The 56,479-nt window shown below is 49.1% G+C and carries 60 protein-coding genes and 1 riboswitch (2 of these 61 cut by a window edge); of the genes, 22 read left to right on the forward strand and 38 right to left on the reverse strand.

Annotated elements, in window-relative coordinates; genetic code table 11:
* Positions 1–461: the 5' portion of a P-loop nucleotide/nucleoside kinase family protein gene (locus tag ACEN86_RS20135; RefSeq protein WP_495632252.1), read on the reverse strand. It extends 73 nt beyond the left edge of the window; the window shows 461 of its 534 coding nt (coding positions 1–461); its start codon is at positions 459–461; its stop codon lies off the left edge, out of view.
* A 27-nt stretch (positions 462–488) separates the two neighbouring features.
* Positions 489–1,358, reverse strand: coding sequence for an Hsp33 family molecular chaperone HslO (locus ACEN86_RS20140; protein ID WP_495632253.1), 870 nt, complete (start codon positions 1,356–1,358; stop codon positions 489–491).
* 129 nt (positions 1,359–1,487) lie between these two features.
* Between ACEN86_RS20140 and ACEN86_RS20145 the strand changes: the two genes are divergently transcribed.
* Positions 1,488–2,204 carry a MerR family transcriptional regulator gene (locus ACEN86_RS20145; protein ID WP_495632254.1) on the forward strand — a complete coding sequence of 239 codons (717 nt, stop codon included), beginning with the start codon at positions 1,488–1,490 and terminating at the stop codon, positions 2,202–2,204.
* 43 nt (positions 2,205–2,247) lie between these two features.
* Here ACEN86_RS20145 and ACEN86_RS20150 read toward each other — a convergent pair whose 3' ends face one another.
* Positions 2,248–3,702, reverse strand: a complete 1,455-nt coding sequence (locus tag ACEN86_RS20150; RefSeq protein ID WP_495632255.1) for a serine hydrolase domain-containing protein — start codon at positions 3,700–3,702, stop codon at positions 2,248–2,250.
* Between the two features lie 123 nt (positions 3,703–3,825).
* Here ACEN86_RS20150 and ACEN86_RS20155 point away from each other — a divergent pair, with 123 nt between their 5' ends.
* Positions 3,826–4,551, forward strand: a complete 726-nt coding sequence (locus ACEN86_RS20155) for a TetR/AcrR family transcriptional regulator C-terminal domain-containing protein (RefSeq protein ID WP_495632256.1) — start codon at positions 3,826–3,828, stop codon at positions 4,549–4,551.
* On the opposite strand, the gene ACEN86_RS20160 is transcribed toward ACEN86_RS20155, so the two are convergent.
* Complete coding sequence (locus ACEN86_RS20160) at positions 4,548–4,910, reverse strand: MerR family transcriptional regulator (RefSeq protein ID WP_495632257.1); 363 nt, start codon at positions 4,908–4,910, stop codon at positions 4,548–4,550. The genes ACEN86_RS20155 and ACEN86_RS20160 overlap by 4 nt on opposite strands.
* 91 nt (positions 4,911–5,001) lie before the next feature.
* Between ACEN86_RS20160 and ACEN86_RS20165 the strand changes: the two genes are divergently transcribed.
* The 3 genes from ACEN86_RS20165 to ACEN86_RS20175 all read left to right on the forward strand — a co-directional run bounded on the left by ACEN86_RS20165 (position 5,002) and on the right by ACEN86_RS20175 (position 7,167).
* Positions 5,002–5,763 carry an SDR family NAD(P)-dependent oxidoreductase gene (locus ACEN86_RS20165; protein ID WP_495632258.1) on the forward strand — a complete coding sequence of 254 codons (762 nt, stop codon included), beginning with the start codon at positions 5,002–5,004 and terminating at the stop codon, positions 5,761–5,763.
* Between the two features lie 187 nt (positions 5,764–5,950).
* On the forward strand, positions 5,951–6,298 hold the full coding sequence (locus tag ACEN86_RS20170; RefSeq protein ID WP_495632259.1) for an ArsR/SmtB family transcription factor: 348 nt from the start codon (positions 5,951–5,953) through the stop codon (positions 6,296–6,298).
* 89 nt (positions 6,299–6,387) lie between these two features.
* Complete coding sequence (locus ACEN86_RS20175) at positions 6,388–7,167, forward strand: SDR family NAD(P)-dependent oxidoreductase (RefSeq protein ID WP_495632260.1); 780 nt, start codon at positions 6,388–6,390, stop codon at positions 7,165–7,167.
* A gap of 20 nt (positions 7,168–7,187) precedes the next feature.
* On the opposite strand, the gene ACEN86_RS20180 is transcribed toward ACEN86_RS20175, so the two are convergent.
* The gene (locus ACEN86_RS20180) at positions 7,188–8,057 is read right to left on the reverse strand and encodes an SDR family oxidoreductase (protein ID WP_495632261.1); all 870 of its coding nucleotides are present in this window, start codon (positions 8,055–8,057) and stop codon (positions 7,188–7,190) included.
* Between the two features lie 202 nt (positions 8,058–8,259).
* On the opposite strand from ACEN86_RS20180, the gene ACEN86_RS20185 reads away from it, so the two are divergent.
* Positions 8,260–8,847 carry a TetR/AcrR family transcriptional regulator gene (locus tag ACEN86_RS20185; RefSeq protein ID WP_495632262.1) on the forward strand — a complete coding sequence of 196 codons (588 nt, stop codon included), beginning with the start codon at positions 8,260–8,262 and terminating at the stop codon, positions 8,845–8,847.
* 75 nt (positions 8,848–8,922) lie between these two features.
* Here ACEN86_RS20185 and ACEN86_RS20190 read toward each other — a convergent pair whose 3' ends face one another.
* The 3 genes from ACEN86_RS20190 to ACEN86_RS20200 all read right to left on the reverse strand — a co-directional run bounded on the left by ACEN86_RS20190 (position 8,923) and on the right by ACEN86_RS20200 (position 14,113).
* A complete protein-coding gene (locus ACEN86_RS20190; RefSeq protein ID WP_495632263.1) occupies positions 8,923–10,593 on the reverse strand; it encodes an S-layer homology domain-containing protein in 1,671 nt (556 codons plus the stop codon).
* Positions 10,594–10,613: 20 nt separating this feature from the next.
* On the reverse strand, positions 10,614–12,941 hold the full coding sequence (locus tag ACEN86_RS20195; RefSeq protein ID WP_495632264.1) for a family 14 glycosylhydrolase: 2,328 nt from the start codon (positions 12,939–12,941) through the stop codon (positions 10,614–10,616).
* 491 nt (positions 12,942–13,432) lie between these two features.
* Positions 13,433–14,113, reverse strand: a complete 681-nt coding sequence (locus ACEN86_RS20200; RefSeq protein ID WP_495632265.1) for a TetR/AcrR family transcriptional regulator — start codon at positions 14,111–14,113, stop codon at positions 13,433–13,435.
* 135 nt (positions 14,114–14,248) lie between these two features.
* On the opposite strand from ACEN86_RS20200, the gene ACEN86_RS20205 reads away from it, so the two are divergent.
* A complete protein-coding gene (locus ACEN86_RS20205; protein ID WP_495632266.1) occupies positions 14,249–15,601 on the forward strand; it encodes an MATE family efflux transporter in 1,353 nt (450 codons plus the stop codon).
* A gap of 154 nt (positions 15,602–15,755) precedes the next feature.
* Here ACEN86_RS20205 and ACEN86_RS20210 read toward each other — a convergent pair whose 3' ends face one another.
* Positions 15,756–16,613, reverse strand: coding sequence for an SDR family NAD(P)-dependent oxidoreductase (locus ACEN86_RS20210; protein WP_495632267.1), 858 nt, complete (start codon positions 16,611–16,613; stop codon positions 15,756–15,758).
* 175 nt (positions 16,614–16,788) lie between these two features.
* Between ACEN86_RS20210 and ACEN86_RS20215 the strand changes: the two genes are divergently transcribed.
* Positions 16,789–17,277 carry a MerR family transcriptional regulator gene (locus tag ACEN86_RS20215; RefSeq protein ID WP_495632268.1) on the forward strand — a complete coding sequence of 163 codons (489 nt, stop codon included), beginning with the start codon at positions 16,789–16,791 and terminating at the stop codon, positions 17,275–17,277.
* A gap of 46 nt (positions 17,278–17,323) precedes the next feature.
* Here the strand turns inward: ACEN86_RS20215 and ACEN86_RS20220 are convergent, their stop codons facing one another.
* From ACEN86_RS20220 to ACEN86_RS20240, 5 genes are all read right to left on the reverse strand, one after another.
* Entirely contained in the window at positions 17,324–18,010 is a 687-nt protein-coding gene (locus ACEN86_RS20220) for a DUF4386 domain-containing protein (protein ID WP_495632269.1), read from the reverse strand.
* Positions 18,011–18,014: 4 nt separating this feature from the next.
* Positions 18,015–18,242: a helix-turn-helix transcriptional regulator gene (locus ACEN86_RS20225; protein WP_495632270.1), complete on the reverse strand. Its 228-nt coding sequence runs from the start codon at positions 18,240–18,242 to the stop codon at positions 18,015–18,017.
* Position 18,243: 1 nt separating this feature from the next.
* Positions 18,244–18,690, reverse strand: coding sequence for a hypothetical protein (locus ACEN86_RS20230; protein WP_495632271.1), 447 nt, complete (start codon positions 18,688–18,690; stop codon positions 18,244–18,246).
* 157 nt (positions 18,691–18,847) lie between these two features.
* Positions 18,848–19,825 carry a diaminopimelate dehydrogenase gene (locus ACEN86_RS20235; protein ID WP_495632272.1) on the reverse strand — a complete coding sequence of 326 codons (978 nt, stop codon included), beginning with the start codon at positions 19,823–19,825 and terminating at the stop codon, positions 18,848–18,850.
* Positions 19,826–19,856: 31 nt separating this feature from the next.
* Positions 19,857–21,128 carry a Glu/Leu/Phe/Val family dehydrogenase gene (locus ACEN86_RS20240; protein ID WP_495632273.1) on the reverse strand — a complete coding sequence of 424 codons (1,272 nt, stop codon included), beginning with the start codon at positions 21,126–21,128 and terminating at the stop codon, positions 19,857–19,859.
* 271 nt (positions 21,129–21,399) lie between these two features.
* On the opposite strand from ACEN86_RS20240, the gene ACEN86_RS20245 reads away from it, so the two are divergent.
* The 4 genes from ACEN86_RS20245 (at position 21,400) to ACEN86_RS20260 (ending at position 24,612) form a co-directional block, all read left to right on the forward strand.
* Positions 21,400–21,990 (forward strand): TetR/AcrR family transcriptional regulator, encoded by a 591-nt coding sequence (locus ACEN86_RS20245; protein WP_495632274.1) that lies wholly within the window; start codon positions 21,400–21,402, stop codon positions 21,988–21,990.
* A gap of 16 nt (positions 21,991–22,006) precedes the next feature.
* A complete protein-coding gene (locus ACEN86_RS20250; RefSeq protein WP_495632275.1) occupies positions 22,007–23,143 on the forward strand; it encodes an FAD-dependent monooxygenase in 1,137 nt (378 codons plus the stop codon).
* Between the two features lie 83 nt (positions 23,144–23,226).
* Positions 23,227–23,781 (forward strand): PadR family transcriptional regulator, encoded by a 555-nt coding sequence (locus ACEN86_RS20255; RefSeq protein ID WP_495632276.1) that lies wholly within the window; start codon positions 23,227–23,229, stop codon positions 23,779–23,781.
* 12 nt (positions 23,782–23,793) lie between these two features.
* Complete coding sequence (locus tag ACEN86_RS20260; RefSeq protein ID WP_495632277.1) at positions 23,794–24,612, forward strand: SDR family oxidoreductase; 819 nt, start codon at positions 23,794–23,796, stop codon at positions 24,610–24,612.
* A gap of 71 nt (positions 24,613–24,683) precedes the next feature.
* Here ACEN86_RS20260 and ACEN86_RS20265 read toward each other — a convergent pair whose 3' ends face one another.
* Complete coding sequence (locus ACEN86_RS20265; RefSeq protein WP_495632278.1) at positions 24,684–25,892, reverse strand: hypothetical protein; 1,209 nt, start codon at positions 25,890–25,892, stop codon at positions 24,684–24,686.
* 174 nt (positions 25,893–26,066) lie between these two features.
* Positions 26,067–26,149: riboswitch (cyclic di-GMP riboswitch) on the forward strand.
* A gap of 29 nt (positions 26,150–26,178) precedes the next feature.
* Between ACEN86_RS20265 and ACEN86_RS20270 the strand changes: the two genes are divergently transcribed.
* From ACEN86_RS20270 to ACEN86_RS20285, 4 genes are all read left to right on the forward strand, one after another.
* Entirely contained in the window at positions 26,179–27,285 is a 1,107-nt protein-coding gene (locus tag ACEN86_RS20270) for a glycosyl hydrolase (protein ID WP_495632279.1), read from the forward strand.
* Between the two features lie 63 nt (positions 27,286–27,348).
* A complete protein-coding gene (locus tag ACEN86_RS20275; protein ID WP_495632280.1) occupies positions 27,349–28,452 on the forward strand; it encodes a glycosyl hydrolase in 1,104 nt (367 codons plus the stop codon).
* Positions 28,453–28,454: 2 nt separating this feature from the next.
* Positions 28,455–29,327: a GGDEF domain-containing protein gene (locus ACEN86_RS20280; protein WP_495632281.1), complete on the forward strand. Its 873-nt coding sequence runs from the start codon at positions 28,455–28,457 to the stop codon at positions 29,325–29,327.
* A gap of 190 nt (positions 29,328–29,517) precedes the next feature.
* Positions 29,518–30,813, forward strand: a complete 1,296-nt coding sequence (locus ACEN86_RS20285; protein ID WP_495632282.1) for a glycosyltransferase family 2 protein — start codon at positions 29,518–29,520, stop codon at positions 30,811–30,813.
* A gap of 103 nt (positions 30,814–30,916) precedes the next feature.
* Here the strand turns inward: ACEN86_RS20285 and ACEN86_RS20290 are convergent, their stop codons facing one another.
* The 10 genes from ACEN86_RS20290 to ACEN86_RS20335 all read right to left on the reverse strand — a co-directional run bounded on the left by ACEN86_RS20290 (position 30,917) and on the right by ACEN86_RS20335 (position 38,599).
* Positions 30,917–31,924, reverse strand: coding sequence for an alpha/beta hydrolase family protein (locus ACEN86_RS20290; RefSeq protein ID WP_495632283.1), 1,008 nt, complete (start codon positions 31,922–31,924; stop codon positions 30,917–30,919).
* A complete protein-coding gene (locus ACEN86_RS20295) occupies positions 31,921–32,568 on the reverse strand; it encodes a GNAT family N-acetyltransferase (protein ID WP_495632284.1) in 648 nt (215 codons plus the stop codon). Before ACEN86_RS20295 ends, ACEN86_RS20290 begins: the two co-directional genes overlap by 4 nt.
* 2 nt (positions 32,569–32,570) lie before the next feature.
* The gene (locus ACEN86_RS20300) at positions 32,571–33,362 is read right to left on the reverse strand and encodes a MerR family transcriptional regulator (RefSeq protein WP_495632285.1); all 792 of its coding nucleotides are present in this window, start codon (positions 33,360–33,362) and stop codon (positions 32,571–32,573) included.
* Positions 33,363–33,523: 161 nt separating this feature from the next.
* Positions 33,524–33,904, reverse strand: coding sequence for a DUF6463 family protein (locus ACEN86_RS20305; protein WP_495632286.1), 381 nt, complete (start codon positions 33,902–33,904; stop codon positions 33,524–33,526).
* Between the two features lie 38 nt (positions 33,905–33,942).
* A complete protein-coding gene (locus ACEN86_RS20310; protein ID WP_495632287.1) occupies positions 33,943–34,170 on the reverse strand; it encodes a hypothetical protein in 228 nt (75 codons plus the stop codon).
* Positions 34,171–34,175: 5 nt separating this feature from the next.
* Positions 34,176–35,360 carry an ArsA family ATPase gene (locus ACEN86_RS20315; protein WP_495632288.1) on the reverse strand — a complete coding sequence of 395 codons (1,185 nt, stop codon included), beginning with the start codon at positions 35,358–35,360 and terminating at the stop codon, positions 34,176–34,178.
* Between the two features lie 65 nt (positions 35,361–35,425).
* Entirely contained in the window at positions 35,426–35,902 is a 477-nt protein-coding gene (locus tag ACEN86_RS20320; protein ID WP_495632289.1) for a MarR family winged helix-turn-helix transcriptional regulator, read from the reverse strand.
* 120 nt (positions 35,903–36,022) lie between these two features.
* Positions 36,023–36,928: an alpha/beta hydrolase family protein gene (locus ACEN86_RS20325; protein WP_495632290.1), complete on the reverse strand. Its 906-nt coding sequence runs from the start codon at positions 36,926–36,928 to the stop codon at positions 36,023–36,025.
* A gap of 20 nt (positions 36,929–36,948) precedes the next feature.
* Positions 36,949–37,821: an AraC family transcriptional regulator gene (locus tag ACEN86_RS20330; protein ID WP_495632291.1), complete on the reverse strand. Its 873-nt coding sequence runs from the start codon at positions 37,819–37,821 to the stop codon at positions 36,949–36,951.
* Positions 37,822–38,155: 334 nt separating this feature from the next.
* Positions 38,156–38,599, reverse strand: coding sequence for a cell wall hydrolase (locus tag ACEN86_RS20335; RefSeq protein WP_495632292.1), 444 nt, complete (start codon positions 38,597–38,599; stop codon positions 38,156–38,158).
* 232 nt (positions 38,600–38,831) lie between these two features.
* Between ACEN86_RS20335 and ACEN86_RS20340 the strand changes: the two genes are divergently transcribed.
* Positions 38,832–39,404 carry a hypothetical protein gene (locus tag ACEN86_RS20340; RefSeq protein WP_495632293.1) on the forward strand — a complete coding sequence of 191 codons (573 nt, stop codon included), beginning with the start codon at positions 38,832–38,834 and terminating at the stop codon, positions 39,402–39,404.
* A gap of 112 nt (positions 39,405–39,516) precedes the next feature.
* Here the strand turns inward: ACEN86_RS20340 and ACEN86_RS20345 are convergent, their stop codons facing one another.
* A complete protein-coding gene (locus ACEN86_RS20345; protein ID WP_495632294.1) occupies positions 39,517–39,819 on the reverse strand; it encodes an EthD family reductase in 303 nt (100 codons plus the stop codon).
* Positions 39,820–40,010: 191 nt separating this feature from the next.
* A complete protein-coding gene (locus ACEN86_RS20350) occupies positions 40,011–40,949 on the reverse strand; it encodes a VanZ family protein (RefSeq protein ID WP_495632295.1) in 939 nt (312 codons plus the stop codon).
* A 212-nt stretch (positions 40,950–41,161) separates the two neighbouring features.
* Between ACEN86_RS20350 and ACEN86_RS20355 the strand changes: the two genes are divergently transcribed.
* On the forward strand, positions 41,162–41,554 hold the full coding sequence (locus ACEN86_RS20355; protein ID WP_495632296.1) for a nuclear transport factor 2 family protein: 393 nt from the start codon (positions 41,162–41,164) through the stop codon (positions 41,552–41,554).
* A gap of 38 nt (positions 41,555–41,592) precedes the next feature.
* A complete protein-coding gene (locus tag ACEN86_RS20360) occupies positions 41,593–42,468 on the forward strand; it encodes an NAD(P)H-binding protein (protein ID WP_495632297.1) in 876 nt (291 codons plus the stop codon).
* A gap of 82 nt (positions 42,469–42,550) precedes the next feature.
* Here ACEN86_RS20360 and ACEN86_RS20365 read toward each other — a convergent pair whose 3' ends face one another.
* Together ACEN86_RS20365 and ACEN86_RS20370 are read right to left on the reverse strand one after the other, a co-directional pair.
* The gene (locus ACEN86_RS20365; protein ID WP_495632298.1) at positions 42,551–43,171 is read right to left on the reverse strand and encodes a TetR/AcrR family transcriptional regulator; all 621 of its coding nucleotides are present in this window, start codon (positions 43,169–43,171) and stop codon (positions 42,551–42,553) included.
* A 463-nt stretch (positions 43,172–43,634) separates the two neighbouring features.
* Positions 43,635–44,588: a helix-turn-helix transcriptional regulator gene (locus ACEN86_RS20370; RefSeq protein ID WP_495632299.1), complete on the reverse strand. Its 954-nt coding sequence runs from the start codon at positions 44,586–44,588 to the stop codon at positions 43,635–43,637.
* A 127-nt stretch (positions 44,589–44,715) separates the two neighbouring features.
* Between ACEN86_RS20370 and ACEN86_RS20375 the strand changes: the two genes are divergently transcribed.
* Complete coding sequence (locus tag ACEN86_RS20375) at positions 44,716–45,447, forward strand: alpha/beta fold hydrolase (RefSeq protein WP_495632300.1); 732 nt, start codon at positions 44,716–44,718, stop codon at positions 45,445–45,447.
* A 7-nt stretch (positions 45,448–45,454) separates the two neighbouring features.
* Here ACEN86_RS20375 and ACEN86_RS20380 read toward each other — a convergent pair whose 3' ends face one another.
* The 3 genes from ACEN86_RS20380 to ACEN86_RS20390 form a co-directional block, all read right to left on the reverse strand.
* Positions 45,455–45,859: a VOC family protein gene (locus ACEN86_RS20380; RefSeq protein ID WP_495632301.1), complete on the reverse strand. Its 405-nt coding sequence runs from the start codon at positions 45,857–45,859 to the stop codon at positions 45,455–45,457.
* Between the two features lie 131 nt (positions 45,860–45,990).
* Positions 45,991–47,457, reverse strand: a complete 1,467-nt coding sequence (locus tag ACEN86_RS20385; RefSeq protein WP_495632302.1) for an MFS transporter — start codon at positions 47,455–47,457, stop codon at positions 45,991–45,993.
* A gap of 175 nt (positions 47,458–47,632) precedes the next feature.
* The gene (locus ACEN86_RS20390) at positions 47,633–48,118 is read right to left on the reverse strand and encodes a MarR family transcriptional regulator (RefSeq protein WP_495632303.1); all 486 of its coding nucleotides are present in this window, start codon (positions 48,116–48,118) and stop codon (positions 47,633–47,635) included.
* 207 nt (positions 48,119–48,325) lie between these two features.
* Here ACEN86_RS20390 and ACEN86_RS20395 point away from each other — a divergent pair, with 207 nt between their 5' ends.
* A complete protein-coding gene (locus tag ACEN86_RS20395) occupies positions 48,326–48,748 on the forward strand; it encodes a tetratricopeptide repeat protein (protein ID WP_495632304.1) in 423 nt (140 codons plus the stop codon).
* A gap of 57 nt (positions 48,749–48,805) precedes the next feature.
* Here the strand turns inward: ACEN86_RS20395 and ACEN86_RS20400 are convergent, their stop codons facing one another.
* From ACEN86_RS20400 to ACEN86_RS20420, 5 genes are all read right to left on the reverse strand, one after another.
* Positions 48,806–49,162 carry a DUF4260 domain-containing protein gene (locus ACEN86_RS20400; RefSeq protein ID WP_495632305.1) on the reverse strand — a complete coding sequence of 119 codons (357 nt, stop codon included), beginning with the start codon at positions 49,160–49,162 and terminating at the stop codon, positions 48,806–48,808.
* A gap of 8 nt (positions 49,163–49,170) precedes the next feature.
* Entirely contained in the window at positions 49,171–49,584 is a 414-nt protein-coding gene (locus ACEN86_RS20405; protein WP_495632306.1) for a MerR family transcriptional regulator, read from the reverse strand.
* A gap of 227 nt (positions 49,585–49,811) precedes the next feature.
* Entirely contained in the window at positions 49,812–52,895 is a 3,084-nt protein-coding gene (locus tag ACEN86_RS20410; protein WP_495632307.1) for an S-layer homology domain-containing protein, read from the reverse strand.
* Positions 52,896–53,083: 188 nt separating this feature from the next.
* Positions 53,084–54,547, reverse strand: a complete 1,464-nt coding sequence (locus ACEN86_RS20415) for an MFS transporter (RefSeq protein WP_495632308.1) — start codon at positions 54,545–54,547, stop codon at positions 53,084–53,086.
* A gap of 24 nt (positions 54,548–54,571) precedes the next feature.
* A complete protein-coding gene (locus ACEN86_RS20420) occupies positions 54,572–55,150 on the reverse strand; it encodes a hydrolase (RefSeq protein ID WP_495632309.1) in 579 nt (192 codons plus the stop codon).
* A gap of 126 nt (positions 55,151–55,276) precedes the next feature.
* On the opposite strand from ACEN86_RS20420, the gene ACEN86_RS20425 reads away from it, so the two are divergent.
* Positions 55,277–56,164 (forward strand): TetR/AcrR family transcriptional regulator, encoded by an 888-nt coding sequence (locus ACEN86_RS20425; RefSeq protein WP_495632310.1) that lies wholly within the window; start codon positions 55,277–55,279, stop codon positions 56,162–56,164.
* Between the two features lie 116 nt (positions 56,165–56,280).
* On the opposite strand, the gene ACEN86_RS20430 is transcribed toward ACEN86_RS20425, so the two are convergent.
* Positions 56,281–56,479 carry the 3' portion of a hypothetical protein gene (locus ACEN86_RS20430; RefSeq protein WP_495632311.1) on the reverse strand. Its footprint extends 182 nt past the window's final position, so 199 of the gene's 381 nt are visible here — the last part of the coding sequence; its start codon lies beyond the right edge, outside the window — the gene reads right to left on this strand; the stop codon is at positions 56,281–56,283.

The following is a 56,479-nucleotide window of genomic DNA, read 5'->3' on the forward strand; positions in this document are numbered from 1 at the left end:
TCGTTAATCGTAAAAGGAGCGTTGGCATCAAAGCGCTGGCTTCGGATTTGGAGACGCCTACGCAGTTCATCCGGATGAACCTTCAAGTAGATGAGTCTCCATTGCCCGCTGGCCTGCTCAACAAGCCGCTTGTATTCATTTCTTTCCGACCTTCTCCAAAAGCTTGAGTCCACCACAACCCGTTGTTTATCTTGAATGAACTGCAGGATTTTATCATGTAATCGCAGATGTGCTTCATTCAAGTAATCCCTATACTTCTCAACGGGATAATCAATGCCATATCGTCCATTAACGGCCCACACCTCCTCATCAATGGAAAGGCGTATATACCCGTACTCCTCCATTTTGAGGGAGAAGGTAGACTTACCCGAGCCGGCTATGCCGCACATGAATACCACTAGTGATCTATCAGGATCTTGCTCTGAATCAATCAGAAGCTCCAATTCCGCTTTCTCTAACATCAGTTCAGCCCTCCCTTGAATAATCGCCTAGACAAGCCTTCCGATCTCAGCTGGCGTATAGTCATAGGACTTCCCGCAAATGCGGCAGGATATCTCCAGCTTCTCCCCACGGCTAATTGCCTCAATTAGAGAGTTCCGGCCCAAAACGTACAGCATGGGGGTCATCATTTCCTTGGAACATCCGCAATAAGATTGCAGCGACTCCATCGCCATCATTTCAAAGCTTGGACAAAGCTTATGAATAATCTCGGCGGACCCGTGTGCGTTGTATTCAGCTGCCTGCGGGGCAAATGAAGGCCAGGCGTCCAGTGTCTCTTGGATACAGGTGCGGATATTAGAATGGTACCCCGGCAGGACCTGGATCATAAGCCCGGAACTTCTAAGAAGTTCCCCCTCTTCATCTATCATGAGATCAGTGGCAAACCAGGTTGGCGTCTGCTCGCTCTGCTCAAAATAATGGGACAGGTCCCCGGATATATTGCGATAGGGCATGTCTGTAATACCTGTCATTGACCGGTACATACCGATATCTTTCACCATCTGGATCGAACCCTTGCTGCCAATCAGCTCATAAAGGGATATTTCATCCAGCCGCTCGGACGGGAGTCCAGCCAGGTTGTCGCTAAGATACCCGCGAACATTCCCCTCTGCATCCACATCAACAAATATGCTGTGTGGTGACTGACTGGTCCGAATGGTTAGGCTGAGGCGCTGTCTATCTTTTAAGGTACCAATCAACAGACTTCCGAGAGTCAGCGTGGAGCCGAGGGCATGACGCAAGAGCCTGTGCCCTACTCCCTGCTGCTGCATAAGGGTTCGGACCAAATGCGTATTGCTAACGAATACCACCCTTGCTTGCCGGTCATAAGCCATCCCTTTTACTAAAAAGTTATTCAAGTGTGTTCCCTCCCCAAGTCATGAATCACGGACAATGCGATCATTATAATTCCTTACGCTACGTCAGGTTCAACCTTTCCCTGTATAATGGAAAAGAAGAATTGAATCACAGAAGGAGCGTGACATCGCGTGCCCATAGATAAGGGATGGAAAGTTGGGGAGCTGGCTAAACAGACCGGATTAACCGTCCGAACCCTGCATTATTATGATCAGATCGGGCTCTTGATTCCCTCACAGCATACGGAATCGGGGCATCGCCTATATTCGGCCGCAGATTTGAGAAGACTTCTCCAGGTTATTTCACTTAAGCAGATGGGCTTCCCGCTTGATGAAATTCAGTCGATCCTCTCCAAGCCAGACCATGATCCTTCCCAGCTGTTGTCCGCTCAGCTTGAACGTCTAGATGAACAGATTCATACGTTGTCTGCTCTGCGCCAGACTATTGCTGATTTACAACCTCTAATCCAAACGGAACACGAGGTGTCCCAGGAGCTTTTTCTTTCAATTATCCATATGTCCCAGCTCATGAAAAGCCCCTATTTTCATTCGGATCAGCTCAGGAAGCTGAGGAATCAGTATCTATCAAATAACGAACCCTCTTCCGCCCAACAACTCTTAGACCACTTCCGAAGGCTTCAGGAGAAGGGCACACCAAGTAGAGATCCAGAAGTGCTCATGCTGGCCCAGATGTGGAAGATGGAAATGCAGAAGCATGCTTTAACGGACCCTTCCTTGATTGAATCAGCCGAAAGATATTATCGTGATCACCCGAGGACCGCAAGTTACTTCGGTATGGATGAAGTTCTATATCGCTATATCAAAGAAGCGGTTGCTTTGATTGATTAATTAGCACAACGGTCCGCCCATGAGCTACATGTACGCAGGCGCTTTAGCTATTTCTAAGTGCCTTGATCACATCGGCAACCAGCCGGTCGGCACCAGCGATAAGGCCGTCCGGGTGGTGGGACATGCCCAGTCGTACGACGACCAAGTGCTCTGAGGGGACTATCACCACGTGCTGCCCCATGTTGCCCATGGCGAAGAAGGCATCGCGCGGCACATGGGGCATTCCCCATGGGAGACCATACGGCGCATTGCCGCTAACTGCGCGGTTAATCCAGAACCCGGCTCCATATCCGGTATTCAGTGTCTGGGAGGAGGAGTATTTAACCCACCCCTCCGGGAGGATGCGCTCCGAGCCTGCCATCCCATCGTTCAGATACAAGAGTCCGAAGCGAGCCCAATCGCGCGCTGTGGCCAGCATAGACATAGCCCCGTTTGGCGTGCCAGTTGCATCGAACTCCAGCGTCACGTTCTTCATCCCCGTAGGCCCAAAAAGTTCGCTCTGCGCCAACTGCCGTACATCCGAAGCACGGCCGCCCACGGCGTCTCGGATTATGCGCGAGAGCAGGATATAGTTGCCGTCCGTATAGGCCCACTCGCTTCCGGGCGCAGCGGTCAGCTTCGCCTTTTCTGCGAAGCCCGCCATGTCTCGTTCGATAAAGACCATTCGAGATGCAGGGTCGAAGCCCGAACTTGTCTCTTTAAGGGCGAGACCGCTTGTCTGGCGCAGCAATTCATCTATCGTGATCGCGTGGCGCGGGTCCTGTTCATTGTGCCAGGCTGCAATGGGGGCCAATTGATGGACACCCAGCTTTCCCTGACGGACCAAAATGCCGATCAGTGCGTTGGTAACGGACTTTGTCGCCGAGTATCCGAGCAAGGGTGTGTTCACACCTACGCCCGGAGCATAACGCTCGGCAACCACTTTACCATCCTTGACTACGACAATGGCCTGGGTGCGGATAAAAGGGGGCTTCTCTCGCTCAGCAAAAGCCCGGTCCAGCGCGGCACGCAGCTGCTCGTTCTTGGGCATGGCCACGTTCGGCCCTGCGATCTCGGCAACCCGCGGCTTCGCCTGACCAGCAGGAGCTTTAAAATCAGCGGTTGCAGCCAGATTCACATCCTCTGGGCTATGAATTAACGTGCACCCTATGCCCTCACCGTACGCCGCCCGGGTTTTGTACATTCCCGCGATGGTCGTCGTTACTTCGCGTGTCTCATGGTCAACGTTGTATTCCATCAATCCGCTAATGTACCTCATGGCCCCTTCGGGTTCGACCATGTCGTTATAAATCTGATCCGCGTTGAGGCCCGACACAAAGGTCCCCGAACAGATCTCCTTGCTGGCGAAGCCGGAAGCAACCTTCAATGGCTGATCAAGCACAATTAACAAGCAGGCGAATAAGGCAAGCAGAACTCCGATAACAAGCAGCGTTACTCTGCGTTTACTTCTAAGAAAAGCTCGAACAGGATTGTTTTTGCGAAATCCCTCCAACATCATCAAGAACAACTCCCCATACTCATTGTATACACCGTATACTAGATATTATATGTATACAGTGTATACCCGTCAACTTGTTTGCGGTATACTAGGATTATCTTATTCTTTCAGGAGCGTTTAACTGTGAATTCTAATAAAAATGATGATACATCGAAAAGTAACCCTACCCGGAAAAGTTCTGTTCGCCTTAGCCGGGAGGCTGTTGTCGAGCTTGCCCTCCAGATTGCGGATACAGAGGGAATGGGGGCCGTGAGTTTTCGGCGCTTAGCCCAGGACTTCAAAGTAACACCCATGGCTGTCTATCGGCATGTAAGCAACAAAGAGGATCTTCTTGAGGCCATGACTGAACGGATGCTGGATTCCTTCGATACCTCAGCCGTGCAGGCAGCCGATTGGCGGGAACAAGTACGAGGCTTCCTATATGCACTGCGTCAGGTATTGATCATTCACCCCTCAGGCAGATCTTTGCTGTCGAGACGTTCTCTGCCTTTGGCCAACAGGCTCGCTCTCTTCGAGACCTCGCTTGGCATTCTTCGCAGAGCTGGCTTTGCGCCTGAGCAAGCGTTTTTTATTTTCGAGCATCTGCTGAATCAAGTCGTGTCATTGGTTATTACTGGGGATGGATACGTACAGGGGTCGGAGGAGGAGCGTAAGGTGTGGGGAGCCAAATTGCTGGACTTCTATGGCGGCCTTCCTGAGGAAAAGTACCCCTCGGTCGTGGAAGCAGCCCCGAGTATTGCTGCCTGCGTCGATACAGATCTCCACTTTAAGTTCGGTGTCGATCTTCTGCTTGCCGGGCTGGAAGCCATGCTCACTTCCCTGCAATCAAGGAGGCTGGAGGAAGATTAGCCTCGCGTACTCATAAAATCCTTGTAAGCGGATGTTTTATGCTCAAGCATCTCACCCGCAGCTTCTAGGATTCTGATCTGATTTTTAATGGATTGTTTATGTTCCTCTAAAAGGCTTAAGCGCTCCTCGGTAGTGTGTTCCCCTTCAATAACCAATGAAGCATACTTCCTGATTTTTGCGATAGGCATCTGTGTTTCTTTAAGCTTAATCACAAATTGCAGCCATTTCAGATGAGTATCATCGTATCGTCTGTCTCCGCTGGCATCTCTAAGAGGGATGATGATTTCTTCCTTTTCGTAAAACCGCAATGTATGAGTGCTAATCCCCAAAATTCCGGCAACTTCCCCAATCGTGTACATAAGAAACCTCCATTTATTTAATACTTGACTTAGAGTTTACTCTAATCAGTATAATCAGCTCATAGTTCGTTCACAATGGAGGAGGATTCATATGAAATATACGGTTATTACAGGCGCAAGTTCAGGAATTGGTTATGAATCAGCTCTTGCTTTTGCGGCTCGCGGAAAAAACTTGGTTCTAGCAGCCCGCAGAACGGAGGAGCTTGAGAAGTTGAAGTCAAAAGTGGCTGAAATCAATGCAGAACTGGATGTTTGCATTCGAAGCGTTGATCTATCTGTTACAGCCAATGTGTATGAGTTTTATGATAGCCTTCGGGATTACGAGATTGAGACGTGGATCAACAATGCCGGATTTGGCAACTTTGCTTCCGTGGGGGAACAGAACCTTAATAAAATCGAGACCATGCTTCACTTGAATATCGAAGCTTTAACTGTGCTGACTTCTCTCTATGCTCGAGATTATGCAGAGGTGGAAGGAACCCAGCTCATCAATGTCTCATCAGGAGGCGGATACGTGATTGTTGCCGATGCGGTGACCTATTGTGCGACCAAATTCTATGTAAGTGCCTTTACAGAAGGACTTGCACAAGAGTTAAAAGGTAAAGGAGCCGCTCTGCAGGCCAAAGTGCTAGCTCCTGCAGCAACTGAAACGGAATTTGCTAAGCGTGCTTTGGATCTAGATGATATTCAATATGAAGGTGTAGTTCCTAAATATCATACTGCGAAAGAGATGGCTGGGTTTATGCTAGAACTATATGATAGCGAAAAAGTGGTTGGCATTGTGGATGGCGAGACCTATGAGTTTCAGCTAAAAGACCCGCTTTATCCGTATGTGGCAAGAACGAGAAGTTAGGCTTCAAACATATGGGTGTTCGGGACAATGATCAGTGGTGGCTGGATTGCTTGGAGGCATTAACGGCTTATTCTGAAAGAAAAGAATGACTCATGTACTCCCTTGACATCTGCCGCAATTCAAGATTATGATTAAATAACCAAGTAATTAGTTATTTAGCTGATAGTGAACTGGAGACGATACACCCATGGAGGCCCACAATTCAACACAACTTGAGACACTCGTCCATCAGCAGCTGAGGGAATGCAGTCCCGTCTTCCTTGCCTTGGCCGATCCTATCCGGCAGGATATTATTATGATGCTAACGAAGCATGAGTCGCTCAACGTCGCTCAGATCGTTGAACGATCACCGATGTCCAGATCCGCCATTTCCCATCATCTGAAGATATTAAGACAGGCCAAGCTCGTCACTTCAACCAAAATAGCCACCGAGATTTATTACAGCCTTGATATTGAGGGACCCGTACAGCTGCTCAAGGATTTCCTTGCAACAACGGACCGGATCATCGAGATGAAGACAGATGGGGCCGAATAAGGCCCTTTCTTCTCACTCTAAATAACCAAATAATTAGACGTTTAATTATTTGGTCTTTAGATATATTTTATTATTAGGAGGCTATCTACATGAAAACTGTCCTGATCACAGGCGCGTCCAGCGGCATTGGCAAGGCATTCGCCGAATTGTTCGCCAAGCAGAATTACCGCATCATTCTGGCATCCCGTAATGAAGAGAAGCTTGACCGTATTGCACGGCAGCTGAAGGAAAGCTATGGGGTCTCGACGCTTACCATACCCGTTGACCTGGCGCAGCATTCGGGTCCTGTCCTCCTACACGAGCGGCTGCAAGAATTAGGCATCCAGATCGATGTCCTCATCAACAATGCAGGGATCGGCTCCTTCGGGCCGCTCCATGAGATGGACGTAAGCTCCGAGCTTGAGTTGCTGCAGCTCAACGTCCATTCGCTCTCTCATCTGATGATGCTGTTTCTTCCAGCCATGGTGCAGCGCGGAAGCGGGCAAGTTCTGAACGTAGGCTCGACCACCTCGTTCTACCCTTGTCCGCTCAGTGCCAATTATTCCGCTTCTAAGGCCTTCGTCCTCTCGCTCACCGAGGCTGTCGCGAATGAGCTGCAAGGAACAGGGGTCACCGTCACGGCATTATGCCCCGGGCCTACCGGGACTGAATTCTTCCGGACCTCCAAGATGGATGGGCAGAAGGTTGCCAACCCGAAAGGCCTCATGAGCCCGCAAGCCGTTGCCGAGATTGGATACAAAGCCTTAATGGGCAAAAGAACGTTCGTCGTCCCCGGCTTCCAGAACTGGATACTCACGCAGGTGCCGCGCTTATTTCCAAGAAAGTTCGTCACCCGGGTTACGCGAAGTGTACTGGAGCAAAAGCTGTAACATGCCAATGTAATGATATCTCAATTACTTTGTTGATGAGCCAGTGTTTCCTTCAAGACCTCTCTGAAGCTTGTTGGGGTATGACCGATGAGGTCCGCAAGAACCACGCTTGCTTGCGCGAAATCCCCGTTCCGACTTGCGCGGAAAATACCCAGCAGCATGTTAACAGCCGCTTCAGGCGTGCCTTTGGAAATGAGGCGCTCCCGGTATTCCTCATCGGACACCACGACTCTGCGAATGGGGCGGCCGACCAGATCAGAAGCCATGGACGCAATATCATCCATACGAATGGCTTCGGTGGCAGTCAGATTAGGCGTGGGGCCATCGAATTTGTGTTCCGTAAGAATTGCCGCAGTAGCTTTTGCCAAGTCAGCGTGAGTTGTCCAAGCAATCGGGCCGTCCGCCGGAGCGATCAGTTCTCCTGTCTGGATGGCCTCGCTAAATAACGGAAACGCTGATGCGGCGTAAAAGCCGTTGCGAAGCGACGTGAACGCAGCTCCTGAATTGGCAAGCATCTCTTCTGTAGCAGCATGGTGAATCATAGGTGGAAAGTACGACACCGGAGAGACCCCCATGTGGCTTGTGTAGTACACTCGCCTTGCACCGGCTTTCTTTGCCGTATCGATCGCCGTCTGGTGATGACTAATGCCTGCCTCTCCAAGGGTGCCTGAAGACACGATGAGCACCTGGGATGCCCCCTCAAAAGCATGGAGAAGACCCTCGCTATCATCGAAATTACCCTGCCGTACGCGAACTCCCATGTTCTGCAGATCCTGCGCCTTAACCACATCACGAACACTCACGCCAATCTCCCCAGCCGGCACGTGCTCAAGCAGCTGCTCTACTACGGCCCGGCCTAATTTTCCATTGGCTCCAGTAACGATAATCATTTCACCAAGCACCCTTTCTTTTTTTAATTGAAGATCTTGCAGAGTTGCTTAATATCCAGTTTTTGTGTAACGATTAAGTAGGATATGTACAGGATAAAGGGCCCGCGCCCCGGGAACAACCAACAAAAGAACGCGAATGTTGCTTTCCTAACTTTTTTACTTTTTTGTCTGTTTTAGATTCCATGAGAAAGCGTGGTATAACATGCCGGTAAACGTTAATGATCCGCGTGTAAGGAGAACCCGTCAATTATTAACTGAGGCCTTTTATAGTCTTCTGGAAGAAAAGAAAAACATCTACTCGATCTCCGTGCATGACATTGCGGCTCGGGCAACGGTGAACCGAGCAACCTTCTATGCCCATTTCGAAGACAAGTTTGCCTTTCTTGAATATTGGATGACAGAGAAATTCGAATCGATCATACATAAAAGAATACCGGTTGACACAAAGCTCACTTCGGGCAATTTGCAGATCCTTGTTCAGACTATATTTGACTTTCTCTTCCGATTTCGGCATTACATCACCTTGGGTGATAGACAGTTTGAACCTTTGTTTGAAACTGCTATGCAGAAAAAGCTTTACCAGCTCCTGCTTCATTGGCTGGGTGAGGCCGATGTTGAAGGTATTTCACAAGAGAGCATGGAAGCAACGGCTAACGTTATGAGCTGGGGTATTTTCGGTTCAGCCCTGCAGTGCAGCCGAGACCCCCATCAAGAGAAGACGGACACATTAATCAAGAACGTGTTAGAGGTTGTCATGCAGAATTTAGCACCCTATCTTGAACCGACATAACCGATAAAGAGCAGCGTTACACATGAAAAGGACTCCCTGAGCATCAGCTCAAGAGAGTCCTTTATGTTTTGAAGCCTATTCGTTAATGAATTTGATCACTTTCAGCATTCTTTCCAGCATAACGGTTCCTTCGGCACGAGTCGCAGGGGCTCCAGGATGAAGCATTCCGCGCTCATCTCCTTTAAGAATCCCCAGCTGAACTGCTGCCGAGATCGAAGGAGCGGCCCAGGCTGAAATGCTGCCCTTATCCGAGAACGATAAAGTCGCTGTTGAACTTGGCACGGAGGTTCCGGCAAATTTCAACGCACGTTCAAAGATTGCCGCCATCTGCTCACGGGTAATGTTATCGCCAGGATTGAACTGATCGCCTTCACCTTTAATCAGCCCTGCGGATACAGCAATACCTACTTCTTTGTAGAACCAATCCGACGGCTTCACATCCTTAAAGGATGAAGTTCCGGCACTATCAGACAATCCAAGCGCTCTAACTACCAGACTGGTGAACTCTGCGCGAGTGATGTTCAGTTGAGGTTCGAACTTCGTATCTGTTACGCCGTTAACCAGTAAGTGGGAGGCCATCTTGGAGATAGTTGCTTCAGCCCAATGACCTTTAGTATCCGCAAAAGATTTATTCCCGGACACAACCGCATAGGTGCTGTTGCTCGTACGATTAATTACGGCGGAGATCCCAGTTGAATCTTTAGTGAAATAGGTTGGAACCGGAATCAGACTGCCGTCCGCATTCACTTTAACAGCTACAGCATTAGAAGTATCGATCGTTGCACCGACATGAATAGAACGCGGCACATACACATTGTTAAAGTTCTCAATTTCCTTCCGGGTGCCATCAGCAGACACACTTTCCACAGTAAAGGTCACTGGCGAACCAAGCAGCGTTAAGCCTTTTCCAATTGCCTTATCGCCAATTTGCTTCTCAGTCGTATCATTAACCTGAGATACGGTTACCACAATCGTATCGAATTGACCGCTGCCCAAAGCTTTGAGCGGCAGGTTATATTCGCCAAACGAAGTCACAACCACGATGGACGCCCCGCTGCCTCCCTTGTCCAGAACGGCTTTGGATACTTCGGCAGGAATGGACACGGCCACCGCCTCAGAGCCTTTTACCTCTGGAACTGTGATAGTAAATGCCTTGGCATTATCCTTGCTGCTTTGAATGGCAGCGATCGCCTTATTGCTATCTACAAGCACTTGACTCACTCCGGCAGCACCCGGTTGAACTGTCACCGCCGAGGAGATGTCGCTGATTACCGCACCTGCCGGAACCGTTGGATTCATTCGGTCTTTGTCACCTGTCACCGGAGTGGACGGCACGGTGGTCGAGCCACCGCTGCTTCCAGTTCCACCGCCACTGCTAGATGGCGCAGTTACATTAAAGGTTGCTGTTTTGACATCCGTTCCTTGTCCTACTACTACTGTGTATTGACCTACCGGCCATCTTGAATCATTTGCAGGAATCATAAAGGTATCTTGATAGGCTCCGCTGACCACATCCAGGACATCGAAGAACAGGTTCAACTGGTTAGGCCCGATCACTTTAATACTGACTGTCGACACAGGGGAGCTACCGGAAATAACCAATGAGCTTCCCTGAGCCACATTCGCAGGAACCAGGACGTTGAGACCCGTCACCGACTGCTGGATCGGGGTTGCATACGCCGCTGAAGCGCCAGTCATCGCGACCATAAGGGATATCGATAAGGTTGCTAGTAATTTTTTGGGCACAGCAGATTTCCCCTACTTTCTTAATTATTATTTTGAAGCACTAGTGGTTCTGCCAATACATTTCCGATATTTGTGGTGCTACTGATTTGGTATGAATCTACAACGAATACTTTCAGCTTGTAGTTGCCACCGGTAACATTAAAGAACGTAGACACATCTTGGGCTGCTGAGCCGGATGCGCCAACTGCATTAATACCTACAGGCGTGTTGCCGTTCATCAGCATGAAAATAACGACCTTATTCGAGATGTCTGCTCCACTTGGAGTTGGCGCCACATTTACAGATGCCGTTACGCCACCTGTGGTGCTGAACGATTTTTTCGTAACCGTGAAGGCATACTCTTTTGCTGGCAGCTGCAAATCTGGCACTTTATCGATAAGCTTCTCACCAGAAAGCGTTTGGGAATTCGCCACAACGGTCATTTGAGCCGATTGACTTCCGTTAACAACTTTCAAGGTATAAGTACCTCTTGGTACTTCGAAATAATACTTCACTTTAGACGCATCATTGGCATTTGCAATTAGTCCGTAGTTGCCGTTACTGGATTGCTTTTCCTCACCATAGTTAGCTGTTAACACTTCGCCGTTGGCGTCTGTCAAGCTTACAGTTGTACCTGCTGGCGTTGATCCGTTCAATACGACATCGCCGGAAATATAATGCTTATGTGAATCATCTTGATTTGTTTTTTGCACATCGGCTTTAAACACGGCTATGCCGCCTGGGATATAAGGGACGGTCCAAGTTAGGTTAGGGTCTGCTCCCCAAATCGTAGCATTAGAGGCATCTTTCCGGATTGCCTTGAATTCATAAGTTGAAGTTGCTTTCAAGTCCATATTAACCTGCCAGTAGCCATTGCCCAGATACTCGGCAGGAACTGCATTAGCCGGATTCCAGCTTCCGATCGAATTGCTGTTACCAACAATAAATACTTTCGCGTTGACTGGATCTGCCTCTGGATCATAGATATTCATCGTGACGTGCTGCTGAGGCAATTGGCCTAAAGTAAGTGTCGTAACAAACGGATCGAGCAGGTTAGTTGGCTGTCCATTTGCCTGTACAACGTCCTGCATACGTAGCAGTGTAAAGATATCATAATTATATTTCTTCACAACGTTATAGATCGTCTGATAGTCCTCGGCATTGCCAACAGGCAGCGCATTCTCGCCCTCCAGCTTAATGCCTTTATCTACTGCCATTTGTGAGACCTCGTCAATCAAGTCCTGAGGTTTACTGTAATTTGGAGCCTCACCATTGCCGTTTGCCTGATTCGTCATTTCCAACATGGTAAAAGTCAGATCAACGTTATTTGCCTTATACAGGTCGAGCAATTTCGAGTAATCATACAGCCCTGTTGCCTGTTCAGCAGCATGAGGCGCGTCCGGGTTGCTGTACTGCCAGTGAATTCCAGGTACCTTCGCACTCAGGTGAACACCATAAGAGTCAAGATCTGCATGGGCTTTCTCGATAATGCTTGTAAAATGGTTCTCAAGTGTGGACTGATACCAGGTTAGGAAGTCTACACCATAAGGTTTCTTATAGTCACCGCTGGAATAGAACAGGTCACCATTTGCAGGAGGCTGAACTTCAGAGAAAGATGTGAAGCTAGTTCCCCATGCTGTATTAAGCCCAGCAATGTCTGTGTATTTTTGTTCCATCTTGCTCTGGAAGTCAGCAACCGCTGCTCCGGAATAAGCTTGGAACAATCCGCGTGACGGATACTGCCAGTTATCAGCAAAGTTGTAGCTCGGATATCTAAGCTCACCGGCTGGTCCAAGTCCGATATGGAATTTCTCAAAGGATGATTCAAATTCTGTCATGTTCGCAGCGAACGATTTAAAAGCCCCGTCGTAGAGATCAACTGCTCCATCAAACCAAGGTGCGATGTACTCTTTGTCGTAATAGCCCGCCTCCGACTTGAATTGCATCTCCTCTTTAGTGCCCAGATCCCACACCCAAGAAGGAATTGGATAGTTACAAGTATCTCCTACGTTACCTCCGCATTGGTGGAAGGAGAAGATTGGAGCAATTTTCAAACCAGCAGCCTGAATATGTGTAAAGAGATTTTTGTAGTAGCTCCAGTCATACTGTCCTTTCGCAGGTTCAAAGTGGTTCCACCACATGTCTACTTCTACCCCATAGACACCCCTACTCTTCAAAGTAGCCATCTGCTTGTCGAATGCAGCAAAGTCAGTTACATCCTGCAAATTAAGCATGACAACAATCTTCGTGCTGCTGCTTGCATTCGTGACAGGCGCCACGAAGGCACTGCCTAAAGTCATAACGACTGCTAATATGAAGGCCAAGATAAACTGGACGGGCTTCAGCCGCCGGGTATTCTGAAATAACAACTCTATCATCTCCTCATTTTCAATTGTCTTAATACATGTAATCCCGAGAAAATCAACATGGTGCGCGATGAATCAGGTTCTTGCTTGTGCATGCTCGCTAGGCAATCGTTTGCACATATAGGTAGCCTACTGTGCAGCATACTGAAAATGAGAACGCATTCATAAATGCCTTTACCGTTTAAACCCTATAAATTTACATGGTACGCGATGTATAAGGCTTTTTGTCACCTCCAGCCGTAATTTGAAGCAGCCTATGGGTTTGAAATGATCACACTGCTATCGGTTGTTAATTCTATGTGCATCTTCTAAGTGCAATCGTTTTCATAAAAGGCAGCCCATCGTCCACAGAGGAAATATTTTCCCTAGTTAATCGAATTATATGAGAACTCTATTTCTGTGTCAAACTTAATATTTTTAATTTTGAAAAATATGATATAGGGAGTCCGCCCCTCCTTAACTGGCTGAAGCGGTATCTACACCCTACATTCATCCTACATCTCCTGTTCCTTGATCACCTGCTCAATCCCGAGCAGAATCAGCTTCAATCCGAACTCAAAAGCATTGTCCGTCCCCATCAGCTCAAACAGCCCGTTCGTGAACATCCTCCGGAACAATCCCGCTTCGGCCTCGCTCATCGACTCCAGAAGGTGTGTCATCTCCTCACCCGGAAGCTCTTTCTGCTCTTTAAGAACAGCAGTGACATTGCGCTGATGCTGATAATGGTCCAGAACAAAGTAGTAGACATAGTTCACCAGAGTGACAACGACTTGCATCTTCTGCTCCTGGTCAAGCGGTGTCGACTCCACACAGAGCAGCATGCGATTGGTGAACCGGATGATGTCCGGTTCATGAGGCAGCGTCATCATCATGAGCTGTGTCGAGCAGGGATACCGGCTGAGCACACTCCGTACCGTAACCGCAAGCTCCGTTAGCTGCTCTTTCCAGTTCCCATCCGAGTGGAACTCCTCCAGAATGATTCTCGATACCTGACCCGCCAGACGCTGATAGATATTCTGCTTGCTCTTAAAGTACCAATACAAAGAGGGAGCCTGAATCCCCAACCGGTCAGCCAATCGCCTCATACTAAATTTCTCTATGCCATCCTCTCCAAGAAGCACCCACGAGGTTTCAAGTATTTTATCCTCAGAGATCTGAGGCTGCTGTTTCTTCATCGTTATCCGCCCTTTTATCTAACAGTGTAAGTTTGTGCTTTACAGGCCCATAAGTCCATGATATCATCTAACACTGTAAGGCACAAACTAACAGTGTTAGATAGTAAGTCAAATCAATAGAAAGTGGTGATCCACATGGATGCAGAAAACCTCCATTATTTTGAGAAAGCCCCCATCGCCAAAGCCGTAGCTCACTTCGCTGTGCCGATGATGCTAGGCACGTCAATGAGTGTCATCTATTCCATCTTGAATGCTTATTTCCTTGGTACGCTTCATAATACGGCCATGTTGACCGCACTCGCGCTAACCCTGCCGCTATTTGCAACTATTATGGCACTTGGCAACTTGATTGGCATCGGCAGCGGCACATTCATCTCCCGCTTGCTGGGAGAGAAGAAGTATGATGATGTGAAGCACGTATCTTCCTTCGCTTTTTACAGCAGCCTGGTTCTCGGTCTGATCGTAATCGCAGTCGGCCTCCCATTAATCGATTCCATTGTACATGGCCTGGGGGCGACGCCTGAATCCTTCGGCTTCACCAAGGACTATGTCACCGTTATGCTTATAGGATCACCCTTCGTCGTACTCTTCTTCACGCTGGAGAATATCGTGCGCTCGGAGGGGGCAGCCATCACATCGATGGTCGGGATGATGCTCAGTGTTGCCCTCAATATTATTCTCGATGCGCTAGTCATCTTCGTGTTCCACTGGGGTGTAATCGGCGTTGCGTCGGCTACAGTCATTTCCAACCTCGCTGCGAGTGCCTTCTACGCCTTCCATATGGGGGTTAAGAGCCCATTCTTAACGGTCTCCATCAAGTGGTTCAAGGTTACCCGGGACATTCTGGGCAATGTATTCAAAATCGGAGTTCCCGTCTTTATTATGAGTATCTTCCTCGGTGCGATGTCGCTGATCTTCAACCACTATCTTGTTGAGTATGGGGATCCGGCCGTTGCGGCTTACGGGATTTCATCCCGTCTGCTTCAGCTTCCTGAATTCATTCTGATGGGATTATGCGAGGGGGTTGTGCCGCTCATTGCTTTCTCTTTTACAGCGAATAAGCTGCGGATGAAGCATACAATTGGATTTACGATCAAAGTCATTGTGGCGCTGGCTGTTCTGTTCGGCGTTATCATCTATCTGATATCTGACCACTTAATTGGTCTCTTTACGAACGACCCGCAATTAATTCAAATGGGCAGCTACATTCTTCATGTGACGTTCTTGTCCTTGTTCATTACGGGAATGACTACGTTGTTCACAGGGATCTTCCAAGCCACTGCGCAGGGAACGGCTGCGTTCGTCATGTCAGTTATCCAAGGAATTACTCTGATTCCTGTGCTCTATATCGCCAATCGCATGAACGGCTTCCACGGGGTGGTCTGGTCGCTCGTTATTGCGGATGCCGCCGCGTTCCTTGTTGGGGCTATCATGCTATATGCCCTGCGTACCAAGCTGCAGCCGGACTTGGAGAGTTTAGTGCATTAGAATATAGTCTTCACAAAAAGAAAACACCTCGCCAGCAGAACAAGCCCCTTCCGCCAGAACGGCAGAAGGGACTTTTGCATTTTTCGCAAGCTGTCACCCATCTCGGTTGCGGAGTCAGTACGTCATCCAGACTTACTATAAGCTGCGTATGGCCTTAGGCGCGCCCGCCAAGGAATTCGGAGTTGTAAATCTCACTAATTCTGCCCAAAATGGGGTCCGCCTGATTGGTGAACTTTAATCTTGTAACCTGATCTTTCATCAAGAATACGCCCGTCTCATTGCGGTATTCTCCGAAAGCTCCCTTATACAGCCGGCTCGCACCCTTGGTTGGCGGAGAGAAGAACAGCTTCATGATCAGTTTAATTCCTATCGGCAGGCCGGACTCCTTCCCTTTCCTTAACGTATTGTTGCCGCCGGGGTCAACACTGCGAATCTTGATGCCCTCCTTGGCAAGCTGTGGGGCGATGGCCTGAGTCCACAGCGAAAGCGCAAGCTTGGAGCTTGCGTAGGGACCTGTCAGCTTGCGGAAAGCTGCTGGCTGCTCAAGGCTTTCAATACTAAGCTCCTTCGTAAAATTAAACGCCGAGGATGAGGTGTTGATCACCGTCCTTAAGCGGCCGTTCCTTAAGAGCTCCTTCATTTCCATCAGAATAATATACGGCACGACTGTCATCAGCTCGTAATGCTTCTCGCGCCCTTGCTTTGAATAGCTGAGTCCCGGAAGACTCCCGCCGGCGTTGTTGAACAAAATATCGATCCGAGGCTCCTTGCCTTTAATCTCTACCAGAGCACGTCTCAGGCTGTCATAATCAGCGAGATCCGCTGACTTATAAATACGAAGCCGTCCATTCTTAACTGCCTCTTGAATCTTCATATCATCCGCTGGAAAATCTGAACGGATCAAGGCAGCCACCTGCCAGCCCTCAGATAGCAGTCGCCGGGTTAATTCCAGCCCGATCCCGGCGCTTGCGCCTGTAATCAGTGCGATACTCCCCTGTTGGTCCATGTTCATTTCACGTCTCCTCCCCAAGTCACATTGTCCTTCATAGCGCACATTCTATAACTTGGAGTCGACTCCAAGTCAATGCACGAAATGTTTAGATTTGTTCCAAGGATAAGAGACTTGACCTGGAGTCAACTCCAAGATGTATAATGCTTCCAATAAGTAAACTTCGGGAGGGAACAGAATGAATGCAGAGATGACTTTTACGATCAAGCAGACCGCCGAACAAGCCGGAATTTCCGTGGATACGATCCGATATTACGAGAAGATCGCGCTACTCCCCCGGGCAGACCGGCAGGATAACGGGCACCGCCTCTACCGGATGAAGGACATCGATACGATCCGGCTGATCTCATGTCTGAAGAAAACCGGTATGCCGCTGGAGGAAATACGGCCCTTTTTGGCGGTCTCCGCGAACAGTGACCCAGGGGAATACCCCGAGCTGGTGGATCGCATAAGGAGCCACCGGGAACATATTGTCAGCCAAATCGCATCGCTGCAGCAGGTTGTCGACTTCATCGACATGAAGCTTGAGGAAGGCAGATACCGGCAGGACTGCCCGGAAGGGAGTCAAGCCGGTATGGGTGAGAACAAGTCGGGGGAACCTAAGTCAAAGTCTGTCTCCCCGGCCGAAATGGGCTATTTTCCCGTATCAGCCAAGGCAGGCAAGTGACCAGATTTCTGAGAAATTCTAAGTAGATTCGGCCATGCGCTGACAGTTACTTGGCAGCAGGTAGACGGAAGCCTTTCGCGATGAGCCACACCGCCAGAATCATTTCATTGGCAAAGACCGGAACCGCGAGGATCCCTCCCCATGTGGACAGTTGATCAATGACGCCGAACATTTCCAGCAAGGCAGCCAGCATAATGAGTATGGACCCTGTTATGCCTACCAAGGGAATGAACCTAGGAACAAGTCCGGACTTATAAAAGATATAGCTGTACATCATCGTGTTAATTCCTAGGAAGAAGTTGGGCCCGAGCAAGAAGGTCCAGTCATGAACAGCTTTGAGCAGGCTGCCTGATACATGATACATCGCGGTATCCAGTGCACCCGCAGCGATATACTCCTGGCTTAAGGTAAGCAGGGACAATACACTGATAACTCCTACCGTGATTACAACGGCCTCCATAAACCGGAAGCACACGTGCCATATCGCTATCGTCCGGTTATACGTCTTCAGGAATGGGAACATGACGGTGGCCGTCCCTACCGCAGACACGACAAGAAGCAGCTCCATAACCGCCCCCAGCACCACCTGACTCGCATGCGCTGGGCCTTGAATTAGATAATCCGCATCGTTCAGAAGCGGCTTATACAGAATTACCCCTACTATAGCTGTTATCGCAGCAATAATGAACAGAACCCCTGCGATTCTTGACGCTGTCTTTACCTTGAAATCCATCTTCTCAATCCTCCTCTGAATTTTGACCGTAAAAGAAAACCTCTTCGAGCGGCAAGTTAAAGGCGTGCGCAATCCGGAAGGCCAACTCCAGGGACGGGGAGTAATTTCCCTTTTCGAGAGCCACGATCGTCTGTCTCGTTACCCCCACCTTGTCGGCCAGCTGCTGTTGAGTCATTTCATCATAATTGAATCGCAATTTCCGGATGTGATTGCCAACAAGAACTTTACCCATCTTAGACTCCTCTCCTATAGTGATACATTCTCGATAAAGAACCGGTGACGTCGGAAAGAAATCCTGAAGCGATAAGGATGATGAACATCACCTCCAAGGGCCGGTCGATCACCAGGGATCCCATAGCCAGAATAAAACCGATGACGAAGACTAGAAAAGAATTCCGGAAAGCTAACAAGTCAATCCGCTTATCCATCTCATCCGCAAAGGAAGGCTCCTTTTCCCCTGTCGTTATTCGAAAGACGATGTTGAATATAATACTGATCACGATGTTCGCTGCGATGGACACGAGCGTCAATACAAGGACGAAGGATCCCCAGTAATGAAGCAACTCCTTGGAATCCGCTGCCCCTCCGGGATACTGCATGGACCTGTACAAGCCGTATACTGCAAAAATGAGAATGGAACTGAATAAGGACAAAATGCTTTTCTTCTCCTGATAGGTCATGAACATTACCGCCTTTAAAAGTAAAGTATTTTAAACATAATGTATACTAAACTATACATGGTGTCAACTACTCTATACAAAAAAACCGACCACCACCTGAATAGGTTGTGATCGGCTAAATTAACTAGACTAGCGGGGTACATACCCCCGCTAAGTATTACAGCAGTTCCTTGCGCAGCTGTTCCGGCGATTTCGGCGAGAGCAGGCCGAACGGAATATCGAATACGGTATGCGCGCCGGACTCTCCCTTTTGCGCCAGACGGTAGGCCGCGCGGGCATAAGCCACCAGCACGCTGGCCGTAAATTCAGGGTTGCTGTCCAGCTTCAGACTGAACTCGACGATCTGCGTATTCCCTGCTCCTGTCCGCCCGCTTCGGATAACATGACCGCCATGCGGCATGGCGCCATGTTCTGCGGCCAGCGTCTCTTCACTCACAAAGTGAACCACAGTCTCGTAATCCGCGAAGTAGTTCGGCATAGTGCGGATCGTCTCGGCAATCGCCTCGCGGTCTGCACCTTCCTCTGCCACTACATAACACTCACGCAGATGCTTGTCCCTAGTGGACAGCACCGGGTTCTCCCCGCTGCGTACGCGTTCCACCGCTTCTTCGCGCGGGATGGTGTACTGGATGCCGTTCTTAACACCGGGAACACGGCGAATGGCATCGGAGTGGCCCTGGCTCACGCCTTTGCCCCAGAAGGTGAACTCGCTGCCTTCTGGAAGCATGGCTTCTGCCAGCAGACGGTTCAGCGAGAACAGACCCGGGTCCCAGCCCGTCGAGATGACGCTGACCGTCCCCTCTGACCGGGAGCTGGCATCCACTTCCGCATAATACTCCGGAATTCGCGCATGGGTATCGAAGCTGTCGACCGTATGGAACAGCTTCGCCAGAGCCGGGCCTTGTTCCGGCAGATCCGTAGCGGAGCCCCCGCATAGGATCAGCACATCGATTTTTCCCCGGTAAGACTCAATATCGTTAATGGACACCATCTTCGTGCCCGCTTCTAATGCCTGAGGATCCCGGCGCGTAAAGATTGCCTCCAGCCGAAGATCAGGATTCTGACGGATTGCCGCCTCCACGCCGCGCCCGAGATTGCCATAGCCGACGATGCCGATAGAAATAGGTTGGGTCATAGTTATCGTCTCCTTTTCATAATATGCCGGATCAGATCCAGCCGCGGGCGCTCATCGCTTCGCTAATTCGTTTGATGGAGATCATGAAAGCAGCGGTCCGCAGATCGGTTCCATGCTCACGGGATAGGGCGCGGACCGCATCATAGGAAGCGTACATCCGCTGCGACAAGCGCTCAAGCACCTCTTCTTCCGTCCAGTAGAAGTTGGCCAGATTCTGCACCCATTCGAAATACGATACGGTGACACCGCCGGCATTGGCCAGAATATCGGGAATGACCAGCACGCCCTTGTCCTGCAAAATCCGGTCTGCCTCCGGCGTGGTCGGGCCATTGGCCGCTTCCGCGATAATCCGGGCGCGGACACCCGCCGCATTGGCGCCGGTAATTACATTCTCAAGTGCTGCCGGGATGAGGATATCGACATCCAGCTCCAGCAGCTCTTCGTTCGTAATCACATAACTCTCACCGTAGTCGGCCAGCTTGGCCTGGTCCTTGAGTGCAGTAACCTTCTGCAGGTCAAGACCTTCCGCCTGATACAGTCCGCCTCTCGAGTCACTGACCGCAACTACCTTACAGCCTTGCTCGGCCAGCAGTCTAGCCGCAATCCGTCCGGCATTGCCGAAGCCCTGCACCGCGACTGTCGCGCCTTCCACAGACATGCCCAGCTCCTTGAGTGCAGCGAGTACCGTGTATACGCAGCCTTGTGCGGTCGCTTCATTTCGCCCTTTGGAGCCGCCTAGAATGAGCGGCTTACCTGTGATGATGCCCGGCGTATTAACGCCCTTCAGGCGGCTGTATGTATCCATCATCCAGCCCATAACCTCAGGTGTCGTGTAGACATCCGGTGCTGGAATATCTTTATCAGGTCCGATGAAATCGGCTATAGCTTCCATAAATCCGCGGCTGACACGTTCCAGCTCGCCCTTGCTCAGCTTGCGCGGGTCACAGATCACTCCACCCTTGCCGCCGCCGTAAGGCAGACCCACAACTCCGCACTTGAAAGACATCCACATCGACAAGGCTTTGACCTCGTCCAGTGTAACGTCAGGATGGAAGCGAATGCCGCCCTTTCCCGGACCGATCGCATCGTTGTGCTGGGAACGGTACCCCTCGAAGACGACCACGCTGCCGTCGTCCATCTTAACGGGAAAATTGACGGCCAGCACACGCTTCGGTTTCTTCAGAATATCGATAACATGCTCCGGAAGCTTCAAATAGGAAGCCGCTTCATCAATCTGCTTTTGTACAATTTCAAAGGGGTTTAAGGTCTCTGGTGCCGATTCTACAATCTCTCTAGTGCTCATAAACTTCAGCCCTTTCTCCATCTGTTTTTGCGATTTAACGCTTTAAAGAAGATCAAATTACATCTTACATCATATGTCAGTTTTATAAAAGGCTTTTTTGGAAAATTGCTGTATTCTTCTCAAGTAATGGGGGGGACTTTTTGTTATCTCATATGCAAATCAGTCGCTTCACGCTGCATCGTCTCTATTCGCTTGACAATAAAGTCCAAGCCATACTATGATGACCATGGTCATTATTTGACTATGGTCATCATAAGGATGTGGGAAGAGAATGCTTAGAGAATCGCGTAAAAGGGAATTAAAAGAGCAAATTTTTTTGCAAGCCCTTCAGCTTTTTCACGAAAAAGGGTTTGAGCAGGTCACCGTGCAGGAGATTACAGCCAAGTGCGGCATTGGGAAGGGGACTTTTTTTAATTATTTTGCTAAGAAAGAAGACATCCTGCTGTATCTTGGAGAGTCCCAGATCGATCTGCTGCAGCAGAGTGTAGAGAAGCACCGGAACATCGATCAACCCAAAGAACAGATTATGCTCGTATTAGGCGATCTGCTTCATAACTTTTCAAGACATAGTGAACTCATGAGACTGGCTACCATGGAGATTATTAAGTCGGCTCACCTGGCCGAGAAAGAGTCAAAAAGCGTTAACCAATTGCATCAGCAGGTAGCTTCCATGATTGATAATGCCAAGCATAAGGGGACACTGCACAGCCGTTGGGACACAGATGTCATCGCCACGACCGTTATTGGTGTCTATTTCCACACGATTCTGTCATGGACACTGACCGATGTTCAACATACCACCATCAGCGATTCATTCAGCAAACAGTTGGATGTGGTATGGGAAGGTATTGATCGTAATTAGGAGGCCCAAATAAGTTATGTCACAGACCGTTCTGATCATGGGTGGCGGAATTGCAGGTCTATGCACCGCAATTACCCTGCAGCAAATAGGCCTGAAAGTTAAAGTGTACGAAAAAAGCACCGAACCGACAGTGGCAGGCGCGGGCATTATTATGGCTCCGAATGCTTTACAGGCGCTGGAGCCCTATGGCATTTCAGGCGAGATCATTCGTCAAGGCTTTCCCAGTGACGGCTTCCATCTGCTATCCGATCGGGGCAAGCTTATCACGAAGCTCGCCGTTCCTTCTGAATATGGCAGCTTGCATTCCATCCATCGCAGGGACCTGCATCATATCCTCCTGTCCGCACTCTCTCCTGACACGGTAGAATGGGGGAAAGCATTTGCGCAGCTTGAGCAAAAGGAAAACCACGTACAGGTTATGTTCAGTGACGGAAGTGAAGCGGTGGGCGACCTCGTCGTCGCTGCGGACGGTATTCACTCCAACCTTCGCAAACAGCTTGTTCCACAGGATACGTATCGCTATGCCGGCTATACCTGCTGGCGCGGTGTTGTCTCTGCCCGCGACCTTCCAGGTTTGTCAGATCGGTTTATTGAGACCTGGGGAACGAAAGGCCGCTTCGGCATGGTCCCGCTGCCTGATAACCAAGTGTATTGGTATGCCCTTATCAATGCCCGCCAAGGTGACTCCCGCCTGGCAAGTTATACTGCGGAGGACTTGCACCGTCTCTTCAAAAGCTATCATGATCCCATACCCAATCTGCTGCTCAGCACGCAGCCCCAAGACATTATCCATCGTGATATCGTAGATATTTCCCCTATGGAGAGCTTTTACTCCGATCGGGTCGCCTTTGTCGGCGATGCGGCTCATGCGATTACCCCCAACATGGGGCAGGGAGCCTGCCAAGCCATTGAGGATGCGCGTGTCTTGGCCGAATGTCTTCGCATACATAGCAATAACCAGAGAGCCTTTGCCGATTACGATGCCAGACGCAGAGAGCGAATCAAGCAAATATCCCGCCAATCTTGGAAGATGGGGAAAATGGCACAATCGGAGAGCGTACTATTTACCAGTATCCGAAATCGGCTAATGAAGCATACCCCTCAAAGCATCGGGCGCAGCCAGGCAGAACGCTTGTACAAGTTTCAAATGTAATATATATTGACTCGATATATATCAGTTTGATACATTATAATTGCGTCATGCATATTTTCCCAAACTTACAAGGAGGATAAACTTTGAACAGTCAGGATGTTATTTTAGGCATGCTTATGAAGGAGGCATTAACCGGCTACCAAATCAAGCAGTTATTAGAGGAGGTCTTCTCAAATTTCTACAGCTCCAGCTATGGAACCATCTATCCTACGCTTGCTCGAATGGAAAAGGAGGGGCTCATCACTAAGGAGAGTGTGCTCCAGGACGGTAAGCCTAACAAAAATCTAATCAACATAACGCCTAAAGGAAGAGATCGCTTTAATGCTTACTTACTAGCCCCGCTAGAAGGTGACAGCAGCAGGAAATCAGATTTTATGATGCGGCTTTATTTTGGTGAATTCGTTGGATATGACAAGGTACTTATGTGGCTCAGGCAAGCTCAAGCGGAATCACAAACGAAGTTAGATCAATTACTTGGGCAATATTCACTTTATAAAGATGAAATGCATCCAGCGCAGATCATCTGCATCCAAATTGGGATAGAAGAGTATAAGGCTAAACTCGCAACCATCGCCGAGGGGATTGTGAACATAGGGAAGTTATTGGAAGAGCAGACTGAACGTAGTGAATCCGAATAAGGAGGCAAGGTTATGAAAACTATTTTTATTACGGGGGCTTCAACGGGTATTGGTAGAACTACAGTGAAGTATTTTGCTGAAAGGGGATGGAACGTAGCAGCCACGATGCGCTCACCTGAACACGAAACGGAACTTACCTCATTGAACAATGTGTTGGTGCTTAGGCTGGATGTTGAGAAAGAAGATACCATTCAGCTTGCGTTAGCGGAGGCGATTGGGCGCTTTAGTAAGATTGATGTTCTCCTTAATAATGCTGGATACGGAACGATGGGCCTCATAGAAGCAGCTACGGAAGATCAGATTAGAAGACAGTTTGAAGTGAACGTGTTCGGTCTGATACGAATGACTAAAGCCATGCTGCCACATTTCAGATCCAATCAAGAAGGTCTGTTGATCAACATTTCATCTATGGCTGGAAGAGTCACCTTTCCTACGATGTCACTGTATCATGCGTCCAAGTTTGCAGTGGAGGGCTTCTCAGAGTCGGTATCCTACGAATTAGCTTCACAAAACATCAAGGTGAAGCTGATTGAGCCAGGTGCTATTAAGACAGACTTTGGCGGAAGATCGATGGAGTTCTTTTTTAATGATACATTAACCGACTATAAGCGGTTTAGTACTGCATTTCGGAGTAAACTGGGTGAGATGGAGAAACAACCCTCATACGCCTCACCACCGGAAATGGTTGCCGAAACTATATATCAGGCCGCGACAGACGGTACTCCTCAGTTCCGTTATGTAGTTGGAGAAGATGCCAAGATGCTCATTCATATGAAGGAAAATACAGATGAGGAGGAGTACCTGTCGAATATAGCCCAGCATTTCGCATGAAGATCGCAGCTATGCCGGTGTGAAAATACAAAAGGTGTATGCCGCTGCACACCACGCTTCGTTCACTTCAATCAGTAATTGCGTGCCGAATTGAACCAGCGCCCCACCATTTCCTCCGTTATAGGCTGGCCAATCAGGTGATGAGACTGGATGAGCTGCCAGACTGCTTCAGCCAGGTCTTCGCGTTCGGTGGTTTCGATGCCTTTGAGCGTATTGAAGCGCACGGTGAAAGCGGTAATAACCGCCTCAGCCTCGGCATAGGTTCGGGCCTGTGCCAGGCTTGCCTGTGCAGTGTCGTAGGCCTCGTTAGCCAGCTTGGCCAGACGTTTAGGCCAGGCTGAGAACGGTCGTCCGAATTCAGTGGACCACCACTCCGGCTTTCGCAATTGGCTCACTGAAGCATGTCCGGCCCACGGGCGTTTGAGCGCGCGTGCTTTCATTTCCTTCCTCAGCCGCTTACCTGTAAGTTCTTCTACATTGTATGCGATAAACCTGTCAAGCAGCGGCCACACGTCCAAGGACGGAAGGCCATCCAGATCAGGCATGAAGCGCAGCTCCAGATTGGTTAACCGGGTGTGCCGTGCCAACAGGTCCAGGTCACAGAAGTTCCCCCACAGACTCAGTGAGCTCAGGTTCGGGAACCGGTCCAGACACTCCAGCGAGATGGGCTGCGCCAGCGGCCCGTTATGCAGCGACAGACTCGTCACCTGGTACAGTTCACCTAAGTCTGGCATCAAGAAGGGGGTATCCTTCTTGCGTCTGCTGGTTCGCGGCGATAGGGTTAGAGAAGATGGCATATCGCCAGTGGCCGAGAAATGCTCCAAATCACCCGATACACCCAGCAGGTAACACCTCTCCGGAAGCTTCAGACTTAGCCGCCCGTCAGACGGGCTCATTTGGATATGCAGACTATGTATATTAGACATACTGGCATCTACTGTGGTGTCTTCAGACAGGATCGGAGCCCACTTTATCTCTTCGATGGGACGTATCTGTGCCCAGTTGAAGAACCCCGTATCACTTCCTGTGTAATTCAAAAACCGCGGCCAAGGCGATCCCGCCGGTGTAGCAAAAGCATCGAACACAGTCCAATCGATAGGCTCACCCGGTGCGACGTGAAGATCTGCTTTTTTTCCCATATACGACGGTCCAATCGATAGACTGCCCACACCGCTGTGTATAATAAGCGTGTGACTGCCCGGGCCTGTCAGGTCGATGGGATAACGCCCATCTTCTCTAATCGAGCCTACGGGAGGTCGAGCTTGGTTATCATTTGACATCTCCATCTTCCTTTCTTCTTACCTAGGATTACCTCTTCAAAGTCATACCCTATTACCTAATTAGAGAGCAACTCACGCCTACCATCCCCATATTTTTTGCTAACTAATGGTAAAAATAGACCAAAAGAACCATAAATAATTCGACAAAATATGATAAAGTTGCACTAGAAACTCTTATTCAAAAGGCAAAGCTGTCGAAAGACAGTGACGCAAAGCTACGGGTCTAAGGCGAAAGCTAAGACAGCCGAGCTGCCGGTTGTACTAATAATCGTGAGGGGTTGTCATCATGTCGAAACGGCGCAAAATGTCTATCTTTATCCTCGTAACTTTAGTCCTAGTTAGCAATTGTCTATCTCTAAACTCAGTATCGGCTGCTGCACCTGGTAGTCCTACTGAATCATTTATCATTGGGAAGCTTTACAATCCTAACCAAACCATTGCGACCCGGTTAACTGACGGTTCAAACTCCCTAGATCCGAATATGGCAGGCGGACGGGAAGCCCTGTCAGAGTCTCTTGCGCTCTGGATGACTTATGCGGTTAGAAAGAATGACAAGTCCCTGTACAAAACAAGCTACGATCTCCTAAATAAATACTTCCTCGCACCAGAAGGAACTGTTTATTGGAAGCTTAATCAGGATGGCAGCAGCCAGGTTAGTACCAATGCCATGATTGACGACCATCTCATCATTGAAGCCTTATATAAAGGTTATTCGCAGTGGAATGTACCTGCCTATAAACAGACCGCGGATAAGCTCAGTAACGCCAGTAAGACTAAGAACATCGTTAACGGTTACTTTGTTGACTATTATGATTTTAATTCAGGGTATCAACCCAATCAACTGACGCTTTCTTATATCGTTCCGGGTGCATTAACTCAAATGTTGAATAATCAGCAGATCGACAATGCCATCTGGTCCAGACAAATCGATTTACTGAACACGCTGCCGATGGACAATTCCTTCTTCCCAAAAACTTATGATGTCGTGACGAATCAATTTACCTATGACAGCACCATCAATATGATCGACCAAGTCTATATTGCGCTTCACCGGGCAGAGGCCGGAACCTCTTCGCCTGCACTGTATAACTTGATCAAGACGGATTTCTACAAGTCTAACCGGCTGATATCGAGTTATGACCGGATAACTAAGGCGCCTGTGTCGGATCTCGAATGCCCGGCTCAATACGGATTAACGATCCTGTACGCACTGCAAGTCAATGACAAGAGCTTTGCGCTCGATCTGTATAAACGGATGATTGCACTGCGGGTATCCGACAAATCAAGCCCTTATTACGGCGGCTATGTATTCAATAATGATACCTTTTCTTTCAACAATCTATATACACTTCTAGCCGAGCAGAAATTAAATACGATGGGTCTTATCCGCTAAACAGATTGGCGCGCTTGCTGGAGCTTGATAGTTCCAGACAAAATTACGCAAAAGAGGGTAACCATGAACGCAAGACTCAGGCAGCTAAGATGGCTCACACCTCTCCTTCTCTTAGTACTATTAGCCATTGCAATGGCGCTTTACCTGATTATCGCCAATAGAACCCGGGAATCGCCGACTCTCTCTTTCGTCGAGCAGTATATGACGAATCCGAACGGTACGCTCGCCACCTATCTAGTAGATACGAAGTCCGTCAATCCGGACATCGTTGCGGGGCGCGAAGCCCTTTCTGAATCCGTAGGAATCTGGATGCAGATTGCCTTGGCGAATAAGGACCAGACCCGGTTCGATGCAGGCCTGCGGATTTTGAAGGATAAATTCCTATCGCCTCAGCAGTATATTGCCTGGAAGCTGCAGTCTGACGGTACCTCCCAGGTCCATACCAATGCACTGGGCGATGACCTAAGAATTGAGAAGGCCCTGCTTGATGCCTATGATCTCTGGCACCAGACCAAATATCTCAATATGGCCCAGACCCTTGCAGGTACACTTCATAAATCCCTTTTATCCGGGGGCTATTGGGTAGACTTTCATGACTTTAATTCGAATCTATCCGCGCATGAATTGAGCCTGGTCTATATCGATATACCGGCCTTGCAGTCCATGAAGCAGCATGGACTGATGGATCAAAGCCTGCTGGTGCGTCATACGGAGCTGCTGCGGCAAATGCCTGTGAGTGGTGTTTTTTATCCAACATCATTTGACGTAGCCAAGAAGACTTATACCACGCGGGATGACGCCAATCTAATCGATCAGCTTATCATTGCGATTCATCTGACGGAATCGGGGGAACCTGCCGGAACCTTCGCCACTTTCTTGAAGCACGAGTGGGAGACAAGAGGCAAGCTGTTCGGCCGGTATGACCGTCAGTCTCTTGAGCCGGCCGTGTCCTACGAATCGCCGTCCGTCTATGGACTTGCCCTATTGCTGGCCATGGAACTGAAGGATCAGATATGGGCCGATCAGCTCTATACCCGCATGATATCCTTCAGGGATAAGCAGTCTCCCTATGAAGGCGGCTATGTTGCGGATGGCAACTCGCATATCTTCGATAACCTCATTCCACTGTTGGCGGAATCGTTATATTTTTCTAGGAAGGGAATGTAAGAATGAATAAGAGGGACGTTCGTAACCTTGACCTTGGCTATTCTTGCTTGATCGTACTCCTCTTCATTGAGCAGGCCTTAGTGTTCCTTAGTGTATATCAGAATCAGACTTATCCAGCCTGGGCTTTAGGTGCCAGTGTTGGCGCGCTGGCCGCCATGGCTGCGGGTTACTGGCTTCCTGCCGGCTTCTCTGTTGTTATTGCCTTTTTGTTCTTTGTCTCCTATTTTGTCTGGCAGACGATCTACGGCTTCCACGAGGTGCTGCAGGTCGCATGGATACTTATCATCCCGGCCAACTTGATGGTAGCCTCCTTCGTCCGGAACCGCATCATCCGTATGAAGCGCATCCTGGAACGGCTGAATGCCTTGAAGGATCAGAATCCGGTATTAGATTTGCAGACTGGCCTGGGGAACTATGATGCCTTTGCAGATGCACTGCTGAAGCAAGCGACGTTGGCCGCACGTTACAACAATAAATATGGCTTTTCCTTGGCCTTGTTCAAAATTGACTTTCTGCCGCTGGTTATGGAATCCGTCGGGGCTGGCCGCTATGCCCAGTTCCTTGTTGAGATCTCGAATACCATGCAGCAGCAAATCCGTAATGAGGATTCCAAATTCTCCATCGACAATGGCAGATTTCTGATTCTGTGCCCTTTAACCGAGCATGCTTACTTCTCTACCGTGGTGGAGAGAGTCAAGACAGCGATGATGAATCTCAGCTTCGAAGATAAGAATGGCGAGCCGCTCAAGCTGGTTGTCCGGGCTTCACTTATGCATTTCGATAAGGAGCAATTTGACCTGTTCACCCATGCAGATCAGCTCATTGCGACACTGGATAGAAGAACAGAAATAGATCTTATCGCCGAATACGTCTAACCGACTCCAGATTTTGATCCCAAATAATAACCCTCCGCGAAAGGTTGTGTATGTATGAACAACTGGGATTGGTTTATCCCGGTTTGTATCGTCGTCTCCTCGATATTTTCTATTGCTGTCCTGGTCCTCACGGTCTTTACCCTGAGATTTCGCTCCACTGTAATTAAAAGATACGATCGGGGGAAGCCTCATGTCTGATGTTCTGCTGCTGTTCACCATCGTGAGTGTGTGGATTGCCGTGTTCCAGTCCATTGTCATTATGGCGGGTGCTATCAAGTTCATACAACGGCAGAACCGTTCCCCCCTGGTTGTTCCAACCAATATGGAGAATTACCCGACGGTTACCGTCATGGTTCCCGCCCACAATGAGGAGCTTGTGATTGCGACCACCGTTGAACGAATCTTCAATCTTAATTATCCTCCGGATAAGATTCAGGTTATTGTTATCGCGGATAACTGTTCTGACCGCACGGCGGACAAGCTTAAGGAGCTTAGGAACCGAACAGCCTACCAGGGACGGGACTTTACCATCTTCGAGCGGACCGGGAAAGGGGGCAAATCGGGGGCGCTGAATGATGCCTTCGAGTTAGCCACGGGTGAATGGATCTGCATCTACGATGCTGACGCGGCTCCCGAGCGTAATGCGCTGGCTTTCCTTGTGCAAAAGGCACTGGAGAAGCCGGAACTTTACGGTGCGGTGTTTGGACGGAACAAACCTCGCAACCGCAACAGAAATTTCCTCACCAAATGCATTAATCTGGAGATTATTACGTCCCAAAGGATTTACCATACAGGGATGTGGGAGCTCTTCAAGATCGGAACGATCCCGGGCACGAACTTTATTATGAAGGCGGACTTAATTCGTGATATCGGTGGCTTTGATACGGATGCGATTACGGAGGATACCGCCATTTCCTTCGAGATTATGACACGGGGAAAGCTTATTGCACTGGCCACGCAGGCGGAAGCCTACCAGCAGGAGCCGGAGAAGCTCAGTGTGTATATGAAGCAGCGTCAGCGCTGGGCCAAAGGCAACTATGACGTCGTTATACACAATATCCGTCATCTATTTCAACCGATGTCCTGGCGGATCAAGGTTCAGCTCTTTTATTACATGGCCAGTTACTTCTGGTTTTTGCTGGCTATTGTCATTTCCGACATTATTTTTCTGGTCAATTTTATCTATCGCGGCTTAGCACTGTTTGACCCTACGATCATTTCACCCTTTGCTTTTAGCGGTACGCTCTTTGTCTTTTTTGTGATTGCCTGGGCGCTCATGTACTTTTTGTACGTTCTGCAGATCAACTTGGCGTTAGCAACGGATATTGGGCAGAGTAACGTGGACAATTTTGTCGTGTCCTTTGTCTCCTACTTCACCTACTCGCAGCTGTTCATTATTATCTCTCTACGGGCTTTTTACTCCTTGATTGTAGACAAGCTGTTCGGCCGAAAGGCCAAGTGGTACAAGACAGAACGTTTCGGTTAAAATATAATCCCCTCCGGGCAGCCGGAGGGGATTATTTATATCTTGATATCCTCTGCCTTTATCCACTGTGTGTATCCGACTTGCTATTCGGGCCGATGAACAGTTATTCAAGTCGCACAAGAAATTGCTCTATTTGATCCATATACTCTGGCAGCGTGATTTGCCTCGGTGCGAATAGACTGATCATGAATGCCCGAAGGTCGGAATCAGCGGTCTTCTTGCTGAGCATCGAATGCTCTGCGTCAGGGAAGACCGCAACCGTCAGCAGCTCGGGCTTTATGTTATGGCGATATACACGCTCAGTCTCCTTCCAATCCACATGAATATCCTCCTCGCCTAGAAGCAGGAGTACCGGCGTATTGAAATGATGTATATCCTCCGTGGCGTCCGACAAGAAGTTTTTACTGACAAATGTCCATCTGTCCTTCGACATGACATTACTTCCCTGCGCAATCTGGAGATATTCGCCATAGTCGCCCTGTTCGGCTAAGAGCTGTCGTACTCGGTTGTCATATGCTTCTTCAGCTTGAATGTCTTGTTCCGAGTAACCGTCCTTGGTCATCTGCTGACGCGTATGATAGGCTCCTTGCCGGAGCCATTTAATGGCGGGCGATACAAGTATGCTGAAGGCTAGCTGCTCCTTCCCGGCAAGCTTCGGAATGACCCATCCCGCCTGACTGGCGCCCCATACTCCGATCCTGTTCGGATCGATCAGGGGCTGCCTTCGGGCCCATGCAATCGCCTCGCGAGCTTCATCTACCCGATCATCCATGCTCTGCTCTAACCAGCTTCCTTCGGATCCACCGATCCCTCTTTTGTTCAGGGATAAGGAGGCATAGCCCAGGCCGGCTAATCGCTCCCATAACGGCTTGTACCCATCATCGTGTGAGGCATTAATCGCCCCATCGCCATGGATAAAGAGAACTAGACCCAGCTTGCCCTCAGCATTCGTCGGCAGTACCATAGTTCCCGTTAGCTTGCCTGCAGAGGATAGGATCTCAACCTGCTGCTCTACCATGTCAAAATGGTTTTGCTCCAATATATAAATTCCTGTTCCGCCAACTAACAGCAGGAGGATCACTACATAAATCCATATTTTCTTGTTCCTCATGGTTTCTCTAAATACCCTCCCTTCCTTTGCACCATATAGTCCCACCTGGATTCGTTGAATAACAGATGCAATATATATCGATTCTCCCTGGATTGGGTCTGGAACGATAACTGGTCGTATAGCTGCCTAGCACGCGGGTTACTTCCAGAGACGTGCAGGCTTAGACGGTCCAGCGCCGGGTTCATCTCGACAACCTGCTGTGCCCACTGCAATAGAAGCTTTCCAACACCTTTACTTCGCTGGTCCGAATGGACGGCAAGGTCTGCAATGTAACATTCGCCAGGCTCAGGTCGATGATCTAGTACATATAAGCCGATCAGCATTTTGATCAGGTTCCATCTGCCCAATAGGCTGAGAATCCGCCAGGAGGGCAGCTGGTGCTTGTTTTTGTTGACGCCATGAGCCGGTCTCCATTTAATCGCTATGCTTCCGATCACCTCTCCCTGCTGCAGAGCAACCATTCTTTGGGTGGACGGTTCAGCCCCGCCGTATTCCAGCAGCTTCTCGAAAAAGAGAGCCAGATCGTCCTCCTTCATGTTCGTCAGCATTTGAAACTTTCCATGGAAGGCTTGAGCCAGCAGTCGTCCAACCGGCCCATTATACTGGGCCTGCATGGGCTCTATCGTAATCGGCACCTCCCGCATGCTCAGCTCTTCCCTTCGGCTTTGGCAACAGGCGCCATTAAGGCCTGCAGCTCATAGTGCAGCTGATGGGGACTGAATAGAGATAAATACGATCTTTCAATAACAATGAGGGGCCCCAGTAGAGGGATCGATTGGGCAGCGGCATAGTCGAAAAATTGCTCAATAAGGTGCTCAAGCTCCTCCTCATGGATGAGACATTGCAGAGTAAGGTACTCCCCTTCCGGCAAGGAAAGATCTCCCGAAGCTCGCGATTCCAGATATAAGGTTACGGTATCCGATCCGTCATATAAGTAATGGATGTCCGACTCAAACAGGTTCGGGACGGGGTCCGCCTTCTCAGCCAGCAGCGCCGCATTAAGCCTTGCGGATGAATCCAGTTCAAGGAACCGTGTAAGAAATGTGAGACCACGCTTCTTGATTAGGAATGCGTTAGGTTCCAGGCCAAAGCTTTGCTCCTCATGCAGCACTTTTAGGATGAACTGCTGAAGTTCCTGAAGGCGCTGCAGTTCCGCTTCGATGTCCTGCAAGGAATGATGAAGCAGCTGCCTATGCTGATCTGCAGAATAGGAAGTCATGCATGCTTTAATGGACTGAACAGGCACCTCCAATTTGCGGAGCAGCAGAATGCGAGCTAGCTCGTAGATTTGATCCATACCATACTTCCTGTACTGATTCGTATCCGTGTAAGCTGGCTGAAGAATACCTTTCTCTTCAAAATAACGAATTTGATGAACCGACACGTTCATCAGCTTGGCTAGCTCACTAATCGTAATTTCGCTTTTGATAACGATCACTCCTAAGGATGAGGCTTGGAATATCTCAACTCAACGATACACCCTAGGTCTGACCTAAGGTCAAGACATATTGAAAATACTAAAAAAGACAGCCCCATTACTCCAAGGCCGTCCTTTGGTCACATCTCATGATTTAAGTTGGAAAGTTCAATTCCCCATGATTACCCTCCCGCCAGTGTATCCCTCCGTGTGAGGATCCAGGCCTGAGGCAGGCCTAACCAGAAGCCCGAAACGGGCATAATGACAACCCCCATCACACACAACGCAAGCAGCATCCATCCTAAAGCCGCGGGCGGCGAAGTTTCTCTTTTTTTGATCAACCAATCCGTTATATATCCGAGCATGATAAACAGAAAACCGAACATCATGAACCAGAACGAGGTTCCCCGTTCCCACTGGCCTTCCTGAACGGTATTCCATACCCCTTCGGAGAGAATGGGTAGTAAATGCCTCGTGAAAAGGACCAGCCCAACTCCTGTATGAAGCAGCCCGGTCAACATGATCAGCACTCCGATCTGCTGCTTACTTCTGCTTATCACCATATGTTCCTCACTCCTCCTGATCAATTGGGCTGGAACGGTCATTCATTCGTAATGGTGATCTTACGAACGGTTTCGGTTGGAGAACTCGGCTCCTCCTCCAGCGTATCGATCGCGCTATCCATTACAGCCCGTGAAGCCAGCAGCCATTCCCTCATAGCATTCCGTAAATGCTTTTCGGGTTGGTTGTTCTCCAGCTGTTCGAGGAATCGTTCTACCAACGACAGACCCTCCCGAGCCCGCTCCAATCCCAGAGTGCTCTTTCTCATGTTCATCACCCCTTTTCTTGAATATCCCGTTCACCGAAACGGATAATTAACCGCTCCTCTGCGTACTTCGCGCCCGCCACCGGCCTTCCCATCAATAGTCTTGGCAGAATCACCTTGCGCTTGTAGGCACCCGCATTCACGGTCAATTCGTCACCCGCCTGTGTTAAATCCAGGTCAGCCTTATCAACGAAAGGAATCGGGAGCTCAAGCAGCAGCTCTCCACCCTCTTCCCGGATCGTCTCTGTTCTGCCGCGGTACAGCATTTCGGAGGGATCCAGAGGCCCGAACACGATATCCGCCAGCTCCTCAAGAACCGGGATTCCAACCACCTCCCGCCGCATCATGGGTGCCTTCAGAATCGGCAGGGGCTGGAAGTTCGCCACGATCTCCTCCTCATATTTCCTCTGAAGGCTCCGCCAATCTGCAAGAAAGCCATCCCCCGCTTCATCCGGCAGTATCCGGTTGACAATCACCGCATCCGTATTGAACCCGAACAGGTTCAGATAAGTGAACGAGCGCTTCGCTTCAGCAAGCACCATCTTCTCGGGATTCAGTACAATTCGGACCGAGGTGGTCTCCGGGTCCAGCACAATCCTCTGCATATCTCCCAGATCCCTTGCAAAACGCTCGATGCTGTCCAGCACATGGTCGGAAGGGAGCTCAACATGGTTAACCAGCTTCGCTACCGGCCGGACGAACTTAACCAACTTGCGTTCGTAGGGGAATATCTTCTCCAGCCACCAATTCAGCACGTTGGGGTAACTGAGCAGGCGCAGGGTCTCCCCGGTTGGGGCGCAATCCACCACTAGCACGTCGTATTCCCCGCTTTGGGCATGCTTCTTGATCTGCAGTAAGCTGAACAGCTCTTCCATGCCGGGAAAGACCAGCATTTCCTCTGTCGTAATATCCTTAAGCTGGGCCTTATCGAGCATGGCCGATATCCAGCCCTGCACAGCCCCCCAATTGTTCTCGGTCTCTCTGAGACTGTTCACTTCCTGGCCCCACAGGTTCTCGCTAATCTGTACCGGATCGGGCCCAATAGGTACCGCCAGCGAATCCGCCAAGCTATGTGCGGCGTCCGTGCTGAGTATCAGTGTTCGCTTCCCCTGCTGGGCCAGCTTGACTGCAGTGGCTGCAGCAATACTTGTCTTGCCGACGCCGCCCTTACCCGTGTAGATAATAATCCTCATACCGCTCGCTCCCTTTTAGTACGATTTCGTAGTATTTACTTGTAAAAAAACCGGTGTATAACCGGTCATTCCTCAATGTTAATTTTTCTCGCTGAGGTCTTCTTCACATCCTGCCTTACAGGACCTTCACTCTGGAATACCTTGGCTGCCTTAAGCAGGAGTCTCGTAAAATCATCTAATTCCTCTGGTGTAAAAGCCGTTTCCAGCCTTCCGAGCATTTCTTGCATAATGTGCTCCCATTCCTTAGCCAGCCGCCGTCCTTCCTGTGTCAGCGTGACGAGTCGCACCCGTTGGTCCTGCGCAGATATAGCCCGGGCGATGAGTCCCTTGCGTTCAAGCCGCGCGGCAATGCTGGTCATCGAGCTCAGAGGCGCTCCCATCTCGGAGGCAAGCTCCGACATCGTCTGGTCTCCCCGAAAGAGCAAAATCAATAGCGTGGACAAATCCGAACGGGTTACCTTCTGTTCCAACTGTAAGGTATCCGTCATGAAAGCGAACGGACGTAAACCGGTCTTAAGGAAGAGGTCATAAAGCTGCTGCATACCGGTAACTCCTTTGTAATACGACTTCGTAGTAATTTCTGTTTTTATATTAATACGACATCGTATTAATGTCAATGGAGCTGGGGGGAACCCTTGTAAATTAGAGCTTTACCCGCCGCTTTACCCGTGGTGATGGGTAAGTAGAAAGTCCAGTACCTCCGCGTTAAGCATTTCGTGGAAGTGTTCACGATTGAAGCCGGGAGGGTCTTGAGAAGGAAGAAATGAAGGGGTCCTCATCGGTTCGGGAAAAGGGGCAAGAAAGGAGAAATGCCCGGCATTCTCGACCGTCCTATATATAATCCTCTCCTGGTCCGGAACACCTCCCAATATAATCTGTGCGTGAAATGGAGGCGTATAGGGATCTTTCTCTGCATCCAGCATCAGAATGGGAATATTAACTGCATTCAAAGAACCTTTCTCCCGATACCAGACAGACGCCGGGGCCAGCAGAACCAGGGACCCGATTCGGGGGTCCGGTATAACCTCGATAAGCTTCGGTAACCCGTCCGGGTCCTCATGTGGAAATGATGTGGGTACGCCGCCCGCTGCGGCCAGTGCTGTGTACCCTCCCAGGGAGTGTCCGATTAGAGAAACCGCATCCGGTTCTACTCTTCTCTTAAATCTCTCGTTCTCAAGAAACCAATCGACGACCATCCGAAGATGTCTGGGTCTGTTGGTGAGGTTCTGTACGGTATTCTCTAAGCTGTTATTGTTACGGTTATTGCAGGGATGCTCAGGCAAACCGACGATAAATCCATTACGCGCCAAGTGCCGGGCCAGCGTCCGATAGTTCAGCGGTGAACCGCCGGTACCGTGAGAGATTAAGACCAGAGGATGCTTTCCTTCCAAGGGATCCGCGTTCCTGGCCAGTTTCAGCGGGTAAGGTCCCAATCGACCTGCTTGTTCTGGTGTAGCCGCCGGATACATCACGATCATGGGAAATGTAATTCCCAAAGAGCTGTCCTCCATCTCCACTTCACTGCATCCTGCATAGGCGTGCATCTTATTTTCCATGTTCACATTCATTTAGAGTTCATTCACTCCTCTTAAGACACCGGGTTAATGGGGATATAAATATCAAACTCCGAATCTTCATTCGTTGGACCCAGGTATCTGTGATCATATCGTGCAAGCTCCGGTGCGTTCATGCGCATTCTTCCCGATCTGGGCAGCCAAGTGTTATAAATATACTGAAATGTATCCGGCAGCCTATCCAATGACCCCCTATGGGAGAATACGGCGTAGGTGGTTGACGGGAGTGTTCTATAGACCATCCCCTCAGGAATTTGGCCCTCATGGGTGACCATGGCACAGGCAGTATAGGAGACTTCCCACTGAACTCCCGTAAGCTCAATTAATGCGTAGTAAGTGGATTCGGCTTCTCGCCTATTCTCAATTTCAGCAGCACGCTCCTTGAAACTGCTCCACAGCCTGCCGACTTCACTGGAATTAACGCCCCGTGTCTGCATTCCTACCAGATGAAGCTTGTCCGTGGTGATGAACATGGGCTCAAGAGTCATTCCAAAGTGCAAATGCTTCAGCCCGGCTTCGTCCAAGGCCTTCATCTCCATCGCCCGGAACAACGTGTCCTTCATGTCCTTCTGCTTGCGGAACTGTCCGGGCGTGATGGAGAACATCTGCCTGAAGGAACGGGTGAAGGCTTCCTGAGATTCAAACTGATATTTGATAGCGATCTCTACGATTCTGAGGTCCGTGTGGAACAGATCGTACGCCGCATGGGTCAGTCTACGCCTTCTTATGTACTCTGAGACGGAGCTTCGGGTGACGGATTGGAATATCCGGTGAAAATGATAGAGCGAGTATCCCGCCAATACCGCAATCTCCTCGGCTGTGATCTCACAGGACAAATGGTCCTCGATATAGGCAATCGCTTTGGTTACCGATTCAATGTACTTCATTTAACGCCTCCATGGAGATATTCCAACTGTACTTCAACCGGGGCTTTCAGTTTTGATAATTCTTGCGGAATTACGTAAGGAGAACCTCTGTTATGTATGAACTAGTAGACTTAATTACTTTGCTAAATCGTGATACTTGAAGCTGAACAAGCTGTTTTGCACAAAGCCGAGGTAACTTAATGATACAGCTCTGCGCACAAGCTATAGCGACAAGTCGTAGACCATCCCGCAAAGGATGGTCTGGTCATTGTCATTGGCCTCCATAAATTTAACTATCGGCTTCTGTTGAACGGGAACTGAATGATGCTACTTGTGCAGCAATCCCCTTGCCAGATTAAAACGTACTATATACATTTTCACATTCTTCCGCGGTAGGTTCATAGAAACAGTGCTTCTTCCATCGTCCTGCGAGCGGCTGATTATACCAAGTATCCGGGCAGGGTCCCGGATTTTCGAATGACCCTGGGCGGAAATACCACAGGGCGAATTTGGCTGGCCAATTCCGCTCCCCATTCACAGCTCGCCTCGCCAGACGGCGCTCCCGATCTCTTGCTTTTTGATAGTACAAGTCGTGTTGCAGTGCTTCGAACGCATGCGCCTGGTTGATCATTTGGGGAATGGTCCGGATTCCTTTAAAATCGGAGCAATTCGCTCTTATTCGGTTAATGCCGACATTGCCCACTAGGAGCATGCCTTGTTCGCCTTCGGTCTCAGCTTCAGCTCGAAGCAACCTTGCCAACATATCAATATCCTGATTCCTGGCTTTTACTACTGCCATTTACTCACCTCTTTCGATTTTTGACTAATCATATTAAAGATGAGGCGGTTGTATTACTCTGGATTAAAAGAAAATCATCATCCATTTGCTAAATCCCCTCTACAATCCGCGTGACTTAAGCGATGGGCTTAGAGGGATTGAGTGGATCAAGGAATCGCCCGATCAAACCCTCAAACGCAACATATCTTGTATGTGGGAGGTATGCCGAAAAGCGAAGGAGGGAGAAACAGTGATGAAAAAATCGAACCCCAACCGATTTGTATCCGCCCGCGTTCTGCGTGATGTTGCCAAGGCCATGCTGCCCTTCTATCAGGCCATCGCACTCAACAAGGCGTACGCCACCCGCTGGGGCAAGGCGGTCGTAACGAGCAACGTCACGGAGCTGCAGCGGCTGTTCCGGCTGGCATCGCCTTTTGCCAAAAAGCCGCTGACCGGGTCCTTCAAGAGCGGGTATAACGTGTTCTTTGAATTCAAGGGCCCCATCGATATTTATGGCAGCGAGACCCTGCTTCCGCCGGGCACACTTAAGCTCATCCGCAGGGAGACGATGGCACATCAAGCGATCGCGAGAGCGGTGGTGCCTTTGTACAGAGCATTGGCATTCAATACCGCGTTCACCCAAGTATTAGCCAAGGCGATCCGCCGCGGTGATACTCAAGCCGTTACGTTCCTGATACGCGGAGTTGTGACAACTCCACAGCTTCGTTCGGTAAAAATCCAGGGATCCGGTGTGGCGCTCGCCTTTAAGTTCAGCTTCAGTCCGGACACCTACGAACATTTGCTGTACCATCCCGTGTTCGAATGAACATGGATCGAACGTTCAATAATGATGAAAAGGCAATGGACTCTTGTTCCATTGCCTTTCTGCGTAGACCGGGTGTGCTGGGGTATACAAACACTTTATTATGAGGCGGAGTTCAAACCTCTAACTGCTCCTCGGTAAAGACACGGGGAGCACCGCCGTAGAAATTGGCGATATCCTGCTGAAGCTCCGGAATTCGGGGATCTGCAAGAAACTGTTCCATCACTGCCGCAGAACTGAAATAGAATGAAATCGTCAGTTGAAAAGGCCCCTCGCCTGGGGTGATGTCTTTACGCAGCTCGGCCCGTGAGCCCTCAAATGAGGCCAAGACCGCCTTGACTTTGGGGATGTGCTGGGACATGTAATACTCTGAATCGAGTGAATCCCCATATGGATAGGCAAATGACAACACAATCATAATTCTACTCTCCTTTTCATGAATAGGATAAAGATGACTTAGAGGTCCCCGTTACCGGTTCAAACCTCCTCCAATAATAGGGTACTGACCCCTACAATGGTATTTAATCCATATTCATCTTACACCTTAAAGCTCACTTTAAGGCAAGCATTATTTCCAGATTATTGCCACCCTATTACACCAGGCAAATTTCACCTATGCCAAGGGTATCTCATCTCCCTGATTCCAACATCCCATATCCTCTCATTTCCCTCCAGCGTGATCGTAAGCTCTTTGGCCCCTTGAAGATAAATGGAAGACATCCCCGGTTCATGGCTTGGATCTTCTGCGGAGGTAGACAGATATTCCTGGCCATCGGCAGAGATGCGCAGACGTCCATCAGCATCCTCTTGATCAGGAATTCCATAATTCAAGTAGAGATAAAGCTCTTTACTGTCTAACGTATACGTGTACGTCACCGTACTTTTGCCTTCTGTGCTATACACATTATACTGGGGCTCTACGTTTTGCCCCCCAATGTGGAAGCTGCCCCGCTTTGTTCCCTTTGATGGACTTGCACTGCTGTTCTTCAGCTCGTTCAACGCTACGAAGGGACCTGGTTCTTTCGTGAGCGCTTTGTCGACAATTCCGAAGACCCCCCAGATGCCAATGATCAGCACAACCGCGGAAATCCCCGTAACAGCAAGGTTCCTCCAGACCTTATCTGTACGAAAACCGATTCTATACGCCCCGAATCCAACCGCCGCGCCGGTCGAGTTCTGAATAACGTCATTGATATCAAAGCTGCCGAGCAAAGTGAGGGCCTGAACCGTTTCCAGCACAAGGATCGACAGGATGAATAGGAGCATGAACCGAAGAAAGCTGGTCCGATACTGCAGCGGAATCAAGATCCCAAAAGGGATGAAGGCTGCGATGTTTCCAAAACTCACAGCATCCATGAGCGTTGGATGTAGAAGTTCCGATAGACCGGGGAGCCTAAAGAAACCATCCGGTAGGAACATAAAGGTATAACCTATCCCTTGATCTAAGTTATCTGCTCTGCCGAAGGCAAGAAATATAAAATAAAGAATCACAACCATATAGGACAGAGTTATGGCAAGAATAAGTTTACGCTGCCTTGTATTCATCATCTTCTCCTTTATCGGGTAGAGTCACTTATTACCATGTTACAAAAAGACCCAAAAAAGAGCCACTATCTATGAAAGATGCCATACACGGATATTTTTTTGACCAATCAGTCAAAATATATTTGACCGTTCGGTCTGGAAAGTGATATAGTAAATCTAGATCTTCCACCTTTTGGATAAGACACCCATTCCCACAAGAAAGCGAGGCAATGGCAATGAGTACTTTGTCTAAAGAGCAAGCTGAACGGCTCATCCAACTTTTCGCAGACCGGTATATTTCTAAGGATTTTGCTGCATTCCTCGATTTGTTTGCCGACGATGTGGTCTTCGAATTTCCTTATGCCCAAGAACCCAACCCTACACGTCTGGACGGGAAGACGGCGCTACAGCAGTATCTGGAGAAGCTTGGGGAGGTGCTCGAAATAACTTCATTCACCACACCGGTCATTCATTTAGCAGCCGATGCCCCCGTGTTCTTCGCTCAGTTCGAAGCGAATGGCAACAACCGGGCCACAGGCCGATCTTACAAGCAAAGCTATATATCTGTAATTGAGGTTCAAGAGGGCAGGATTGTCCGCTATCAGGACTACTGGAATCCACTCGCTTGATACAGAACATAAATAAAAACTAAAGGGGAGATCATCGTATGCCTAATGAATCATCCACTCGTATTCTACTAACCGGAGGACAGGGCAAGACTTCCTCCCGTATTGCACAGCTGCTGCAGAGTCAGGATTATCTAGTTCGAAGAGCCGGACGTAGTGTATCTAAACTCGGAGATGAACAAGTCGGAGAACACGTCCCCTTCGACTGGTTCGATGACTCTAACCATGATGACCTCCTGCGGGACGTTCATGCCGTATATCTTGTTGCCCCTGCGAGTATGCATCCTGAAGAAGTCATGATTCCTTTTATCCGCAGAGCACTGAACGCTTCTGTTCGGCGCTTCGTCCTGTTATCCAGTGCCTCAATACCCGAGGATGGCCCCGTCTTCGGCCCTGTTCACCGTTACCTGCGTGAGCATGCCCCGGAGTGGGCCGTACTGCGCCCTTCCTATTTCATGCAGAACTTTACGGACCCCAGACACGGGCATGGACATTCCCTGCGCCATAGCGGGAACATCTATACCGCTGCCGGTGACGGCAGGATTGGCTTCGTTGACGCCGATGATATTGCAGCTGTCGGCTTTCATGCCCTGACCGACCAAGAGCCCCCAAACCGGGAGTTTATCATTACCGGACCAGAATCTCTTACTTATGACGATGTGGCAGGGGTGATCCGCAGCGTTACCGGCCTGAACGCCACGCATATCCGTATCACACCCGAGCAGCTCACGGAGAGGCATAAGGCCGCCGGCCTGCCGGAGAGCTTTGCCGAATATCTGGCTGGGATGGATGTCCGTATTCACCTCGAAGGAATGGAGGACCAGGTAACGGACACGGTACTTCGTGTCACTGGACGAGAACCGCGTTCATTGGAGCAATTCATTTTGGAGCATAAGACCTCATTTCCATCTAATTAAAGAGTACCGCCGAGCGAGATAAAAGGCTCTCCTGTCATCACCATTTAAGATGACTCTAGGAGAGCCTTTTAAGAGTTTACATTTAGATGAGGTCGGCCGCGTTGCCGCCTTGCCCTTGAATCGTCTTGAAGATTGACATGACCATCTGCATAATCCCGAACAGCCTCGGCTCATCCATTCCCAGCTTGGCTGACGTGATCAGGGCGATCCGCTCATGCACCAGGAACCGGGCCAGGTCACGGATATTCACCTCCGGGCCTATTTCCCCTTCTTCTGCCGCGCGTTTCAGCATGTTGTAAAAAAACTGCTCCGACAGTTCGGTATTCGCCTGTAGATAAGCCGCCAACTCTTTATGATGAGGCGCCTGCTCAATAGCGCTGCTAATAATGAAGCACTGTAGGCGCAGCTCGGGGTCCATTAGGACATGAATGATGGTGGTGAATACTTGTTCCACCTTGTCAACAACTGTCCCCGGTCCACTGCAATGCTTCTCCAGCTCCTGATTCTTCTGTTCCATATAATGCTTAACTGCTGCGAAGAACAAGTCCCATTTCGTTCCGTACGTATCATATATACTCTGTCGGGCAATGCCCAACCCAGTGATTAAATCCGGCAGTGAAGTGCCTTCGTAGCCACGGTTCCCGAAGACATTCATAGCTTTATGCAGAATTTCATTCGTATCAAAGGCCTTCGTTCTTGCCACGTTATCTAAGCCCCCTTCTCCAGCTATCTCTACAAGCAATTATATTTTAGTAATCGTTCCGACACGAATATCTTGTGCTGTAAAATCTTTAGCCGTTCATCCTTGAAAAGTAAATTTTAAAGACCCTTGACTTCGTGTAACACGAAGGTTCTAAGCTGATTGTAATGCAAATTGGCTATAAACGGAATCCCTGCCCTGCAGGGCCGATCCGCCAGGATTCGCAGCCGTTTGCCTCTACACATTTGGGCGATAGGAGGAATTTACATGCACACCGTAACATTGAATAATGGGATAACAACGCCGATCATCGGCAGCTAGAAATTCGATTTGTAAACCACGGCGGAGCCGTGAACTCATCATGTGTTGATTCTCATTATGTGGGTAAGGATAGGGCGGTCTAATGTGACCCCTGTCCTTCTTTACTTTAAATAGCAATCGATGGCCCCTGTGCCTTTCTAGTGTGCTAATGAAGCTCCGATTGATATAGCAATCGCATAGACTCGATTTTTTGCTTCATGTACGCAACTCCCTCCGGAGGTCCTACTAATCTTGCTTCTTCCCCCAATTTCCAGATCAAGTCCACATAGTAACCCAAATCCTCTGCCGCTATTTTAATGGCTGCCATTCCGCTGCCATCTTCATAGCGCTCTATGAATGGAGCCAGGTTAGGGTCCGATTCCATCAGCCACACCCCTTTATTCGTCATCTCCAGTTGAAGAAGCGTCTGTTTCAAATGGCCCTTATTGGGCCTATCCAACAAAGTCTTCCGGCTTATATCTTCTCGGCATGGAATCGTTCCGTTTAGCGCAGCGGATAGGATCCGATCGGCCCTGAACTGCCGGATATCTCCTCTACTGAAGCAATACGCGGGACAATACCAATAGCCCGAGTTGGCATACAGGCCGATGGGCTGAATATTTCGCTCCGATACTCTGCTACCGGATTTGTAGTTAATGGTGACTACACTGCTAATCATCACAGCCTGCAGCAGGGTCTGCAGAGTCTCCGCAGACATCGGTCGATGGGGGGTCCAGAACATGATTCTGTTCTTCAGCCGGTCAATGTGCTCCCTAATATCGGCAGGCAGGTAATGATAAAACTTATGAAGAGCGGAATCAGCCCCCTCTCCAAAAGGCAAAGAGCCGAAGTAATCCAACATCTGGCACGCGAAAAACATAGAAAGGGCTTCTCCCTCGGTAAAGCTGATTGGCGGCAAAAGTCTCTCTTGAAGAAGCCTATATCCCCCTCCTCTTCCTTGAATGGAATACACAGGGACGCCGAGTTCGCTGAGCTCTTGCAGATCTCTCGTAATCGTCCGAGTGGACAGGCCGAATTCTTCTGCCAGCTCTCTGACGGTAAAGGACTGTTTGGCATTGATCCTCATAATTAATTGGATGAGACGCTGTGACTTTTGCAATGCCCCACCTCATTTCTAACGTTTTCTTTCATTTTATCGTATAAATAAGACATAAGTTGTCTTGTTTAAATGATAGCATGATCCCGTAAGCAATCTAAAGCGACAACCAACGGGGGGCGTGATCCATATGCATAGGAATCTGCAAGACAAGACCGGCTTAGTGTTCATCTATGGAGCAGGTTTGGAGAGCCAAATTTGGAGTAGAGTTATAGAGGGACTTGATCGTCCTTGTTTAGCTCTCGAATTTCCTCTGAGGAAAGGCTCAGTTGATTCAAGAAGCCGGCTTTCTTTGGGAGATTATGTGGCCCATATGAAGAACCAGGTGGAAGAATGGGGGGTTCAAAGATTTGTCATTGTAGCGCATTCAATTGGGGGCGTCCTTGCACTTAGACTTGCATCCGAATTGACGGATCGCTTGGTCGGCATGGTCGCTATAAGCGCAGCAATTCCGAAGAAAGGCGGTTCATATTTATCCATAATGCCGTTACCCAATAGAATTCTAATGTCTGCTGTCCTACGAGCAATGGGTACGAAGCCACCAGAGTCCGCCATCCGCGCGGGTTTATGCAACGACCTCTCATCCGATCAGACTGCGGAGATTGTCAGAGGATTTACTCCCGAGGCCATACGTCTGTATACGGATCGAATCAACGTGTCCATTCCGGATGTGCCTAAGATGTATGTGAAGCTAACCAAGGATAAAGCAATTAGTCTGTCCTTACAAAATAAAATGATCTCAAACCTCTCCCCGCAATCAGTGAGAAGTCTGGAGACCGGACATTTACCGATGGTTAGCAATCCGGAAGGTTTGAGATCAATACTGGAAGATTTCTTAACAGATACGGAAGGGCTGGGCTAATTGCCCGTCAATGTCTCCCTCTAAACCGCTGAATCGCATCCTCGGTCACCGGCTGGAAGAGGTTAATCAGGTTGCCGTCGGGATCGCGGAACAGTATAGAACGGTTCCCCCACGGCATCGTGGTCGGTTCCATTACCCATTCTTCGACAAATGGCTTCAAGCGTACATATTCGGCTTCTACATCGTCCACGAGGAACTCAATAATGACAGACCGATTATGTGCCCCCACTGCTGAACCTGGGCCGAATAGCTGCGTCGTCTGGGAGCTGCCGATGGCAAGCGTGCATGAGGACACAACGAGTTCGGCAAATACCGGCGCGGGGCGCTCCGCCGAAACCCCCAAGACTTTCTCATAGAACCGGACGAGACGATCCACGTCGTCAGTAATAATGCGTATCGAAGCGAAATTCACAATTTATCATCCTTCCTAATATCTAACTCCTTTGCATGTACATGTCCAATTATAAAAAAACACTGCTGACAACGTTATGTCAGCAGTGTTTTAAAATTCATTTGGCTATCGGCTCTTCACTATCTTATTCGTTAGCCTTCAGGACCAGATGTGCTTTCCTGGGCATCCACTCTACCTCGTGAACGGGCCATTGCCCAGACCACGAGCACGGCTGATACCACGGTGAGTGACAGGCCCGCAGTCGTTACCGCCTCCCGGAACTGCGTGGCCTGCTGAGTACTCCAGTTCGCCTTGGCGATGTCGCCGTTAAATAGCACGGCCAGGACGGTCCCAACGACGGAAATACCGACAGCGGTGGTGATCTGGGAGGACGTGTCGATGAGTGCCGCCCCGATCGAGGTTCGATTCTTCGGCAGACCACGGAACACGTTAACTGCTGCGACAACACCGACCACACGCATTCCTGCAGCTACAATAACGAGTGAAATCGCAACCCACATATAACCCAAATTACTCAGCAAGCTGTAGATGGCGAGCCCGGACACAACAGCCCCTGTACCAAGCCAGGCAGCTCGATCGAGACCAACCTTTTGTACGAATGGGTTGATGAACGGGCCAGCAGCGACAAGGACAATGACCTGCGGCAGCATCCCGATGGCGGCAAGCCCCGGAGACCACCCCCAGTCAAGCTGCAGCTGCAAGGTCACCATGTAGCCAATTCCAGAGATTGCAAGCCCGGAGGCGGCTTTGTACGCTAGTCCGCTTGAGACAAGTGGACGTGCGACGATTTTGAGATCGAGGAGCGGATAGCGCGCTAATCTCTCGCGGATGAAGAAGAGGATCGCGCCTGCAACAGCTGCAGCGATAGCCGCCCATGAAATCCACGATGCGGCGCCCTTGTTCACGAATAGAGTCGGCGCTACAAGCCCAAGCACGATCGTCACTGTACTCAGTACCGCACCGGGAAAGTCTACCGGATCGCGGTGAAGTTCTTCCGCGTTATCCTCAGCGATGCCGAATCGCACACCAAGAATCGCGAGCACGGAGATCGGCACGTTCACCAGCAGCAAGGCCTGCCACGGTGCGATCGCGAGCACGAAGCCCCCCACTGTCGGACCTATCGCAAGGCCCACCAATCCAACAGTCGAAATGAGGGTCGTTGCACGGACACGCAGGCTGTCCTCCTCAAACAAACGAAAAGCCAGAGCCATCGATCCTGGAGTCGTCATGGCCGCCGCGACCCCCATGGCTACCCGGACGGCGATTAACTCCCCGGAGGTGGATACCAATGCGGTCGCCAAGCTTGCAATTCCGAGCAGTACTAGCCCGGCGAGCATGATTCGCCGCCGTCCGAATCGGTCGGCTATTGCGCCGAACAAGAGCATCAACCCGCCGAAGACAGCGGCATACGCATTCGTAACCCACTGCAACGCCAACGTTGAAGCGTGCAAATCTTGTCCGATCGTGGGGAGCGCAACATTCAGGATGGAGTTGTCTAGCATCTCGAACAAAAACACCGCCGAGAGTCCAGCCAATGCTACCCAAGCCTCCCTGAGCGATCGGGGAGAGCTATTAGATTGAACCGCCGCATTACTCACGAGATCTCCTCCTTTGTGATTATCATCAAGTTGTTACACTTCAATTTTGTTTCCTCGTCAACAATAATCATCTTATTCCCGTATTCCTTCCTTGTCAACAAAAAAGACAACGACAAAAAGGCAGCCCCTTCCTTAGAATTGGGCTGCCTCTAGCTTGAGTGCTTTACATTCAAACTTATTCTGACTTCGTGTCCGTTCCCTGTTTCTTTATTTCTGCATCCAGATGCTTGCTGTACTTTTCCAGGAAACTCAGCATGCTGTCAAATTGCTGCTCTGTGATCTGCTCAAATACGCCTTGATCCCGCTCCCGAAACTCTTTGTGCAGGTCCTTGTGGATTTTATAAATGATTCTCCCTTGCTCAGTAAGCTTGAAATAGATTTCTTTCTTATTCTCTGACTTCTGGTAGCTTTCAATAAGACCTTTTTTTATAAGTTTTTTGGTCATTTTGCTTATAGCGCCCGTAGTCAAATAAAGGCATTCCGCGAGTTTAGTCACATTTGGATCCGTATGGTTCTCTATACATTCGATGCAATGTACTTCAGTAGAAGTTTGGCCCTTGAGGCTCTCCTCCATCTTACCCTTATTGAGCCAGACCATCCTGTTATATACTTCTCTGAAGCCCATGATGACCTGCTCTATTTTCTGTTCTTTTATGTTCATGGCGTATCCTCCGAACCGTTAGTGTATTAACGGCATATAACGCAATATCTGTGGACAAGCGTCCTCTAGACTATTCTACCTATTCCATGGAGAATATGCCAACACACCAAGCTATCCTAGAGCGGGCTTTCAATCTATGAACAGACTTGAAAGTCTGGTAAACTTTTCATATGAGGTATCCAATCGATTAGAACAGGAGGGATCGCGTTGCAGCTCTCAGATTCCACTTATTCCGCAATTACGACTCTATGTGAACAAGGCGATGATTTAGTGAAGACAGGCGACCTTGATGCCGCCAAGCAGAATTATATAGCCGCCCTCCGTTTATTGCCTGACAATCATCAAGAATGGGAGGCCGCTACCTGGATCTATGTTGCTATTGGGGATGTCCACTATTCTTTGAAGAATTACGATAAAGCCTTCAAGTGCTTTTCTAATGCCGTACAGTGTCCGAAGGGGCTGGGTAATCCGTATATTCATCTGCGGCTGGGGCAGTTATATTACGAACAGGGTAACTTTGAAAAGGCAGCTGACGAGTTAACTCGGGCTTACATGGGCGCCGGCATCCAGATTTTTATGGAAGACGACCCCAAGTATCTTGAGTTCTTGGAGACAAACATAGAGATTTGAGCATTTAGGTTACGTAGGCAGCTAAGTTCAGAAATTTCACCGTCACTTATGAATAGATTAAAGCCGTTGTATATGTGTATTAGTAAATGAAGAATCTTGATATTTCAACCCAGCACCTATTGCTCTATCCATGCATACATGAGCGATCCAGATGATCGATCCTAATAATAGATAAACGTTTGAGAAATATAAGTAACCTAATGCAAAAAGCAGAGGGAAAATAAAGGTGTGTCCCAAATTATAAACCATCGCACCAATTTTCTTATTCAATGTGTACCCAAGCATTGTAAGATCAGGAACGAATAAAAGAACAACAAACAACCATATGGGAAAGTCCAGCTTCATGTAAATAAAAAAGGAAAGTGCAAAGGCAAGTGCATATTCAACATGAACGATTTGTTTATTCGTCATCATCTCTCTCCTTATAAATCTTTTTGAAATAAACTAAGCAATAGTTCTTCAATTTCTTCTATATTCTCTAAATACCTCACTTCACTCGCAAGTTCTTTAATGGTCTGCACGACTTTCAATGCCTGTTGATAAAACCGAATTCTTTCCTCAAGTTTCATTATTTTTTGATTCAATAATAATACGGTTGTATCCTTACATTCTGTTGATAGAGATTGATCTCGAATTATAAGTAATTGCTGAATCTCCTTTATGGTAAAACCTAATTGCTTTAATACGATGATAAGTTGTATTTGTTTTTCACATTCTTCATCAAATTCCCGATAACCATTCTCTCGTCTTACTGGATTCAATAAGCTCACTTTCTCATAATAACGAATGGTATCCGGTTGAATTTGATATTTGCTCGCAAAATCCTTGATTTTCATATCTGCCCCCTTTCCACAAAAATCATAACATTGGAGTAAAGTCCAGGGTCAACTATTTATTCGGCGGCAGGAATCTTAAAGGCCGTTCTTTACGTTCTTGTTGGCTCTTTCATGCTGAATGCCAGCATCACTACTTGCCGCTGCTTGTGCTGGCTAATCTTTCAGCGCATACCAAAAGGACCAAGCGTGACAAACACATCGCTTGATCCTTTTATGAAATAATTCAATTACTGCATCGTACTGAGCAGCGTCTTGATCTCGGGGTCAAGGTTCAGGGTGTTTAGAATGACCTGAAGCGCCTCTGCCCGAGTTGACCTGCTCTTCGGATCGAAGTGCGCCTTATCCTTCCCTTCGATAATCCCGGCTTCTGCCGCGGTTTGAATGGCATCCTTGGCATAAGAGCTGCCCACATCCGTAAAGTTGCCCTTCGAACTATCCTTTTTGGCATGATCCATATTGACCATGCGAGCAATGATCACAATGATTTCCTCACGAGAAATCGGCTTATTCGGCTGGAAGGTACCATCTCCGTAACCGCTAATTACGCCTGCTGCCGCAAATTGCTTGATTGCCTGGCTAGCCCAGTTGTTTCCAATATCCCGCAGGTCCACAGGCTTAACCTCACTTACATCGAAAATACGGGACAAAATCGTTACGAATTCTGCACGTGTAATCGATTCATTCGGCTTCACTGTTTTGTCCTCGTAGCCTTGAATGATATTCAGGCGAACGAAAGTATCAATGGTCTTCTCCGCCCAATGCCCTTTGCTATCCGTCACTACCAAAGCGGATGGATTATTCTTAGCTTCCTGTACATGAGCTTCAATCTTCCGTACAACATTGGCTGCTTCCTTGACTACCTCACTCTTGAAGATTCCCTGCTGATCTGCAGGTGCGGTCGGGGTCGGGGCCGGATCCGTGACTCCTGTATTTGGCGCCCCTTCACCAGGTGATGCTGGTGTCGAGACAACAGGACCTCCACCAGAACTACCGCCGCCTGAGGGGTTGTCGTTCCCGCTACCAGAAGAAGGGGCAGCGTCCGCTGGCCACTCCAGTACGGTTACAATAAAGTCCTTAGTTAGCTGAACCGATCCCCTCTGGATCTTGGCCGTTAGGGTTACCGCCCTGTTGCCTTGGCCAAATGCCGGGCGGCTAATCACTCCCGTGGCTGTCAGTCGTTCCGGGGTGTCGGTAAGCCAGCTCACGGTCGTTCCTAATATACCGTTAAGTGGAAGGCCAATGTTATGGGTTACCGCATTTGCCGAATCGTTCATGGCGTAGTTTAGTTCAAGAGCCTCTGCAGCCTCCGCTACAGCCTCGGCATCGCTCTGATTCAAGCGGAGAAAGCCTTCAGGTGAGGCGCTTGTTATATTCTGTATCTTTACCTGATCCAAGTGCACAAGCTGACCTTGGTTATAGGAATCGATGCTAGCCACCACACTTGGGGTTGGCAGAACGCCTGTACCTGTCTTTTGAATATAGTTAATTGAAGTCAGCTCGAGCTGCCCATTATTCGTTGCCAGGTCACCACTGACCAACACCTTATCGCCCGGATTAAATCCGGCCGTATTCTGGGAGATATACATACCACCCGTGTTGTCCTGCAAATAGAAGGATTGATCGCCAAAGATCCCTGGCTTCGTGGTCACGACCCCTTCAATACTGACTGTCGTATGCTCCGGTGTGCCTCTAACCCCGACAATCGGGCTAACCTCCGGAATATTCGGCGGTAAAGGCTGCGGCGTTGCCGTAGCACTTGCTGGCACCGTCTTAGTAATCATTGAGGTAGAGCCCGTCCGTACCCGAACATTAGCCGATGCCGGCGTTCCCTTAATTTTAACCCATACGTCTTTTTCTGCATGTCCTTTTGCATTGGCAGTTAAGGCAAAATTACCGCTGTAACCTGGCGTAATCGGATAAGTAACTCCACCGTCCATACTAATCAGCCCAAGTTGTGCGCCGCCCGATGGATTATATAGGCCAAGGTTGACATTAGTTAGGTTTGTGAAAGGTGCCAAATTATCAACGACAATCCGAATCTGAAACGCCTGTTCATTGGAAGGCAGCGGGTTCTGTGAGATAAATGAATAGGTTGGATTCGTAATTGCTGTTATTGCTCCGTAAGAGCCTGTCTTAAACGTAGTGGAATCGTACCAATTGTAGCCTGACACTGGCTGCGCCCAAGGTTCCGTTTGGGGCTCTGTCGAGCTCGCTGGATCTTCCATCGGCAGAAGCTGTGTCGGCTGATCTAACTCTAGGCCTGGATATTGGTCCAAACTTGTTATGCTTTCTTTAGTCGTTAACCAATCGATTACCTGGGTGAGATAGGTATTATCCTGTTCTTCTTTAAAGCCATCATAAGTCGCTTTGGCCCCACCATTCTCTTCGTTTAGATATTTGGCAGTCGCATCCCCAGCAGGAGAAGAGTCCCCGATAAAAGCGGCCTTGCCTGCACCCACCTTAGCGATCGCGGAGAAAGGTCCCTCGGCCATTCCCCCTCCATTATAGACACCCTGATCAACTGCGCTAGCCCACTTATTGCTGGTCAGTGGTACATAGACAAGGCCCTTGGCTTTCGTTGGATCAATAATAGCCAATGTCGAACCCGCATGCATCGCTACATTCGTGACACCCGTCGTAATGCCAAACGACTGATCCGGCGAAACCATAATATCTCCAGTTGTAATGTCCCCTAGAGCATTATAACGGAAGCGCACGCCAAAGTTCTGGGCCAGCCAATCTGAGCTTTCTACACCTTGCATCGCCGAAGATGCGGCCTCCTCCCCTGTCATTCCTTTCGCCGGACTGTCCCACGCACCGCGTCGATAACCGTTCAAAACTTCTGAAGCATCCCAGCGGTTCTTATTCCGGTCTGCATTATAATGGTCAGCCATAAAGAATATACTGCCGCCGTTCTGCACGTACTGAAGCATAGCGTCCTGCTCGGAGGTTTTATAAGGAATGTTGGCCTCGCCAATAACATAAGCATCATACTGCTCAAGATCACTAAGCGTAATTGGTGTTGCTTTGCGTAATTCTTTAACATAATATCCTTTGTTAGCCAAAGCATTGCCAAAGTCAGAGAATCCCCCATCGATGACCCCATCCGAATCACCAGCCGTCTGGCCATGGGTATTGTCGAATAATACCCTTTTACCGTTAGGAACACCTACCGGATTTAATACGGGTGCCGGGTCCACTGAACTCTCCGCAAATGCGGCTGGGACCCCAGCTGTGAAGCTGGCTGAAACAGGAAGCGCGATCGTGGTGGTAAGCAGCACACTAAGTAACCGATTCTTCAAATTAAACACTATTAACCCCCTAATTTACCCCTTAAATCTTTGTATAAAAATGCCTATTTGAATCGTAGCAAAAAAGTCGAAAATTGTCGATAATTTCCTTTGCATAGTAAATCAGCATTTAATTAGTAACAAAAAGATCGCCCCCACCTGGCCAAGAAGACAAAGTAGAGGGCGACCCCTTACTCGAAATCAGCTGACTACGAAAGAGCCCTCGTAGGCTCTGTTTTGGGATGAGGACGAAACCACGATGCTGCAAGGGCCAGTAGGGAAGTCCATAGCAATGCAATGATGACCCAGCGATAGCCGTGAAGGATGAAAGCAAAATCAACGTCCGAGATCACAGCGTTTTTTCCGGAATACAGCACGTTCTTCATATGGGCGGGTAGCGCCGCACTGACAATGGTTAAAGAAAGAGCCGTACTCATCACCTGGCCCAAGTTATAGAGCATGGACCGCAGCCCATTGGCCACCCCTCGGCTGTTCTCAGGAACGGACGACATGATCTCCATCGTATTGGGCGTAAGAAATAAGCCCGTCCCGATCCCGATGAACAGCATCCCGCATGCGGTGGCGCCGTAAGGGAAATTCCCTCCAATTACGAATAAGAGCAGCAGAAGCCCTGCTATGGATAGAAGTATTCCAAGCGAGGATAGGACCCCTAGGGCGATTCTCTTGGTTAACATGCCGGCAATGGGGGATATGATCAACATCCCTATCGTAATGGGAAGAATCCTTAGACCGGCATCCAGTGCGTTTTGTTGGAAGGCAAATTGGTAGTACAGCGCGAAAAGCAGGGCAACAGCCGTGCGAGCAAAGGAATGAAAGAAGGTAGCGATATTCGCCATACTGAACATCCAATTTTTGAAAAGGCTTAGTTCCAGCAAAGGTGAAGCCGATCGATGCTCATACCATAGAAATATAGGGGTTATGATCGCAAATACAGCAAAACCTCCAATCACTTGCTTGTCTCCCCAGCCGAGCTCTCCCCCCCTGGATAGAGCTATGATTAAACCAGCTAAAGCGATAAAGACCAGGATACCCCCATACCGATCGACTTGGGTACGAGGCTCTGTCAGCGGCCTCTCTCTTAGAACCCGAAGACCCCAGATGAGGCCAATGATTCCGAAGGGGACATTGAACCAGAATACCCACCTCCAGCCCCAAGCCGTCGTGACCAGGCCACCTGCGACGGGGCCAAGCACCTGCGCGACGGAAGCGGACAAGATATTCAGGCCTAGACCGGTGCCAAGCTTCGCTTTGGGAAAAGCATCGGTGATCAGCGGTGTTGTGTTCGTTACCACGAGAGCCCCTCCGGCAGCCTGTATGATGCGTAGAAGAATGAGTACACCTGCGCTCGGGGAATAGCCAAGAAGCAGACTGGTTACGGTAAAGACGGCCAATCCTATTAAATACATCCTTTTTCTACCGAAAATATCCGAAATTTGACCGAAGACCAAAATCAGAATGGTGTTGACCAGCATGTAGGAAAGTAAAATCCAGCTGGAGCTTGCTGCATCTGCGTGAAAATACCGGCTTATTTCCGGCAAGGCGACATTTAGCGTTCCGATATTGACCAGAACCAGAAACGCACCGAGACTGGTTACGGATAGGACATACCAGGGGTACATCCGATCATTCTGGGATCTTCCCCTTGGGATCATAGAGATCGACCTCCTGCAATAGCTTTAGGATTCCCCTTCAGAAAGGGCAGAGATGATTTCTTGTGTGGTCCGGGTACGCCCGATGCGCGGGAAAATATAGTTCTTCACGTAATCATGCTCGGTCTGGGAAAATCCGGTCATCGCATCAATCGCAAAAATCTGCTGATAGCCGCGCATAAACGCTTCCCGCGCAGTTGTATCCACACCAAGTCCGGTTGCGATACCGCATAAGACGATGGTATCGATTCCCCTGCGGCGCAGCTGCAGGTCGAGCTCCGTTCCGTAAAAAGCTCCCCACTGCTTCTTGGTAATGATGTGGTCTGTGTCAGCGACCCCCATTTCCGGGACGATCTCATCCCATCCCTCAGGCAGATTCAGTGCAGGTGCAGGGGTATCCAGCTTCGGTTTTGGGATATCCTTCAGATCTTTGCTGGATACCCGGACCAGGGCAACCAGAGAGCCTTGCTTACGGAATGCATCTGCCAAGGCGGCGGCGTTGGATACCACCTGCTCGGCGGAATAAGGGGCGTATTGGTTCCCTAACCACTTTTGCAGATCAATGACAACCAGCGCTGTTTTTTGCGGATCAAATAACTTTTCCATACCGACATTCTCCTCACTATTCTTATTTGACTGCAAGTCGTAAATTGTGAACTTATAGTCATTTGACTTGATGTTTTATATTTTGTACTATGATTCATAGTAAGTCAAGGAGGGAGAATCTTTTTTATGATGTTGACAAAGGAAGAGGTCGTACAATCCGCGACGAGGCTTTTTAAGGAACGCGGGTTTCTTTCGACGACGATACAGGATATTGCTGAGGATTGCGGTATTTCCAAGGGATCGGTCTATAAATACTTTCCTTCCAAAGAGGATCTCTTTAGCGAGGTATTTGATCAATGTCATAACCACTATTTTGATCAAGTCGATGAGCTGACACGCCTTCCCGGACTATCGCCGGAAGAACAGTTTGTTCAGCAGATCGTTCTGCGATTCCGCTACTTTATGGAGTACAAACATATTCTGGTCGAATTTACTGAGCTCCCTATTCAGCAGGATCCCAAGTTCCAGCCGCTCAGACACAAGGTTAGGGGCCGGCTCATCCGTTGGCATAGAGAGTGCTTGCTGCATGTGTATGGCGAGGAAATCGGGCCGTATCTATGGGATTTGGTAGCCATCTATCGGGCGATTCTGAAGGAATATCTATTTTGGATTGTATATGAGGAAAGGTCGTTATCTCTCGAGGAGACGGCGAAGTTCATCTTGGACAAGCTCCATGTGCTCGTTAAGCATATGAAGGCGTCCGATCTTAAGTCTATGCTGAACCAAGCTTCATTCGAGAGGTATCTAAACTGGGGATTCGAGGACCGGCAGGGTGAGAAGGAGCAGATTCTCTCAGAACTGTTCCGGGAGATGGATACGGCCATTAACACGATCCCGGCTGGAGCCGTTCATCGTTCGGAGATAAGGGAGCTGTACCGTTTTATCCAGGCAGAGGTTAGCAAGGAGACAGCGAATCATCCGTTGATACAGGCCTCGCTGCACTATTTGGAGAGGGAGAAGGAACTTAAAAGTCTGGTCGTTCAGTTGAGAAATATTATATTCTCAGGTATTTAGTTAGCCTGATGGATAACTAAGATAAAGAGCAAAACATCAGTTTTGCTCTAAAAATAGTTATATTTCGTCCTCTTGCCTATTTCAGCAATTCTTCATACAAAAGCCTTTAAGCAGAACTATTCAATATTGTACGTTATTTTATAACTGCCCTTAGTATCATTACCCGTGATTTCAAACCTGTAAGTTCCATCTTTGCTTACTTCAATGTTCTCCTTCCCCGACTTGTTAGTACTCAGAGCCTGAAGCAGTTGATCGTCGGGGTCGTAAAGCTTTATTCTCAATTCTCCTTTTTCCACCACCGACTGGTAATCAATA

Source organism: Paenibacillus sp. Paensp111 (assembly GCF_059492195.1).

Bases quoted from the DNA above. Each gene is read 5' to 3' on its own strand.
- ACEN86_RS20150 (WP_495632255.1), bottom strand. From the start codon at position 3,702: ATGATGTTGGAGGGATTTCGCAAAAACAATCCTGTTCGAGCTTTTCTT.
- ACEN86_RS20160 (WP_495632257.1), bottom strand. From the start codon at position 4,910: ATGTACACGATTGGGGAAGTTGCCGGAATTTTGGGGATTAGCACTCAT.
- ACEN86_RS20165 (WP_495632258.1), top strand. From the start codon at position 5,002: ATGAAATATACGGTTATTACAGGCGCAAGTTCAGGAATTGGTTATGAA.
- ACEN86_RS20170 (WP_495632259.1), top strand. From the start codon at position 5,951: ATGGAGGCCCACAATTCAACACAACTTGAGACACTCGTCCATCAGCAG.
- ACEN86_RS20175 (WP_495632260.1), top strand. From the start codon at position 6,388: ATGAAAACTGTCCTGATCACAGGCGCGTCCAGCGGCATTGGCAAGGCA.
- ACEN86_RS20180 (WP_495632261.1), bottom strand. From the start codon at position 8,057: ATGATTATCGTTACTGGAGCCAATGGAAAATTAGGCCGGGCCGTAGTA.
- ACEN86_RS20185 (WP_495632262.1), top strand. From the start codon at position 8,260: ATGCCGGTAAACGTTAATGATCCGCGTGTAAGGAGAACCCGTCAATTA.
- ACEN86_RS20200 (WP_495632265.1), bottom strand. From the start codon at position 14,113: ATGAAGAAACAGCAGCCTCAGATCTCTGAGGATAAAATACTTGAAACC.
- ACEN86_RS20205 (WP_495632266.1), top strand. From the start codon at position 14,249: ATGGATGCAGAAAACCTCCATTATTTTGAGAAAGCCCCCATCGCCAAA.
- ACEN86_RS20210 (WP_495632267.1), bottom strand. From the start codon at position 16,613: ATGAACATGGACCAACAGGGGAGTATCGCACTGATTACAGGCGCAAGC.
- ACEN86_RS20215 (WP_495632268.1), top strand. From the start codon at position 16,789: ATGAATGCAGAGATGACTTTTACGATCAAGCAGACCGCCGAACAAGCC.
- ACEN86_RS20220 (WP_495632269.1), bottom strand. From the start codon at position 18,010: ATGGATTTCAAGGTAAAGACAGCGTCAAGAATCGCAGGGGTTCTGTTC.
- ACEN86_RS20225 (WP_495632270.1), bottom strand. From the start codon at position 18,242: ATGGGTAAAGTTCTTGTTGGCAATCACATCCGGAAATTGCGATTCAAT.
- ACEN86_RS20230 (WP_495632271.1), bottom strand. From the start codon at position 18,690: ATGACCTATCAGGAGAAGAAAAGCATTTTGTCCTTATTCAGTTCCATT.
- ACEN86_RS20235 (WP_495632272.1), bottom strand. From the start codon at position 19,825: ATGACCCAACCTATTTCTATCGGCATCGTCGGCTATGGCAATCTCGGG.
- ACEN86_RS20240 (WP_495632273.1), bottom strand. From the start codon at position 21,128: ATGAGCACTAGAGAGATTGTAGAATCGGCACCAGAGACCTTAAACCCC.
- ACEN86_RS20245 (WP_495632274.1), top strand. From the start codon at position 21,400: ATGCTTAGAGAATCGCGTAAAAGGGAATTAAAAGAGCAAATTTTTTTG.
- ACEN86_RS20250 (WP_495632275.1), top strand. From the start codon at position 22,007: ATGTCACAGACCGTTCTGATCATGGGTGGCGGAATTGCAGGTCTATGC.
- ACEN86_RS20260 (WP_495632277.1), top strand. From the start codon at position 23,794: ATGAAAACTATTTTTATTACGGGGGCTTCAACGGGTATTGGTAGAACT.
- ACEN86_RS20265 (WP_495632278.1), bottom strand. From the start codon at position 25,892: ATGTCAAATGATAACCAAGCTCGACCTCCCGTAGGCTCGATTAGAGAA.
- ACEN86_RS20270 (WP_495632279.1), top strand. From the start codon at position 26,179: ATGTCGAAACGGCGCAAAATGTCTATCTTTATCCTCGTAACTTTAGTC.
- ACEN86_RS20275 (WP_495632280.1), top strand. From the start codon at position 27,349: ATGAACGCAAGACTCAGGCAGCTAAGATGGCTCACACCTCTCCTTCTC.
- ACEN86_RS20280 (WP_495632281.1), top strand. From the start codon at position 28,455: ATGAATAAGAGGGACGTTCGTAACCTTGACCTTGGCTATTCTTGCTTG.
- ACEN86_RS20285 (WP_495632282.1), top strand. From the start codon at position 29,518: ATGTCTGATGTTCTGCTGCTGTTCACCATCGTGAGTGTGTGGATTGCC.
- ACEN86_RS20290 (WP_495632283.1), bottom strand. From the start codon at position 31,924: ATGAGGAACAAGAAAATATGGATTTATGTAGTGATCCTCCTGCTGTTA.
- ACEN86_RS20295 (WP_495632284.1), bottom strand. From the start codon at position 32,568: ATGCGGGAGGTGCCGATTACGATAGAGCCCATGCAGGCCCAGTATAAT.
- ACEN86_RS20305 (WP_495632286.1), bottom strand. From the start codon at position 33,904: ATGGTGATAAGCAGAAGTAAGCAGCAGATCGGAGTGCTGATCATGTTG.
- ACEN86_RS20310 (WP_495632287.1), bottom strand. From the start codon at position 34,170: ATGAGAAAGAGCACTCTGGGATTGGAGCGGGCTCGGGAGGGTCTGTCG.
- ACEN86_RS20315 (WP_495632288.1), bottom strand. From the start codon at position 35,360: ATGAGGATTATTATCTACACGGGTAAGGGCGGCGTCGGCAAGACAAGT.
- ACEN86_RS20320 (WP_495632289.1), bottom strand. From the start codon at position 35,902: ATGCAGCAGCTTTATGACCTCTTCCTTAAGACCGGTTTACGTCCGTTC.
- ACEN86_RS20325 (WP_495632290.1), bottom strand. From the start codon at position 36,928: ATGAATGTGAACATGGAAAATAAGATGCACGCCTATGCAGGATGCAGT.
- ACEN86_RS20330 (WP_495632291.1), bottom strand. From the start codon at position 37,821: ATGAAGTACATTGAATCGGTAACCAAAGCGATTGCCTATATCGAGGAC.
- ACEN86_RS20335 (WP_495632292.1), bottom strand. From the start codon at position 38,599: ATGGCAGTAGTAAAAGCCAGGAATCAGGATATTGATATGTTGGCAAGG.
- ACEN86_RS20340 (WP_495632293.1), top strand. From the start codon at position 38,832: ATGAAAAAATCGAACCCCAACCGATTTGTATCCGCCCGCGTTCTGCGT.
- ACEN86_RS20345 (WP_495632294.1), bottom strand. From the start codon at position 39,819: ATGATTGTGTTGTCATTTGCCTATCCATATGGGGATTCACTCGATTCA.
- ACEN86_RS20350 (WP_495632295.1), bottom strand. From the start codon at position 40,949: ATGATGAATACAAGGCAGCGTAAACTTATTCTTGCCATAACTCTGTCC.
- ACEN86_RS20355 (WP_495632296.1), top strand. From the start codon at position 41,162: ATGAGTACTTTGTCTAAAGAGCAAGCTGAACGGCTCATCCAACTTTTC.
- ACEN86_RS20360 (WP_495632297.1), top strand. From the start codon at position 41,593: ATGCCTAATGAATCATCCACTCGTATTCTACTAACCGGAGGACAGGGC.
- ACEN86_RS20375 (WP_495632300.1), top strand. From the start codon at position 44,716: ATGCATAGGAATCTGCAAGACAAGACCGGCTTAGTGTTCATCTATGGA.
- ACEN86_RS20390 (WP_495632303.1), bottom strand. From the start codon at position 48,118: ATGAACATAAAAGAACAGAAAATAGAGCAGGTCATCATGGGCTTCAGA.
- ACEN86_RS20400 (WP_495632305.1), bottom strand. From the start codon at position 49,162: ATGATGACGAATAAACAAATCGTTCATGTTGAATATGCACTTGCCTTT.
- ACEN86_RS20405 (WP_495632306.1), bottom strand. From the start codon at position 49,584: ATGAAAATCAAGGATTTTGCGAGCAAATATCAAATTCAACCGGATACC.
- ACEN86_RS20415 (WP_495632308.1), bottom strand. From the start codon at position 54,547: ATGATCCCAAGGGGAAGATCCCAGAATGATCGGATGTACCCCTGGTAT.
- ACEN86_RS20420 (WP_495632309.1), bottom strand. From the start codon at position 55,150: ATGGAAAAGTTATTTGATCCGCAAAAAACAGCGCTGGTTGTCATTGAT.
- ACEN86_RS20425 (WP_495632310.1), top strand. From the start codon at position 55,277: ATGATGTTGACAAAGGAAGAGGTCGTACAATCCGCGACGAGGCTTTTT.